Annotated in this window: 58 protein-coding genes (1 of these 58 cut by a window edge); 11 read left to right on the forward strand and 47 right to left on the reverse strand. The window is 40.1% G+C overall.

Going from position 1 to position 57,671, the window contains the following annotated elements; all coding sequences use genetic code 11:
- Window positions 1–123: 123 nt before the first annotated feature.
- The 10 genes from FS458_RS15750 to FS458_RS15795 all read right to left on the reverse strand — a co-directional run bounded on the left by FS458_RS15750 (window position 124) and on the right by FS458_RS15795 (window position 8,913).
- Window positions 124–303, reverse strand: a complete 180-nt coding sequence (locus FS458_RS15750; protein WP_144702325.1) for a 4-oxalocrotonate tautomerase — start codon at window positions 301–303, stop codon at window positions 124–126.
- Window positions 304–314: 11 nt separating this feature from the next.
- Window positions 315–1,115: a 2-keto-4-pentenoate hydratase gene (locus FS458_RS15755; protein ID WP_144702328.1), complete on the reverse strand. Its 801-nt coding sequence runs from the start codon at window positions 1,113–1,115 to the stop codon at window positions 315–317.
- The gene (gene dmpG, locus FS458_RS15760) at window positions 1,099–2,142 is read right to left on the reverse strand and encodes a 4-hydroxy-2-oxovalerate aldolase (RefSeq protein ID WP_144702331.1); all 1,044 of its coding nucleotides are present in this window, start codon (window positions 2,140–2,142) and stop codon (window positions 1,099–1,101) included. The genes FS458_RS15755 and dmpG overlap by 17 nt, the downstream gene beginning before the upstream one ends.
- Window positions 2,132–3,037: an acetaldehyde dehydrogenase (acetylating) gene (locus FS458_RS15765; protein ID WP_144702334.1), complete on the reverse strand. Its 906-nt coding sequence runs from the start codon at window positions 3,035–3,037 to the stop codon at window positions 2,132–2,134. The genes dmpG and FS458_RS15765 overlap by 11 nt, the downstream gene beginning before the upstream one ends.
- 27 nt (window positions 3,038–3,064) lie before the next feature.
- Complete coding sequence (locus FS458_RS15770) at window positions 3,065–3,850, reverse strand: 2-keto-4-pentenoate hydratase (RefSeq protein WP_144702337.1); 786 nt, start codon at window positions 3,848–3,850, stop codon at window positions 3,065–3,067.
- Window positions 3,851–3,921: 71 nt separating this feature from the next.
- Window positions 3,922–5,391, reverse strand: a complete 1,470-nt coding sequence (locus FS458_RS15775; protein WP_144702340.1) for an aldehyde dehydrogenase — start codon at window positions 5,389–5,391, stop codon at window positions 3,922–3,924.
- A 3-nt stretch (window positions 5,392–5,394) separates the two neighbouring features.
- The gene (locus tag FS458_RS15780) at window positions 5,395–5,865 is read right to left on the reverse strand and encodes a RidA family protein (protein ID WP_144702343.1); all 471 of its coding nucleotides are present in this window, start codon (window positions 5,863–5,865) and stop codon (window positions 5,395–5,397) included.
- Window positions 5,837–6,883, reverse strand: a complete 1,047-nt coding sequence (locus FS458_RS15785; protein ID WP_144702345.1) for an amidohydrolase family protein — start codon at window positions 6,881–6,883, stop codon at window positions 5,837–5,839. The genes FS458_RS15780 and FS458_RS15785 overlap by 29 nt, the downstream gene beginning before the upstream one ends.
- Window positions 6,871–7,410, reverse strand: a complete 540-nt coding sequence (gene nbaC / locus FS458_RS15790; RefSeq protein ID WP_144702348.1) for a 3-hydroxyanthranilate 3,4-dioxygenase — start codon at window positions 7,408–7,410, stop codon at window positions 6,871–6,873. The genes FS458_RS15785 and nbaC overlap by 13 nt, the downstream gene beginning before the upstream one ends.
- Before the next feature lie 15 nt (window positions 7,411–7,425).
- On the reverse strand, window positions 7,426–8,913 hold the full coding sequence (locus tag FS458_RS15795) for a 4-hydroxyphenylacetate 3-hydroxylase family protein (RefSeq protein ID WP_144702351.1): 1,488 nt from the start codon (window positions 8,911–8,913) through the stop codon (window positions 7,426–7,428).
- Between the two features lie 379 nt (window positions 8,914–9,292).
- Between FS458_RS15795 and FS458_RS15800 the strand changes: the two genes are divergently transcribed.
- Window positions 9,293–9,781: a fasciclin domain-containing protein gene (locus FS458_RS15800; protein ID WP_144702354.1), complete on the forward strand. Its 489-nt coding sequence runs from the start codon at window positions 9,293–9,295 to the stop codon at window positions 9,779–9,781.
- A 179-nt stretch (window positions 9,782–9,960) separates the two neighbouring features.
- On the opposite strand, the gene FS458_RS15805 is transcribed toward FS458_RS15800, so the two are convergent.
- On the reverse strand, window positions 9,961–10,710 hold the full coding sequence (locus FS458_RS15805) for an IclR family transcriptional regulator (RefSeq protein WP_144702357.1): 750 nt from the start codon (window positions 10,708–10,710) through the stop codon (window positions 9,961–9,963).
- 311 nt (window positions 10,711–11,021) lie between these two features.
- Here FS458_RS15805 and FS458_RS15810 point away from each other — a divergent pair, with 311 nt between their 5' ends.
- Window positions 11,022–12,173: a histidine kinase N-terminal domain-containing protein gene (locus FS458_RS15810; RefSeq protein WP_260858703.1), complete on the forward strand. Its 1,152-nt coding sequence runs from the start codon at window positions 11,022–11,024 to the stop codon at window positions 12,171–12,173.
- Between the two features lie 43 nt (window positions 12,174–12,216).
- On the opposite strand, the gene FS458_RS15815 is transcribed toward FS458_RS15810, so the two are convergent.
- The 8 genes from FS458_RS15815 to FS458_RS15850 form a co-directional block, all read right to left on the reverse strand.
- On the reverse strand, window positions 12,217–13,356 hold the full coding sequence (locus FS458_RS15815) for a zinc-dependent alcohol dehydrogenase (RefSeq protein ID WP_144702363.1): 1,140 nt from the start codon (window positions 13,354–13,356) through the stop codon (window positions 12,217–12,219).
- Between the two features lie 209 nt (window positions 13,357–13,565).
- The gene (locus FS458_RS15820; protein WP_144702366.1) at window positions 13,566–13,763 is read right to left on the reverse strand and encodes a hypothetical protein; all 198 of its coding nucleotides are present in this window, start codon (window positions 13,761–13,763) and stop codon (window positions 13,566–13,568) included.
- A gap of 24 nt (window positions 13,764–13,787) precedes the next feature.
- Entirely contained in the window at window positions 13,788–14,654 is an 867-nt protein-coding gene (locus tag FS458_RS15825) for a dimethylarginine dimethylaminohydrolase family protein (RefSeq protein ID WP_144702369.1), read from the reverse strand.
- A gap of 225 nt (window positions 14,655–14,879) precedes the next feature.
- Entirely contained in the window at window positions 14,880–15,497 is a 618-nt protein-coding gene (gene nadD / locus FS458_RS15830) for a nicotinate (nicotinamide) nucleotide adenylyltransferase (RefSeq protein ID WP_144702372.1), read from the reverse strand.
- Window positions 15,490–16,977: a nicotinate phosphoribosyltransferase gene (locus FS458_RS15835; protein WP_144702375.1), complete on the reverse strand. Its 1,488-nt coding sequence runs from the start codon at window positions 16,975–16,977 to the stop codon at window positions 15,490–15,492. The genes nadD and FS458_RS15835 overlap by 8 nt, the downstream gene beginning before the upstream one ends.
- A 22-nt stretch (window positions 16,978–16,999) precedes the next feature.
- On the reverse strand, window positions 17,000–17,548 hold the full coding sequence (locus FS458_RS15840) for a cysteine hydrolase family protein (protein ID WP_144702378.1): 549 nt from the start codon (window positions 17,546–17,548) through the stop codon (window positions 17,000–17,002).
- Window positions 17,549–17,622: 74 nt separating this feature from the next.
- Complete coding sequence (locus FS458_RS15845) at window positions 17,623–18,399, reverse strand: NUDIX domain-containing protein (protein ID WP_144702381.1); 777 nt, start codon at window positions 18,397–18,399, stop codon at window positions 17,623–17,625.
- Between the two features lie 248 nt (window positions 18,400–18,647).
- A complete protein-coding gene (locus FS458_RS15850; protein WP_144702383.1) occupies window positions 18,648–19,490 on the reverse strand; it encodes a DUF4037 domain-containing protein in 843 nt (280 codons plus the stop codon).
- Window positions 19,491–19,606: 116 nt separating this feature from the next.
- On the opposite strand from FS458_RS15850, the gene FS458_RS15855 reads away from it, so the two are divergent.
- Both FS458_RS15855 and FS458_RS15860 read left to right on the forward strand, forming a co-directional pair.
- The gene (locus tag FS458_RS15855; RefSeq protein ID WP_144702386.1) at window positions 19,607–20,512 is read left to right on the forward strand and encodes a hypothetical protein; all 906 of its coding nucleotides are present in this window, start codon (window positions 19,607–19,609) and stop codon (window positions 20,510–20,512) included.
- A gap of 23 nt (window positions 20,513–20,535) precedes the next feature.
- Window positions 20,536–21,084 carry a GNAT family N-acetyltransferase gene (locus FS458_RS15860; RefSeq protein ID WP_144702389.1) on the forward strand — a complete coding sequence of 183 codons (549 nt, stop codon included), beginning with the start codon at window positions 20,536–20,538 and terminating at the stop codon, window positions 21,082–21,084.
- 17 nt (window positions 21,085–21,101) lie between these two features.
- Here FS458_RS15860 and FS458_RS15865 read toward each other — a convergent pair whose 3' ends face one another.
- The 16 genes from FS458_RS15865 to FS458_RS15940 all read right to left on the reverse strand — a co-directional run bounded on the left by FS458_RS15865 (window position 21,102) and on the right by FS458_RS15940 (window position 37,248).
- The gene (locus FS458_RS15865) at window positions 21,102–21,788 is read right to left on the reverse strand and encodes a YqcI/YcgG family protein (protein ID WP_144703720.1); all 687 of its coding nucleotides are present in this window, start codon (window positions 21,786–21,788) and stop codon (window positions 21,102–21,104) included.
- A gap of 81 nt (window positions 21,789–21,869) precedes the next feature.
- Window positions 21,870–22,880: a phosphotransferase gene (locus tag FS458_RS15870; protein WP_144702392.1), complete on the reverse strand. Its 1,011-nt coding sequence runs from the start codon at window positions 22,878–22,880 to the stop codon at window positions 21,870–21,872.
- A gap of 22 nt (window positions 22,881–22,902) precedes the next feature.
- Complete coding sequence (locus FS458_RS15875) at window positions 22,903–23,208, reverse strand: DUF2087 domain-containing protein (RefSeq protein ID WP_144702394.1); 306 nt, start codon at window positions 23,206–23,208, stop codon at window positions 22,903–22,905.
- Window positions 23,189–24,001, reverse strand: coding sequence for a GNAT family N-acetyltransferase (locus tag FS458_RS15880; protein ID WP_144702396.1), 813 nt, complete (start codon window positions 23,999–24,001; stop codon window positions 23,189–23,191). The genes FS458_RS15875 and FS458_RS15880 overlap by 20 nt, the downstream gene beginning before the upstream one ends.
- Before the next feature lie 17 nt (window positions 24,002–24,018).
- Window positions 24,019–24,417: a DUF2500 domain-containing protein gene (locus FS458_RS15885; RefSeq protein WP_144702398.1), complete on the reverse strand. Its 399-nt coding sequence runs from the start codon at window positions 24,415–24,417 to the stop codon at window positions 24,019–24,021.
- Between the two features lie 279 nt (window positions 24,418–24,696).
- Complete coding sequence (locus FS458_RS15890) at window positions 24,697–26,502, reverse strand: IucA/IucC family protein (protein ID WP_144702400.1); 1,806 nt, start codon at window positions 26,500–26,502, stop codon at window positions 24,697–24,699.
- Window positions 26,486–27,685: an MFS transporter gene (locus FS458_RS15895; RefSeq protein ID WP_144702402.1), complete on the reverse strand. Its 1,200-nt coding sequence runs from the start codon at window positions 27,683–27,685 to the stop codon at window positions 26,486–26,488. The genes FS458_RS15890 and FS458_RS15895 overlap by 17 nt, the downstream gene beginning before the upstream one ends.
- Window positions 27,661–29,010, reverse strand: coding sequence for a lysine N(6)-hydroxylase/L-ornithine N(5)-oxygenase family protein (locus FS458_RS15900; RefSeq protein WP_144702404.1), 1,350 nt, complete (start codon window positions 29,008–29,010; stop codon window positions 27,661–27,663). Before FS458_RS15900 ends, FS458_RS15895 begins: the two co-directional genes overlap by 25 nt.
- The gene (locus FS458_RS15905; RefSeq protein ID WP_144702406.1) at window positions 28,973–29,569 is read right to left on the reverse strand and encodes a GNAT family N-acetyltransferase; all 597 of its coding nucleotides are present in this window, start codon (window positions 29,567–29,569) and stop codon (window positions 28,973–28,975) included. The genes FS458_RS15900 and FS458_RS15905 overlap by 38 nt, the downstream gene beginning before the upstream one ends.
- Window positions 29,553–31,340 (reverse strand): IucA/IucC family protein, encoded by a 1,788-nt coding sequence (locus FS458_RS15910; protein WP_144702407.1) that lies wholly within the window; start codon window positions 31,338–31,340, stop codon window positions 29,553–29,555. Before FS458_RS15910 ends, FS458_RS15905 begins: the two co-directional genes overlap by 17 nt.
- The gene (locus FS458_RS15915) at window positions 31,337–32,830 is read right to left on the reverse strand and encodes a pyridoxal phosphate-dependent decarboxylase family protein (RefSeq protein ID WP_144702409.1); all 1,494 of its coding nucleotides are present in this window, start codon (window positions 32,828–32,830) and stop codon (window positions 31,337–31,339) included. Before FS458_RS15915 ends, FS458_RS15910 begins: the two co-directional genes overlap by 4 nt.
- 9 nt (window positions 32,831–32,839) lie before the next feature.
- Complete coding sequence (locus FS458_RS15920) at window positions 32,840–34,186, reverse strand: aspartate aminotransferase family protein (RefSeq protein ID WP_144702411.1); 1,347 nt, start codon at window positions 34,184–34,186, stop codon at window positions 32,840–32,842.
- A 316-nt stretch (window positions 34,187–34,502) separates the two neighbouring features.
- On the reverse strand, window positions 34,503–35,165 hold the full coding sequence (locus tag FS458_RS15925) for a type 1 glutamine amidotransferase domain-containing protein (RefSeq protein ID WP_144702413.1): 663 nt from the start codon (window positions 35,163–35,165) through the stop codon (window positions 34,503–34,505).
- A gap of 273 nt (window positions 35,166–35,438) precedes the next feature.
- Entirely contained in the window at window positions 35,439–36,284 is an 846-nt protein-coding gene (locus FS458_RS15930) for an aldo/keto reductase (protein WP_144702415.1), read from the reverse strand.
- Between the two features lie 54 nt (window positions 36,285–36,338).
- On the reverse strand, window positions 36,339–36,740 hold the full coding sequence (locus FS458_RS15935; RefSeq protein ID WP_144702417.1) for an HIT family protein: 402 nt from the start codon (window positions 36,738–36,740) through the stop codon (window positions 36,339–36,341).
- Window position 36,741: 1 nt separating this feature from the next.
- Window positions 36,742–37,248, reverse strand: coding sequence for an NUDIX hydrolase (locus tag FS458_RS15940; RefSeq protein ID WP_144702419.1), 507 nt, complete (start codon window positions 37,246–37,248; stop codon window positions 36,742–36,744).
- A 205-nt stretch (window positions 37,249–37,453) separates the two neighbouring features.
- Between FS458_RS15940 and FS458_RS15945 the strand changes: the two genes are divergently transcribed.
- Window positions 37,454–37,690, forward strand: coding sequence for a transporter suffix domain-containing protein (locus FS458_RS15945; RefSeq protein WP_186320583.1), 237 nt, complete (start codon window positions 37,454–37,456; stop codon window positions 37,688–37,690).
- A 61-nt stretch (window positions 37,691–37,751) separates the two neighbouring features.
- On the forward strand, window positions 37,752–37,922 hold the full coding sequence (locus FS458_RS20810) for a hypothetical protein (protein ID WP_186320584.1): 171 nt from the start codon (window positions 37,752–37,754) through the stop codon (window positions 37,920–37,922).
- A 10-nt stretch (window positions 37,923–37,932) separates the two neighbouring features.
- Here the strand turns inward: FS458_RS20810 and FS458_RS15950 are convergent, their stop codons facing one another.
- Complete coding sequence (locus tag FS458_RS15950) at window positions 37,933–38,505, reverse strand: MFS transporter (RefSeq protein WP_144702423.1); 573 nt, start codon at window positions 38,503–38,505, stop codon at window positions 37,933–37,935.
- Window positions 38,502–39,926, reverse strand: coding sequence for an FAD-binding oxidoreductase (locus FS458_RS15955; protein WP_144702426.1), 1,425 nt, complete (start codon window positions 39,924–39,926; stop codon window positions 38,502–38,504). The genes FS458_RS15950 and FS458_RS15955 overlap by 4 nt, the downstream gene beginning before the upstream one ends.
- Window positions 39,927–40,121: 195 nt before the next feature.
- On the opposite strand from FS458_RS15955, the gene FS458_RS15960 reads away from it, so the two are divergent.
- Window positions 40,122–40,406 (forward strand): hypothetical protein, encoded by a 285-nt coding sequence (locus FS458_RS15960; RefSeq protein ID WP_144702429.1) that lies wholly within the window; start codon window positions 40,122–40,124, stop codon window positions 40,404–40,406.
- Between the two features lie 56 nt (window positions 40,407–40,462).
- Here FS458_RS15960 and FS458_RS15965 read toward each other — a convergent pair whose 3' ends face one another.
- Window positions 40,463–41,659 carry a M20 family metallopeptidase gene (locus FS458_RS15965; protein WP_144702432.1) on the reverse strand — a complete coding sequence of 399 codons (1,197 nt, stop codon included), beginning with the start codon at window positions 41,657–41,659 and terminating at the stop codon, window positions 40,463–40,465.
- 22 nt (window positions 41,660–41,681) lie between these two features.
- A complete protein-coding gene (locus FS458_RS15970) occupies window positions 41,682–43,250 on the reverse strand; it encodes an AbgT family transporter (protein ID WP_144702435.1) in 1,569 nt (522 codons plus the stop codon).
- 267 nt (window positions 43,251–43,517) lie between these two features.
- Here FS458_RS15970 and FS458_RS15975 point away from each other — a divergent pair, with 267 nt between their 5' ends.
- Window positions 43,518–44,159 carry a class I SAM-dependent methyltransferase gene (locus FS458_RS15975; RefSeq protein WP_144702437.1) on the forward strand — a complete coding sequence of 214 codons (642 nt, stop codon included), beginning with the start codon at window positions 43,518–43,520 and terminating at the stop codon, window positions 44,157–44,159.
- 116 nt (window positions 44,160–44,275) lie between these two features.
- On the opposite strand, the gene FS458_RS21120 is transcribed toward FS458_RS15975, so the two are convergent.
- Together FS458_RS21120 and FS458_RS15980 are read right to left on the reverse strand one after the other, a co-directional pair.
- On the reverse strand, window positions 44,276–44,455 hold the full coding sequence (locus FS458_RS21120; protein ID WP_260858704.1) for a hypothetical protein: 180 nt from the start codon (window positions 44,453–44,455) through the stop codon (window positions 44,276–44,278).
- Window positions 44,415–44,753, reverse strand: a complete 339-nt coding sequence (locus FS458_RS15980) for a hypothetical protein (RefSeq protein ID WP_260858705.1) — start codon at window positions 44,751–44,753, stop codon at window positions 44,415–44,417. The genes FS458_RS21120 and FS458_RS15980 overlap by 41 nt, the downstream gene beginning before the upstream one ends.
- A 118-nt stretch (window positions 44,754–44,871) precedes the next feature.
- On the opposite strand from FS458_RS15980, the gene FS458_RS15985 reads away from it, so the two are divergent.
- A complete protein-coding gene (locus FS458_RS15985) occupies window positions 44,872–45,567 on the forward strand; it encodes a class I SAM-dependent methyltransferase (protein WP_144702440.1) in 696 nt (231 codons plus the stop codon).
- A gap of 166 nt (window positions 45,568–45,733) precedes the next feature.
- Here the strand turns inward: FS458_RS15985 and FS458_RS15990 are convergent, their stop codons facing one another.
- The 3 genes from FS458_RS15990 to FS458_RS16000 all read right to left on the reverse strand — a co-directional run bounded on the left by FS458_RS15990 (window position 45,734) and on the right by FS458_RS16000 (window position 49,203).
- Complete coding sequence (locus tag FS458_RS15990; protein ID WP_144702443.1) at window positions 45,734–48,025, reverse strand: ATP-dependent DNA helicase; 2,292 nt, start codon at window positions 48,023–48,025, stop codon at window positions 45,734–45,736.
- 97 nt (window positions 48,026–48,122) lie between these two features.
- Window positions 48,123–48,584 carry a large conductance mechanosensitive channel protein MscL gene (gene mscL, locus FS458_RS15995; RefSeq protein ID WP_144702446.1) on the reverse strand — a complete coding sequence of 154 codons (462 nt, stop codon included), beginning with the start codon at window positions 48,582–48,584 and terminating at the stop codon, window positions 48,123–48,125.
- A 73-nt stretch (window positions 48,585–48,657) separates the two neighbouring features.
- Window positions 48,658–49,203 (reverse strand): 2'-5' RNA ligase family protein, encoded by a 546-nt coding sequence (locus FS458_RS16000; RefSeq protein ID WP_144702449.1) that lies wholly within the window; start codon window positions 49,201–49,203, stop codon window positions 48,658–48,660.
- Window positions 49,204–49,407: 204 nt separating this feature from the next.
- Here FS458_RS16000 and FS458_RS16005 point away from each other — a divergent pair, with 204 nt between their 5' ends.
- Together FS458_RS16005 and FS458_RS16010 are read left to right on the forward strand one after the other, a co-directional pair.
- Window positions 49,408–49,524, forward strand: a complete 117-nt coding sequence (locus tag FS458_RS16005) for a YjcZ family sporulation protein (protein ID WP_082861289.1) — start codon at window positions 49,408–49,410, stop codon at window positions 49,522–49,524.
- Between the two features lie 324 nt (window positions 49,525–49,848).
- Complete coding sequence (locus FS458_RS16010; protein ID WP_144702452.1) at window positions 49,849–53,955, forward strand: phosphodiester glycosidase family protein; 4,107 nt, start codon at window positions 49,849–49,851, stop codon at window positions 53,953–53,955.
- A gap of 246 nt (window positions 53,956–54,201) precedes the next feature.
- On the opposite strand, the gene FS458_RS16015 is transcribed toward FS458_RS16010, so the two are convergent.
- The 3 genes in view from FS458_RS16015 to acsA are tightly spaced (each overlapping or abutting the next) and all read right to left on the reverse strand, a layout consistent with a single transcriptional unit that may run on beyond the window.
- Window positions 54,202–55,476, reverse strand: a complete 1,275-nt coding sequence (locus FS458_RS16015) for a homoserine dehydrogenase (RefSeq protein ID WP_144702455.1) — start codon at window positions 55,474–55,476, stop codon at window positions 54,202–54,204.
- A complete protein-coding gene (gene metX / locus FS458_RS16020; protein WP_260858706.1) occupies window positions 55,463–56,560 on the reverse strand; it encodes a homoserine O-acetyltransferase MetX in 1,098 nt (365 codons plus the stop codon). Before metX ends, FS458_RS16015 begins: the two co-directional genes overlap by 14 nt.
- A protein-coding gene (gene acsA / locus FS458_RS16025) for an acetate--CoA ligase (RefSeq protein ID WP_144702458.1) crosses the window boundary here: on the reverse strand, window positions 56,538–57,671 show its 3' portion. Its footprint extends 558 nt past the window's final position; only the last 1,134 of its 1,692 coding nucleotides appear in the window; its start codon lies off the right edge, out of view; it ends in the stop codon at window positions 56,538–56,540. The genes metX and acsA overlap by 23 nt, the downstream gene beginning before the upstream one ends.

Genomic DNA, 57,671 nt, shown 5'->3' on the forward strand with positions numbered 1-57,671 from the left:
CACAAACCTCGAGAATCGCTCACAAACCTCGAGAATCGCTCACAAATCTCAAGAATCGCTCACAATCCACTCGCATCCAAAAAAAGAAACCCTTTGCTCGACAAAGGGTCTCATCTCTAGCTCTTAAAATTTTGGTTTTCCGCCAACTCCCCAATGCTTATTGGGAATCTCTTGGATCAGCACACGAACTTGTTCTTTTTTCACATCCAATGATTCAGCCGCCGCCAATGTTAACCGTTCCATCAGTTTGCTCAGCTGTTCATCTGTTCGTCCTTCTATCACTTGTACATGAATGATCGGCATGACCGTTACACCTATTTCACATATCTCGATGATAGTGTTACAGATCCCAGACCATCGAACTGTGCGACGATCGTGTCATCCATATCAAAAGCGATTGCTTCAGATAATGCCCCACTCAAAACGATATCTCCTTTTAATAAACCTTCACCACGCTCGGCAAGCTTTTGAACAGCCCATGCTACCGCTTCAGCAGGATGACCAAGAACAGCAGATCCCGCACCAGTGGTCATCATCTCTCCGTTCTTACTCATCACCATTCCGATATTCGCCAGATCAAGTTCTTCTGGGCGAGCGAGCTTGCTGCCTAAAATCAATTTAGCGGATGAGCAATTGTCTGCTACAACATCCGGAAGTGTAAAACGAAAGTCCTTGTAACGGCTGTCGATCACTTCAATCGCAGCTACCACATACTTTGCTGCACGCATGACATCTGATGCTGTCACATCACTTCCCATTAAATCTTCACCCATGATAAAAGCGATCTCTGGTTCAGCTTTTGGATGAATGAGACGGTGTTGCTGTAAGGGTTCCCACTCGAATGCGAGCATATCACTCAAAAGATATCCGTAAATGGCTTCATGCACGCCCATCATCTCTTGCTTCGCTTTACTCGTCAGTCCAAGCTTAATTCCTAGACGTTTTGTCTGTGTCTTCTCCATGCGCCTTTCAATAAGTGCTTTTTGCAGATCGTACGCTTCTTCAATTGATAGTTCAGGAAATTGGTCTGTAATCTTGACCACTTCCGTCACGTCACTTTCCGCTTTTAACAGATAATCAACCAATTCCACGTTCGTCCTATTTGTAACCGTCATCTCCTACACCTCCAGTTTGCTTTGCTAAGCCAGCTGCCACTTCTAAGATCAGATCCTCTTGACCACCTACCGCTTTTCGTTTCCCAAGTTCTATTAAAATATCTCTCGAATCAACACCAAAGCGTTTACCCGCACGTTCTGCATGTAAAAGAAAGCTAGAATAAACCCCTGCATACCCCATAGCTAAACTTCCTTTACGAATTTCCTGCGCACCTGGCAGCATCGGTCCGATCACATCTTCTGCTAGATCCATCATTTTATAGAGATCAATACCTGTATCCACTCCCATTCGTTCAAGAACTGCGATCAGAACCTCGGTCTGTGTATTACCAGCACCAGCTCCTAAACAGCGGACGCTCCCATCGATTCTAGTCGCTCCTTCTTCAATGGCTACGAGTGTATTTGCAACAGCTACTGATAGATTATTGTGTGCATGAAAACCGATCTCAATATTTAGTGATTCACGTAATGCTGAGATTCTATCTTTCACTTCAAATGGCAGAAGTGCTCCTGCAGAATCGGTTACATAAACACCTTGCGCGCCATAGGACTCCATCAACTTTGCTTGTTCAACAAGCTTTTCAACAGGAGCGGAATGTGCCATCATTAAGAACCCGAATACTTCCATTCCAAGTTCACGAGCCATATGAATATGTTGCGCTGACACATCCGCTTCTGTTACATGGGTTGCGACACGAACAAGATTTGCTCCCAACTCATGCGCTTTCTTCAATTCATGTACGGTTCCAATTCCTGGAATCAAAAGGACGGCAACTTGTGCATTTTTACACACTCCAGCCGCTGTCTCTATTAACTTCATCTCATCCACAAGTGACCTTCCGTACTGTAAGGTCGATCCGCCTAATCCATCACCGTGGCTGACCTCGATGTAATGCATACCTGCTTCATCGAGTGACTTTGCAGCATCGTACACTTGTTTTTCTGTGAACTGATGCGACATGACGTGACTCCCATCACGCAGACAGACTTCCGTAATTTTTAGAGGCAGCGAGCTATTACGCATCATTGGCTGTCACCGCCTTATCCTTGTTGAACTTGCCAAGCAAACGCTTCGCGACCATTTCGCCAGCTTGTTTTGCTGCTGAGGTCATGATGTCTAAATTTCCTGCATAGCTCGGAAAGTAATCGCCAGCTCCTTCAACTTCAACAAAAACCGTTACCCGATCACCATCGAAAAGAGGTTCATTCTTCAACCTATATCCAGGTACATAGCTTTTAACGCTGTTTTCCATGTCAAGGATGGCTGTTCGTATTCTAGCTTCGTCCATCTCTTTGACTTCACAATACATGGTCGACCTCATGAGAATAGGAGGATCTGCTGGATTTAAGATGATGATTGCTTTTCCTCTATCGGCTCCACCGACTTCCTCAATTCCACGCCTCGTAGTTAGTGTGAATTCATCGATATTTGCACGTGTTCCTGGTCCTGCACTTGATGATGAGATCGTTGCAGCGATCTCACCATAAGAAACATCTGCCACAGAATTAATCGCATGGATAATGGGAATCGTTGCTTGTCCGCCGCATGTGATCATATTAATGTTCTGTGAGTCTATATGTTCACTAAAATTAACAGGAGGACATACGAAGGGGCCAATCGCCGCAGGAGTAAGATCTATCACAGTCTTTCCCATATCTTTTAAAAGTTGTGCGTGACGAAGATGAGCTTTAGCTGAAGTTGCATCAAACACAATGTCCGCTAAATCTGGTCTTTCTATAAAGTCATCAATGCCATTTGTAAACACTCGGTATCCAACAGAGTTCGCACGCCTTAACCCATCCGATTCCATATCAATTCCGAACATCGCTGTAAGTTCAAGATCATCGCTTCTTTGCAGTTTGTACATCAAGTCTGTACCAATATTGCCAGAACCAATAATCGCCGCCTTTATTTTTTTCACTATGGCTGATCCTTTCTATGCTGGATTTTATTCACAAAACGAGATGCTTACAGAGCCTAACTTTCCAAATGTGGCAGTCACTTCATCGCCTGACTCTAAATCGATCGCACTTGATAGAGCTCCTGGCAGGATCAACTCACCTGCTTTTAATGACATGTCATAGTCTGCTAGTTTGTTAGCGAGCCAAGCAACAGCATGTGCCGGATGACCGAGTGCAGCAGCTCCAGCCCCTGTTGCTCTGATCTCACCGTTCTTTAACATCGTCATACTTAGCATCCTAAGGTCGATCTGATCAATTTCATAAAAAGGTTTACCCACAACTGCTCTAGCTGATGAACCGTTATCTGCAACCGTATCTACTAACTTTATCTTCCAATCTTCTATCCTGCTATCTATGATCTCTAATGTGGGCACGAGAGCCTCAGTCGCCATCAACACGTCTATATACGTAACGTTTGGACCTTGCAAATCATCTTTTAAGATAAAGCCAATCTCTGCTTCAACTTTTGGCTTTATGAAATCTTTTCTAGACAGAACGGTACCTGTAGAAACCTTCATGCGATCGAGCAGATGACCATAATCCGGTTCGTCGACTCCAAGCATATTCTGCATCGCTTTACTCGTTAATCCTACTTTTTTTCCGATGATCACTCGTCCTTCTTCAAGTTTCCTTTCCACCCATTGCAGTTGAATATGATAAGAGTCTTTGACCGAGAGTTCAGGAAAACGTGTAGAAAGAGGTTCAACCGGTATTAATTTTTCTTCTGCTTCTAACAGTTCTGTCGTTAATTTAGAAATGATCTGTTGTTGCATGTATGTTTCCTCCCTTCTTTCATCAAAGAGCAAAACGCGACTGTCATCCAATCACGTTTTCAATACAGAATCTATAGTTTCATCGTGATCGTCTTCGCTTCTGAATAAAATTCAAAGCTGTGCCTTCCACCCTCACGGCCAATTCCGCTCGCTTTTGAACCACCAAAAGGTGTTCGCAGATCTCTTATGTACCAACAGTTGATCCAGAGCAGACCCGAATCAACAGCAGCTGAAACACGCTGTGCCCGACGAATATCATTTGTCCACACTACGCCAGCTAAACCATATTGGGAATCATTCGCGATAGAAACCGCCTCTTCTTCTGTTTTGAATGGGATAACAACAAGAACAGGTCCAAAGATCTCTTCTTGTGCAACACGCCATTTGTTGTTCACATCATATAAAACGGTAGGTTCATAGAAGTTTCCTTCTCCAAGACCTGTTATCCGCTTACCACCGCAAGCGATCTTTGCGCCTTCTTTTATGCCAATATCTACGTAGGCTTCGACAGTCTCCATATGATTTTTAGACACAAGTGCCCCCATGTCTGTGTCCTCATGAGTCGGATCACCGACTTTGATTTGTTTTACAGCTGCCACAAACTTATCCATGAACTGATCATAGATGCTTTCTTGTAATAGAAGGCGTGATCCAGCAAGACAGATCTCTCCTTGATTTCGATAGATGGCATCGATTGAACCTTTTACCGCTTCATCCAAATCTGCATCTTCAAAAACGATATTGGCTGATTTCCCACCTAATTCTAGGGAGACAGGGATTAAGTTTTCAGCAGCGTTCTTCATGATCGTTTTTCCTGTACGTGATTCTCCGACAAACGAGATGCGACGCACGTTAGGATCTGTTGTCATCGCACTCCCCATCGTACTTCCCGGCCCTGTAATAATGTTTAAGACACCAGGAGGGAGTCCTGCTTCATTAGCGATATCTCCAAACATGACAGCAGATAGTGGTGTATATGAGGCAGGTTTGACGACAACGGTATTTCCTGCAGCAAGAGCCGCAGATGCTTTCCAAGTCATCTGCATGAATGGTAGATTCCAAGGGATGATAAGACTTGTTACTCCTGCTGGACTGTATTTGGCATATGACATGATGTTATGCTTGTCATAATGTTCACTGACCATATATTTAGACATCTCAGCAAAAAAGCGGAAATTGGATGCCGCTCTTGGAATATCGAACCCTCTGCTCTCTTTAATCGGTTTTCCAACATCGAGGGTTTCAACCATTGCGAGTTCATCTACATTTTTCATGATAAGATCCGCCATTCGGCATAGAATATCAGACCGATCCTCAACAGGCATCTTGCTCCAAACGCCGCTATCATAAGCATTTTTGGCAGACTGTATCGCACGTTTCGCATCCTGCTCACTGCCGTTAGCAACGAGTGCTAATCTTTGATTCGTCGCTGGATTAATAGATTCAAAGGTACCTCCAGAGAGAGCATCAACATATTCTCCATCGATAAAAAGTTTTGCATCCATTATCTTTACTTGTTGTGTCAGGGTTTCAGGTTTCATAAGCTAATTCCCCTTTTCGTCTTCAATCTCAAGGATCATTTCAATCTCAATCGCTGTTCCACCAGGTAGCTGGGCCATGCCTACGGCTGATCTAGCATGTTTACCTCTTTCTCCAAAAACAGCAACAAGTAGATCTGATGCTCCGTTGATGACTTTTGGCTGATCAGTAAAATCCTCTGTACAGTTTACAAAGCCTAACAGCTTCACAACCTTCTTCACTTTGTTTAAACTCCCAAGCTCGTGTTGAACGACTGCTAAGAGATTTAACATGGACTGGCGAGAAGCTGCATAGCCTTCTTCTACCGATAAATCTTTTCCTAGCTTACCGTGATACTGATCAACACCTTGTCCGGCTGTAAATAGAAGATTACCCACTCTTACACAGCCCACATAGTTTCCGACAGCTGGCCGCACCTCTGGTAGTACATGGCCTAGACTTTGAAGCTTATCCTCCGGTGTTTGCATGACTTGCAACGGCTGCACCCCGCTTTCGTTTTTCAAGACCTAAAAATTCAGCAGCGTTTCCGCCAAGCATTGCTTTTCGCTGTGCATCCGTTAGCTCAAGCGTTTCATCGATTACTTTTCCAGGATTCACTTCACGCAGCAGAAACGGATAATCTGAACCCATAAAGATCTTGTCTGAACCAAATCGCTCCATCATATAACGGATATTCATCGGATCGTAATTTAACGAATCAAAATAAAACTGCTTGGCATAATGACTTGGTGGATGTGTGGTCAGACGCAAATGTGGCCACACCTGCCAACCTTGATCAAGACGGGGAATTAAGTAAGGAAACGAACCACCGCCATGCGCAAAACAAATCTTTAGTTTAGGAAATTTCTCCATCATACCGCTCCAGATTAAGGATGCTGCGGCTAATGCGGTTTCACTCGGCATCCCGATCGTGTACATGAAATTATGGTTTGGCATACGCTCTTTTCCGAGCGTTTCCCACGGATGAATAAAGAGCGGTACTTCCCACTTCTCCGCCATCTCAAAAAACGGAATAAAGTCAGGATGATCGAGATTCTGTCCATTTATATTTGTTCCGATCTCGATTCCATGAAGTCCAAGCTCGTTCATACAGCGATCCATCTCCCGGATCGCTGTTTCTGAATCCTGCATTGGAACCGTTCCTAGACCAGCGAAGCGGTCGGGGTATTCATTGACAGTTTCAGCAATAAAGTCGTTCTGGATTTTCGCCATTGCTTCGGCTTGTTCTGGCGGCGCCCAGTACGAGAATGTTACAGGGATCGGGGATAGCACTTGAATGTCTACCCCTTCACGATCCATGTCATCGATCCGTTTTTTTGGATCCCATACTTGGTCCGTTACATCTCTAAAGTTCTTGCCACCTACCATAATGGCTGCGCCGCAAGCACACGTCCTGTTTAACACCGGCCACCTTTCTCCACTATATTTTTCGGCAAAGTCAGGAAACGACTCTGGAATGATATGTGTGTGAAAGTCAATCCTTAGCACTTCCATTCCTCCACGTTCTCTGGCATCTGGTAACCGCAATCTTTACACAAGCGAACACGTTCATTGGAATTAAAACTGTGAATTGCTTCTTTTACTTGTTTCTCAATGTCACTCAATTGAACCGTTACGCGATGCATCTCAGAATCACAGCGGTCACAGAACCAAACGAAGTCTTCAAGCTCACCTTGTGCACGTTTACGCTCGATCACAAGACCATAAGAATCAGCCACACGATGCGGCGAATGAGGAACCAGTGCCGGCAGCATGAACACGTCTCCTTCTTTTACTTCAACTACTTCACGCTTACCGTGTTTATTAATGATCTCCACATAACAGCTGCCTTTGATCTGATAAAAAAACTCATCAGAAGGGTCCACGTGAAAATCACGTCTTTTGTTCGGACCACCTAAGATCATGGCGATAAATTCGGAATCCTGCCAGATCACTTTGTTGTTAACTGGGGGCTTGAGCAAGTCTTTGTTTTCATCGATCCATTTTAATAGGTTAAACGATTTTAAAGTTGATGTACTCATCCTTATTGCCTCCTTTTATTTAGCCAGCTTAGGCTGCTCCTTCACGAATTCATTTGTTACTGAAAGTGCTTCATCAACCATTGCAAACTGTGCTTTTCTTTTATATCCGTTATAGAAGATGGCTCTCTTACGGATCGGATCTCCCGTATAATAGCGCTCATATTGCACAAGCCGCTGCCCGAAAGCTTCACCGCACAGATCCCATGCAAGCTTGAACAGCTTAACGCGTTCAAGAGAGTCCACACCGTCACGGCCTAAATAGTACTTATCAATCTCACTTCGGATTTCTGGAGCGTTAAAGTCACTCCCAGTCGGTGACATAAGCAACCCTCCAGCACCGATGATTTGAATGACCTCGATCGCTCTTGGATACATTTTAGGAAGCATTCCGCGTATGGTCTCAAGCGCTGCCGCATTCGGCATAACTTCACCAGACGCAGTCGTTTCATACTCATACTCAGCTACACGTAATAATGATCGAATCACTTCCACATTCTGTACGAGTTCACCGAGATCGTTCTGTACGTTCAAATACCCATCTACCCCAATGGAGTCAGCTAGTTTACATGCCACTTCTGTTGCAAAAGCAAGTTTCACATAACCTCTTACACCTGACTGGTGAGCAGGCTGCTGAGCAATGCCTGTCTTCGGATACAGAAGGTTAGCTGCTTCAACATTGTTATAAAGAAACACACGATCCCATGGCACAAGTACGTCATTAAAGACGAGCAATGCATCCATCTCTTCAAATCTTGAAGCAAGTGGATGATCAAACTGTGATCGCTTGCCGTCCTGCATCGGTTCACGGCAAATGAGCTTAAGTCCTGGGGTGTCCACTGGCACCGCAAATGCAAGCGCATAACGCTCATCTCCAGGCTCGAAGCCTGGGAACGAGTAGATGATGACTTCATCTGTAATGGGTGCTAATGTAGCGAGCATTTTGGCTCCCCTAACGATCAAACCATCAGGCGTTTCTTCAACAGCACCTAGATGTGTAAACATATCTTTTTGTCCATGAGAATTTTTGCTGCGGTCATTTTGAGGATTGATGATTGCATGTGTTAGAAACAGATCATTGTCTCTTATGTAGTTAAAGTAGTTTTTGATATTGACAGACCATTCAGTATTGTACTGATCGAGAAACCAGCCATTGTGTGCCATGCCCGTTACAACGACGTTCAGAAAATCAGGAGTTCGGCCCATTAGTCCAAAAGTAGATTTTGCGTAGATTTCAAACAACTGGCTTCTTGCCATTAATTCTTCATAGGTTGTCGGATGGAGAAAAGCATTGTTTACACGCTCACCCGTCTCTTTGCAAATATGTGTAATGGAATCTTGATATTGTGGATCGTGCTGCATGTCGTACAGTTTAGCGATCTCTTGTATTGGCTGATTAAAAACAGGTTCGTTCACAACATCTGTTACTCTCCTGCCCTCTAACCAAATTTCTGGTGAACGAGATTTCAATGCTTGAATATATTGAGCACCAGTTCTAATTCCCATTCCATATGCCTCCTCTATGAATAGATGTATTAATTTGTTTCAACTATATAAGAAAGCGCTTACAAATCTCAATGCTGTAATTTCACATTATGAAATTATCTGAAAATTTTATCCGTTACTGAATTACATAGCTATTTTGAGAATGAAAGAGGGTGCTATTAGCTATTGGCTCGCTCTTTTGTGGAAGTATAAGTATTTAGGGTTTTATCAAAGACGTGATTATAATGTTTCTTTCTTGCTTTTGTTACTCAAACAAATGAACAGACTGGTATAAAAACTTTAAGGTGATTAATACTACCCTTGTACTTACGATTCGAAAAAGGACGATGGTACATTTTCTAATAGCAAACTTAATGGAAAAAGGAGGGTATTTAAAAAAATGAAGAAAGTTATAAGTTTTCTCATGATTTTCATGATGACACTTTCATTCTCGAATGTTACTTTAGCAGCAGAAAATACAGGTGCTAAAAAGGATATTGTTGATACAGCGGTAGAAGCTGGAGATTTTAAAATTCTTGCTGCTGCACTTGAAAAAGCGGGATTAGTTGAAACACTGAAAGGTGCTGGTCCGTATACGGTATTTGCACCAACAGATCAAGCGTTTGAAAAACTGCTAAAAGAATTAAACGTTACAGCAGAAGAGTTATTAAACAGAGAAGACTTAAAAAATATATTACTTTACCATGTCGTTCCTGGAAAAGTAATGTCAACTGATCTTCAGAACGGAATGAAAGTAAAAACACTTGCTGGTAAAGAAGTAATAATCTCACTTAATCCCGTAAAGGTGAATAATGCAACTGTTGTTAAACCAGATGTTGAGGCATCAAATGGTGTTATTCACGTAATCGATGCTGTGTTATTGCCATAAGAACTGATTCCGGTCCTTATGATTAGAGAGCATTGGACAAAATACTCTTTTTATCAATAGGTATTATAAAAAACGCAACGAAGATTCGCTGCGTTTTTTTTTGCTTTTCTCCTGTTTCCTTGCCTTATTTTTTACTTCTTTGATTTTAAAGACAGATCATTCTATTTATGTAAGCGCTATCATAAAACGCTAATAAAACCGAGTTCTTTTGAGATCGACTCCGCTGTTTTTACGACATGATGAATCATAGAAGGCGTATCTTGCCCTAGCATATACGATACGGGTCCAACCATATTAAGAGCAGCTATGATTTGTCCGGTATACGATTTGATCGGAGCGGCAATTCCATACAACCCCATCTCGTTTTCGTTGTTGCTGATGGCATAACCATTTGTTCTTATAACATCAAGCTCATTTTTTAATTTTTCAACACATGTAATGGTATTAGGAGCGCGGCGAAGCAATCCCCTTGATATGGTCGGCTTAATCATGGAGGGGTTAAAAGCTAGCAATACTTTTCCTGTGCTTGTACAATATGCAGGTTTTGTATCGCCTATAAAAGTGGGGACAGCTACTGAATTTGAAGAAGCTACTCTTAGAACGAAACGCACTTCACCACGATCCAGCATTCCGATATGTACGGTTGTGTTAAACCTTCTGACAAGACCTTCGCACAGTGGCAGTGCTTCCGTGTTGATATCTTGCTGATACATCACATGATTGCTCCACTCCAGCAGTTTCCATCCTAATCTATATTTTTTCTGGCTGTCTTGAATCAATATGCCCTCTGAGCAAAGTGTGCGAACTAAGTGATGTACTGTACTTGCATTCATGTTTAACTTTTCTGCAATCTGCAAGTTTCCTAATGCTGGTTCATCTTTAGTGAAACAGTTTAATATCCTCGAAATTTTTTGAACAGATGAAATCACTATTTCTCCTCCTCAATCGGGTTTGATGTAGATGAAATCACAAAATTTATTTCGAATTGTGTTTAAAATTTAAAGGATAGTATTTCATCCTTACCGAAAAAGTAAATAATAAGAGATCATGAATGATTTCGTTGCTCTCTGTCGAAATACCTACATCATTTTCAATATTTAATGAAAAATTTGTAAACTGCATATGGCATTTCGTCTATATTTCCATTACTATATGTAGTATAAATACTTTTATATAACAAACGTTAGCTGATTCATATTTTATTCTTTCCATGATTTTAATGTTGAAAGAGGTGCGAGCGGTGGACATAACAGAAAGCTTAATTACATATATGGATGATAACTTGCCTACTTACTTACATGATTGGCACCAGAGAATCGTGATATCGAATCATGATGTACATAAAGAAAAAGTAATAGAGAATGCCTTGCATATGGTTGAGCTAGTTAAACAATCCTTACGACGTAAACTATCTCCCGAAGAAATTATGCACCTCGCCCATGAAGTCGCTGTTCAGCGGTTAGAAGCTAAGATCAATATAGGTGAATTCGTATACAATGTGAACCTAGGACGAAGTGAGATCGTTCGTTTCGTGACGGGCTCTGGTATATCCATTGAACAGTTGCAGCCTGTGATTGAAACGATCAATTCTCTTTTTGATGAGTTTTTATATCATGCCGTTAAGAAGTATACGGAGCTGAAGGATATTGAGATTGAGGAAAAAACAGTATTCATCGACCAAAGTCACAAAGAACGGTTAACCATTTTAGGACAGATGTCATCTAGTTTTGTACATGAGTTCAGAAATCCTTTGACAGCAGTAATGGGTTTCGTAAAACTCATGCAGCAAGAGAATCCAAACATGAAATACATTGATATCATCAGTCATGAATTAACACAATTGAACTTTCGTATCTCTCAATTTCTTCATGCCTCAAGAAAAGGGGTTCAAGAACGGGAAGCGGAGGATTTTGCTTTAGAAGATTTATTCACAGATATACTAGATTTCATGTATCCAAGTTTAGTGGATGCAGACGTTACGGTCATTCCGCGCATTGATCCTACGATTACTTTGCGGGCACACAAGGACGAGTTGAAACAAGTACTGCTTAATCTCATCATGAACTCAATCGATGCACTGCGTCAAATGAGACAGAATCGCCGAATCATGATTTTTAGCAAGATTGAAGATAATGATAACGTACATATTACTATTTCTAATAACGGCCCAGCTATCCCACCTGAAACAATCAGTACGATCTTCGAGCCATTCTTTACAACAAAAGAATTAGGCACGGGTATTGGCCTTTTCGTGTGCAAGAAAATTATTGAAAAGCATAACGGGTCCATCAGCTGTTCATCAGATGATAGCATCACGACCTTCACCATCGTACTTCCCCTTCAGAGTACTGCTGTAACGACTGAGGAAGAAAACTCACAAATAGAAATATAGAAAGGAACTTGGAAATCCAAGTTCCTTATTTAAATTCTTGCAACTAAGGCTTAAGAACAACCTTTATACATTCATCTTCGTGATCGTTAAACGTCTTATATGCCTCACCCGCATTTTCTAATGGTACTCGGTGTGTAATAATTTCGGTGGGGTCAAACTCATTGTTCATGATCTTATCAAAGAGCATTGGCATGTTATGAATCACGGGTGCTTGTCCCATCTTCAATGTAACATTTCTCTCAAATATATTTCCAAGCGGGAACATATTGTAAATAGAGCCATATACACCTGTAAGCTGAATGGTTCCAAACTTACGAACCGCGTTCAGTCCTATCTCAAACGCACTCAACGTGCCACCTTGTAGTTTCAGTTTCTGTTCCACTTTTTCAATGACTGATTTCTTTCCATCCATACCTACACAATCAATGACAACATCCGCACCTCCACCTGTAATTTCTTTTATGTGAGCACCCATGTTATCAAAATCATCAAAGTTATACACTTCTGATTTGTTTTTCATCGCTGCATGATTTAAACGATACGGAATATTATCAATGGCTATTACGCGCTTGGCACCTTTCATCCAAGCAAATTTTTGGGCCATTAACCCTACTGGACCACAACCTAGAACAGCTACGGTATCTCCTTCTTTCATACCTGAGTTCTCAACGCTCCAATAGGCAGTCGGCAATACATCCGACATAAATAAAAGAGATTCATCCTCCAGTTCGCAATGTTCAGGAATAACAAAGGGCATAAAGTTGCCATAGGGTACTCTCAGTAGTTCAGCTTGGCCACCTGGATAGTTTCCATATCTTTCGGTGAAACCAAAATACGCTCCTGTATCAACTGCTTGATTTCCGTTTGAGTGATCACATTGACTCTCCATCTCGTGATTACAATAAAAGCAATGTCCACAAGAGATATTAAAAGGAAGCACTACACGATCACCCTTTTTTACTCTCGTTACATCCTGCCCAACATCTTCAACGATTCCCATAGGTTCATGTCCGATCACGTAATCTTTTGCCGCAGGTAATGCTCCTTGATAGATATGCAGATCTGAACCACATATAGCTGTTGAAGTAATACGGACGATAATATCATCTTTGTTTTGAATGATAGGATCTTCAACATTTTTAACCTGAATATCTTTCGTACCTTGAAAAGTCACTGCTCTCATTACATAGCCTCCTAGGTCAAAGAATAGTACTCTTTACCCTGCAGGATTAAAAATATGTCTAAAACAGACAGTTTATAGCTTTGTACCTACAAAGAATGTCCTTTAGAAAGGCACTTGTATAAAAGATTGTTGATGTAGAATTTTGTGCAAGATAATTCACGAAACGTGAGGCACGAGCTTGCACTCCAATCATCAATCAAAGAAGTGTGTTAAGCAGTTGATATATGTTTTACGGTACGTGTTTTTATATTTATTACGCGTTCACCGGTAAATAAGCTGTGACCACCTGAGAAGTGCTCAGAAACACCTGAAATGCTTATCTTTTCGCCTGTGATCATGCGTTTTTCACCTTTAAGAGCGTAATTTTCACCGATAACACAGGAAACAACAAAAAAAGCCTTTGCCATAGGCAAAGACTACTTGTGAACGATTTAATGCATCTCTTCTCGATATAACGGCATCGAACAGCAGCGGAACGAACCACCTGATTTTATTATTTCAGAGATATCGACTTCTAAAACTTCGTATCCTCTTTCACGAAGTGCAGCATTAACATTTTTATTTACAGGAAGGCTCAAAACTTTTTTATTTCCAATAGATAAAACGTTCGTACCCATCGTAAATTGTTCTTCTTTCTCCACTTCAATCACATTAAATTTTGAGGCTAAAAACTGATAGTCTTTATCCTCAAATGCATGTTTATAGATTAAAGCATCTTTTTCTGACAAAATGTTAAAAACACAATCTAGATGCAGATAAATAGGATCAAATGGGACGGCAATGACTTTCATATGAGGAAGCTGTGATTGAAGTTCTTGAATGGTTTCCTCAGATGTTCTGCCACTCACTCCGATATAGACGGTATCACCGTGAACGATTACATCTCCGCCTTCAATTCGGTCACCTTCGATCAAAGAAAGATTAATCTGATGTTCTAATAACCAGTTTCGTAATACCTTCTCTTCTCCATCGCGTATATTGCTTCCCATACGTGATACGAATACCGTCTCTCCAATTGTAAATCCAATGTCACGCGTGAAAACTTGTTCAGGGAACTTCTCCATCGCAGGAAGTTTATAAACGTCTACACCGTTTGCTTTCATCGTGTCCACGAAGTGCTGATGCTGTTTCATCGCTCGTTTCATGTTGATGTTGTCTTTTGCAAAATGGCGCTGTGTTTCATTGATTATTTCATCGATCTTCATATATCTTGGTTCACACACAATCACTTTCTTTAATGTGCCATACTCACTATCACAGTTCACGTGTTTGTATTCTCCTTTTATTACGGTAGCCATCTATAATCCTCCATACGCTCATAAGGTATTTATAAGGCTCTTCCCTAAATCAATAGTCCCGTAAACGTTTTTTGCATCTTTCACTAGTTTATTTATATTTTTTCCAAAAATAGCTAAAAGTTAACTTCTTTTAAAAATATTTAATAAAATGCAAAAAACAGCTGACTCTAAGGTACTTCTCAGAATACCTTCTTAAGTCAGCTGTTGTTATGATTGTTCCACTCGTCACGAAGAGTAAAGTTCATGTTTTTTTATATATTCATAACAAGCATCAGGCAGCAGATACCTTGGCTCGCCACCCTTAGAAAATTCATCACGGATATAAGTGCTGCTGATTTCCATAGACAGTCCTTTATCAATCAGATGAAATTTTGTGCCATCATCGTGGTTTCTTAGGATGGGCGAGCGAGAAATCGTTTTGACCATATTGATATCGTCCCTTGCCATCACAATAAATTTATTGTTCACAATTAACTCTTCATCATACTTCCATTTACCATCTGCAATATCAACCAAAAGATCTGCTCCCATAATGAAGTAAACTTCATCATCAGGATATTTTTCTTTAAAATGTTCCATTGTGTAATACGTATACACTTCCCAAGCTTCTTGAAGCATTTCATGATCATCAGCTATAAATGTATGATTATTTGAGATTGCTAGCTGAAGCATCTCCCAGCGATGAGTATCTGAGGTTTTCATCGTTTTATCTTTTCGTTTACTTGAGCATGGCAGGAAAATCACTTTATCTAGCTTACAGCGATGTGCAACGGTACTTGCTGTCCATAGATGGACATTCGTTAAAGGGTCAAAAGATGATCCATAGATTCCAATCTTACCCATTGTGAGATTCTCCTTCTCCGATTAATAACATAACTTTTGTTTGCACGTCTTGAATGTTCTTCATCTTGTTATCCCAGCATTCTTGACTGAGGTCAACTGGATATTCTTCGGGATGCATCGTCCGTTTGTATTCGTCCCATAATACTTCTAGATTTTCTTTTGCAAAGAGCTGTATCTCTTTAAGAGTGGGAGTTTCATAGACTACGTTACCTTCTACAAAAATATCTTGATGAAGCTCTTTCGCTTTAAAATTCGTTACAAATTTACTGATAAACGTATGAACGGGATGAAACATTTTAAGTCGAGGCTCTTCTTCGGGCGTTTCATTGTCAAGTGCAATATAATCACCTTCAGATTTGTTATTCTGTGTATTGATGATTCGATAAACTTTTTTCAAACCAGGAGTTGTCACTTTTTCAGGATTCCCACTAATTTTTATCGTGTCTACCATCTCTCCTTGTTCGTCCTCAATAGAGACGAGTTTGTAGACTGCTCCTAAAGCTGGCTGGTCATAAGCTGTGATCAATTTTGTACCGATTCCCCACGAATCGATCTTTGCACCTTGCGCTTTTAGATTGATGATCGTATTCTCATCTAGATCATTCGAAGCAATAATCTTAGTATCTGTGAATCCTGCCTCGTCAAGCATCTTTCTCGCTTCTTTTGAAAGGTAAGCGAGATCTCCACTATCTAAACGAATTCCCTGAAAATTAATTTTGTTTCCTAACTCTTTAGCAACCTTAATCGCTGTAGGCACTCCAGATCGCAATGTATCATACGTATCTACTAAAAACACACAGTCTTTATGACGTCGGGCATATTTATGAAATGCCGTATATTCATCGCGGTACGTCTGAACAAGAGCATGTGCGTGAGTACCTGCGACTGGTATGCCGAATCGTTTTCCTGCTCTTACATTTGATGTCGCTTCAAAACCACCTATAAACGCAGCTCTTGTTCCCCATATCGCTGCATCCATCTCTTGTGCTCTACGTGTTCCAAATTCCATCACTCGTTCTTCCCCAACCACTTGTTTAATGCGGGATGCTTTTGTAGCGATAAGTGTCTGGTAGTTCACAATATTCAAGATAGCCGTTTCAATAAGCTGCGCTTCTGCTAATGGTGCTTCTATTCGTATGATAGGTTCGTTTGCAAAGACCAATTCTCCCTCAACCATAGAGCGAACAGTTCCCGTAAATTTTATTTGCTGCAGATACTCCAAATAATCTTCTTCGTACCCTAGTTCCTCCCGAAGGTAATCGATATCGCTTGTTGTAAACTTGAAATTCTTCAGATAATCTATGATTCTCTCTAATCCAGCAAATACAGCATACCCGTTCCCGAAAGGAAGTTTACGAAAGAAGACTTCAAATACAGCTCTCTTGTTATGAATATTGTCTTCCCAGTATGTTTCAGCCATATTAATCTGGTAAAGATCAGTGTGCAGCGCTAAACTATCATCAGCATATTTATTCTTCATTTCCATTACCTCCAAGAATGATTTAGATAACTTTTGCGTTCAAACAGCTCTTAAAATGTCCTAATGCCCACTCATGTCCTGCTTGGTTGAAGCTCGCTACTGCTTTTTCATGAACAACGATCTTAAGTCCGGCATTGTAAGCATCGACAGCTGTATGAAGACAGCAGATGTCTGTGCACACTCCTACGATGTGAACCTCTGTAATTCCACGTTCGCGAAGCTTCATTAGTAAATCTGTTCCCGCAAAGGCACTGTATCGGGTCTTATCCATCCAATAAACATTTGATTTCGTTTTATGTGTTTCATATACTTTTTGTAAATTGCCATATAGCTCTCGACCTGGTGTACCTTCGATGTTGTGTGGAGGAAAAAGCTCGTTCTCCGGATGAAATTTATCATCGGTATGATGCTGATCAATGGCAAAAACAACAAAATCACCGTTCTTTATAAAGTCTTCCGTGACAGAGGTGATCTCACTTTCTATGTCCTGACCTGGTTTCCCACAAGTTAGAGCACCTTCATCTGCCACAAAATCAAATGTGTAGTCAATATTGATCAAAGCTTTTTTCATCGTAACTGCCTCCTAATATTGTTTTTTGTCTAACTATTAACAATTTGTTAATTATAAAACATAAAAAAATATGGTTAGTAACGTGCTGTATAGATCGGCTTTATAACATTCATCTCAATGAATGTATATAGTTTTGTTGCTCTCTTTGACGTTCTTGTTGTTGTTTTTCCTTGTACTTCTTGAATAAAAGGAAGAGATTTAATCTTTCTTGAAAATGATTGATCACTTAGTATCGCCGGATCATTTGTTACTGTTTTCAAAACAGCCTGAAGTTCAGAATAAGTAAAGTACTCAGGTAGAAAGTTCTTAGCTACAGTCGTTTGCAGTAGATCGTTTGTGATTACTTGGATTGCATCTTCAATGATTTGTTTATGATCAAACGCTAGATCCAGATCCAGTACATCATTTATTGAGAACAGTTCAATATCAGCCGCATCATCTTGTGCTTTTCTTAGCGATAGATACGTATCAGGAACAATCGCATAATGTGCGTTCGAGATGATCCATCCTCTAGGATCTCGACCTGGTTTGTCGTAAACACCGAAATGTTTAATATGAATTCCAGAGATATTTGTCTCTTCTTCTAGCTCTCGTTGAGCTGCTTGAAAGCCGGTTTCATCGTCTTGCACAAAACCTCCGGGAATCGCCCACTTGTTTGCCTCAATGTTCATATTTCCTTCTGAATCAAGTGCCGCTCTTTTGATCAACATAATCTTAAGATCCATCGTAGGTGGTTTATATGCCTCATTTTTTTCTGCGATTATTGTAAAGACGCAAATATCGGAAGTGTAACCATCAGGTGTACGATATTTTTTGATGTCGTATTGTTTCAATGCTTGCTTATTAGACAATGGTGCCCCTCCTTTTAATTAACAAGTTGTTTATTGTTAATTTATTTATATTCTATTTACCTCATTTTGTCAACGGTTAAACTTAATTTTTTTAAAAGGATGTATTTCATGGTTGTATAATCTTTCCAAGTTATTGCTTGTCATGAGGTATTCTGTGCCCATAAAAAAATAAAAACCACCCGAGAAGACGAATCCACCCGGATGGCTATTTCTATTGTGTATGCATAATGAATTTTTTATACTTGGAATCAGCCTTTATTTTCCGGCCGAACAAAGCTCAGTTTTTCTCTGTAAGCTTCTAAAAATGGAAGGTCGGGGTAATGTTTCTCCACAAGGTTAAAAACTTCTTGAATCAACAGTTCTAACTCTTTTATACTCTCATGAACATTTTGAATGAGAATCCGGGATAGTCGCTCATCTAAATGATCTGGCTTTATTGTGAATATCTCGCTGTATTTGTGCATCCACTTAAAGGACGGATGATGAATATACAATTTATTTAAACCGAATAGTGTTCCGAGAAGTTTCTTCTGTACACCCACCATCAGATCATACAACATGATCCACTCGTTCCTATCTAATAAAGCATAACGGTTGTTCCACCTACTCCATAAAGCTAGATTTTCTTCAATCATGTTTTGTGCTAATTGATCTGGATACACTTCCACTTCTTTTTTTAGTTTACTAATCACGTGATCTCCGTACAAACTTACTCCATAAAAAATAGATGAAGCCATGCACTGTTTGCCGTAATCCACTTCATGATCTATTACTACTTCTTTTATCCACGTATTCGCTGTAGTTGTTAAGAAACTGCTAATCTCAAGTTTTATATTTTTGGGGGTTAAATAGCTTTCTGCCCATTCTTCCTCTTCATATGGATGAAAATCGATGATTGTTCCATCTATCGCGTGAATAGGAAACATTCTATCTTCATCAGTTGGAGATTCCGACCAGAATATATTCAGTTCAATATCTGAGTGCTTGTCTTCCCAGCCTCTTGAAACAGATCCTGCCAATAATACAGCCTGCACTTTTTTATTTTTTTTATAAATACCTGCCATTTTTCTAGCTATATCTTTTAGATTCACTTTTTAACTCTCCCGCTTTCATCTAACTTAACTTGTTCTTTAAAGTCTACTAACATATGTAAATGATTGATAGTATTAGATTATCATATATTTAACATCGTTTATTAGGAGTAGCTATGCAAACTATAAAGAAGTACACAATCTCTCAAGAAACATTGGAAAAGTGGAGTTTAATTTTTGTGCCCGATCGTGATTTTTTCTATTTTATGAGTAAACCAGACCATTTTCCTTCTCATAAAATAACAGAAATGAATCAAACTGCGTTTACACTCGACGTTCGAACCTCTTTTCTTACATGGTCTATTAACAAAAAAGCTGAATATGTATGCGTGATGTCCAATGAAGAGTTTCAAGCTCTATCTACGTTAGAAAAGGAAATGATAATAACAGAACAAAAAGCACTAAACAGAGGTCTTGTTTTTACAGAGGACGAATTAAAAGGTCTAATGAAGAATGTAAATTTGCCAGACACCGATAACCAACTGGAAATCTTAAAACAAGGTGCTTCTTTTCAAGACATTGTAATTCTTCAAAAGTGCAACTGGAATCAAGTATCAAAGAACGTTCAACATACTATCTTGATGAACTACGCAGATGAGTGGATTGAGGAATATGCTTTAGAACCAGAAATACGTGAAAGCTATCAAACTCGATACCCAGAATTATACCCGTACATGGACACTTTTTCAGAAGAGAACGGTCCTAACTGTCTTGCGGCTGTCGCTTCAGCAATTCGTTCTTCAACCGATGATATAAAGTGCTGGATGCAAGTTGAACCCTTTCTCCAACTGTTAGATGAAAACCACTACCATCACATTGAGACTTCTTCTGTTCAAGCCAGAGATGTATGGATATGGTTCAATGAGCAAGATCAAGTTGTACATGCTGCTTATCTTTTAAGTGAAGAACATGCCTTTAACAAACATGGCCAAACGATGTTTAACCCGTGGCAAGTAATTAGAATTAACGAACTCAAAAAAGCGTGGGCTAACTTTGCATGTAAAGTTTATAGAAAAGTTTAGCAGAGAACGGTGGGATCAATCGGATGTTAAATACAAAAAGAATTCTATTTCGAGAGATGATTCCTGAAGATTGGAAAGCGATTCACCAATATGCCTCACAAGAGATCGTTTCTCAATACCAGCCTTGGGGACCGAATCATGAAAAAGATTCTATAGCCTATGTGAATGAAGTAATTAATGATGCAAACAGAAATCCTCGTGAACGGTATGCTTTTGCGATCGTTGAAAATCAATCAAACCTGTTGATCGGAGCAGGAGAATTACAGATTACCTCATTAACAAATCGTGTTGGTGAGATTGGTTATGTGCTTCATCCGGATTATTGGGGAAAAGGATTTGCGACGGAAGCCGGGGAGCTTTTGCTGAAGTTTGGTTTTGAAGATCTGCAGCTTCATCGCATTTTTGCAACTTGTGATCCTAGAAATAAAGGTTCAGAAAAGGTTTTGAAGAAACTAGACATGAAGTTAGAAGGCATAATACGTGAATCTATCCTACTTAAAGACAGATGGCGTGACTCTATGTTATTCAGTATGTTAGAGCACGAATGGACAGATAAAAAAGGACTCAAATAAGAGTCCTTTTTCACGTTTTATTTATGATGAAACGGACATTTTCCCGCTATCGGTTCAACGTCGTCTCCAATAAAATACTGTTTCCATTCACGGTGCTCTGGGTCTCCATAATGACTGATGTTGGGATGCTTCGGAAGATTATCCCACTTCTCTACACGCTCACGAACTTTTTCCCGAGACATCGCTCCGCCTGGAGATGTTCCTTCTAAGCCTTCAAAGATTCGTCGAGGCTGGAATCCGAGGACTAAGCTGTTACCAAGATCTCTTGTTTTTCTTTGTTTGTATGCAGGTGCGTTCCCGAATACAAAATAAGGCTCATTATCAAATGAAAAAGCGAATAAGTGGTGGTCCGGGTCTTTCGGTATATGTTCTGGCCAAGGTTGATTATCTGTTTCGTGCAATGACTGAAGCATCTTCCAAAAATAATCGCGGTAATACGGAATGTCTTTCTCTTCTTTCTCCGGCTCAACAAACACAAACAGTCCGTGACGAATCAATTTAGGTGCATCAAAAAGTTTGTTAAATTCTCGAATTGCCTCAGGCAGGTTCGACCAGTCATCATGCGTCACATATGCATATCGTAATTCTCCCTTATTCTCAGCTGCCATTCCAAAATAACAAGGAAAAGTTTTGTTCGTCACTGTCTCATGGAAAGTCTTATACTCCTCGATCACCCACGCTGGCACTATTTCTGGATTTGTCATATCTTCTTTTTTCAGCAAACACAATTGTTTCGTCTCCACTTAACCACTCCTCTGATCTGTTAATGAGGAATTTCCCTTAAGCTAGTTTGTTAAAACATGATTATTACTTCTTCTTTTTTCCAGTTCTTTTAATCGCTGTTGATGACGAGCTAGCCAAACCATTTCTTGTTGAAATCTTTTGGGAGGCTCTCCTTCATGAGGATTGATATCGATCCACCACGTACTTTCCATGTACCAAACTAATCGTAGAGATATCACTAATCTTTCAACTGATAATTCATTTGTATTATTGTACCCTTTAAGAAATGCCTGGACAGCTTTACGATTTAGAATATTATTTTGCAGACACGTTGAGATGATCAGTCTCCCGATATCCAATTCTAAATAGTCATAGTTCATTCGATCAAAATCGAGAATCGCCGAAAAATGATCTTCGGAAAAGAGCAAGTTATCCACCCAAAGGTCGCGATGACACCAGCCAGGAGTGAGATTATTAAACTGTTCTATATCCAACGTTAAGGACGCGTTCTTTTGTAGATCCATTATAGAACGGATACTATCTAATCCTTGTTCATCACACTTATGTATTTCACCTTGCCAATACTCCACACGTTCTTCTATAGAAGGAATTTTGAATATCGTTTCTGATTTTGCTGATAATGTTCCATCATTTAATAAAGTGTGAAGCTTTCCAACTTCCTCACCAAGAGATCGCATCTGGTTACTCGAAAGATTACCTGGTGAGACTAAGCTTCCTTCCATGAAGCGCATTACAGTAAAACGTTCACCTTCTGTTGACTTCTGTAAAAGATCACCTTTATATGACAAAATTTCAGGACAAGCTATTCCTTGTGTGAACAATCTATTCTGTGCATGAAGAGCAGTTTGTATCGTTTGAAGATCGTACCTTTTCATTCGCTCTTTATTGTATTGTTTTATTAGAAAAACACCTTGATTCGTTTCTATCTTCCATTTTTGATTGAGCCACCCTCGATAGATCGGTGTACATTTATCCACTTCAAAACCAAACCGAGTCTCTACCTCTTCTTTTAAATGAGTCCAAAGACTTTCATTCGATATCTCTGTCTCCAATCAATTCACTTCTTTCTAACTGTTACTTGAGTTCTTGCCATTTTGTCCAAAGCGTTTCATCTCTTTTTATGTAATTTCCGGCATCTCGGTCCATGTATCCGTTCACTATAAATTCTCTGCGAATGGTACAAAAATCTTCATGATACGTCTTTATAAATTCATTGATCTCTCGTTCCGTATAGGACTGATTGTCGTTCAATTGCTGAACTAAATATTCTAACACCACTAATTTTTTCTTCTTTTGAGAGGGGATATTCTTCAAGCGCCCGTCTTTGGTTAAAAATGCGTTCAATACACTTTTTTGATAACTATCTACACTGGTTGTCATTATGATTGTTCCTTTCTTTACAGAAATTGATTGTCCATTTTTCGATGTCTTTAAAGCCTAACCTCTTATAGATACGACCAGCTTCTGGGTTGTCATAAAATAATGTTAGTGTTTTATTTTCTTGAAAAAGGTTATACATCAAGTGTTCTATACAGATGCTTGCCAATCCTTTTCCCTTTTTTGCGGGTAGGGTACAGACACCTGATACCATAGCGGCTACAGATGTCTCACAAACGGTAGATGCTGATGAAACGAACTTTTCATGTTCTCCAATGACGAATATCCTAGACCATCCATTATTCATCTGATCAATAAAAGATTCCGGATTATACTCCCTCTTAAATTCAGGAACTTCTTGATAAAAAGAGATGAGCTGCGGAATTTCTTCTTTGCTTATACATCTGACTGAATCTGAAGAGTTTAGATCTTGCTTGGGATCACATTTTGCATAATAATAACTTTCGCGTTTATCGTAACCGTCGGTAATGTACGGTTCTATCTCTTTCGTTAAGCGTTCAATTCCATTCACTTCTTTTTCATTTGTATCTGTATTGATGATGTCTGCAAACTTCTGTAGATTACATTCCGTTTCCCAATACGGTGTATATTTGTTCTTGAATTTACACAACACAGCGATTAAATCACCTTTGGAATCGAACTGACCCCAAAGCGTCTGAATATCCCCTTCGTACCCATATGATTCTATTCCCCACAACGTAAACAGGTTCTCTGCCGGCTTTTTGCTCAGAAGTTTCATTACGTTCTCATGATCACTTTGATTTAATTTTCTCATATGTTTGTATCCTCAACTTATAGAGATTGGGATTGCCTATTTCGTTCAAAACCTAAATAACGTGTGCCTTGAAAGGTGAGTGTTCCTCTATCACCTTCAACTAACGTGCCGTATTCTTGTGCCTTAACGTGAAACTCCATTCGGTCCCCGCTCTCTACTTCAAATGTGACATAATACCATGTGGAAGCAGACGTATCATTAGAACCACCGGTTACTTCACTCCTTTTCGTAACCACTTCGGCCGCGACGGATAGTACAGGCTGCTTGTTATTGCTGTTCCACTGACTGATTCCTTTCACGATGACAATTACAAAAATACTAATAACGATTACAAAGACAGCACCGATAAAAATGGGAACGATATCAAACATCAGATCTCCGCTGGCGCCGAATCCTGGTTCTTCAAAACCCTCCATAACTTCATCCCTCCCACCCTCTACTTACCATAATATTACATACGAAAGCGAAAAAATAGAAGTTTCAGATTTAACGCCGTTCTTTTACGGTACGTGTTTTTTATTTCTGTTACACGTTCAACGGTAAATGCTCTCTTTCAACCTTTAATAACGGCGCGACCACCGGTAACATGGTAATAACCACCTGAACCAAGTCTCTTTTCACCGATAAATCGCCTCTCACCACCCCAAACACACAAAAAGGACTTCCTTTTCACCAAGGAAGTCCTCATTTTTTCATTATTGAATACTCATCTCTTTGTTTTTGCGAATTTCATAAAGAGCGTTTCTTACTTTTCCAAACTCAGAGGCATGTGGTCGGTCATCTCCATCTCCATAACCGTAATCTACCATTCTATTTCGGTTCAAACATAGCTTTGTAATCTCTGGCTTAAAGAAATCAAACAGCTTGAAACGCTCTTCTAGATGTGAAAATCTCGCTTGGTACGCTTCAATACTGTCTACCAAATGTGACCAGAACGCTTTTTCTTCTATTAAATCGTTACGTACCATAACATTTGACAGATAACGCAGATGACAGATAAAGAGTCCCGTGAAAATAAATTGCGTTAATCCTTCAGGTGGTTCACTTCGTAATACAGCACGCAGCTCTTCTGTAACACCCTCTAACTCTTTGAAAGGCTGATCCGAGATGTTCACGTCATCTACGTAATCTTTTACTGCTAGTCTTTCAGGCTGATAGTCTTTCAAAATTAAAATCGTGTTCTGACCATGCGGCGAAAAGACTGTTCCATATTGATAAAGGAAATGAAGCAACGGCGGCATCACAACACCGAAGAACTTCTTCATCCAATCGTCAGCACTTAACCCAGACTTTTCAATCAGACTTTGTACATAAGGCTTTCCGTTTTCATCAACATGATGAAGTGCAGCAAGTGTGATCGGTTGTTCACCGTCTTTTAAATACGTGTAGATGCTTTCGCGCCAGATTGTTCCTAGCATCTCTAGGTATTGATATGGTGCTCCCTTCAGCTCGCTATAGTGAGGATGATCAACATTAATACTCGCTATCTCTCCTGGAAGGACCACTTCACATTCGTCACGTAAAAAATGGTCTCCTTCAAATATTCCTTTGATGTGCTCTGTAACAAGTGGTGCGATGAGTGTTCGTTCTGACGGAAGTCCTCGATACACGAGTGTATTTAAAATACTCATCGGAAGCTTGACATGAGACTTCAAAGGGTTTGTTACATTTACAAACGTTCGAACAGATTGTTGAGGCAAATAATGATCGGTTCCTTCTTCTAAAGGAACGATCATACCTGTCGCTAGATCCCGAGGGAAATTTTGAATCAATACGTTATTCCACTGCCATTCATGTACCGGCATAAAATAATAATCTAGCGGTAATTTGCCTTTCTCTCTTAAAATCTCATTAAAGCGCTGAACAAGAACACCATCTAGTTCTCTCATTAAAAGTTTTTCATAATGAAGTTCCTGTACAGATTGAAACTGAGCACGATCGCGATGAACGGCAATCCAGAACAGCTTTGTTTCATTCTGATTCTCAGGAGCGTATTTGTTATAGTCATCGAAACCAAAACCGATACGACCTTTGTTATACGTGATCCATGGATGGCCTGACATCTCTCCCTCTAATTCAGCATAATCAAGATCAACCAATTCATCAGATGTTTTTTTATGATTGTTTAGTAGGTTTGCATCAGCAATAAGCGTATGATTCAGTTCTTTAATAAGGTGACCTGCTGTTTCGGATGACATGCCGATCATGGGCTGAATATCCATTAAGAAACGAATCGCATCTGTTGCAGATTTCCATTCACCATTTTCTAACACCTGAATCGATTCTGGATCTACATCGAAGCTTTCAAATAAACGCTTTTGGGCAGCAAAATGATATTTGCGTTCTTCATTCACTGTAAAAACATATCCCTCATCTTCTTGCTCTGGAAAAATCATCTCTTCATACATATATTCTGCAAGCATCTTCGCTAATAAATTTTTGTTCACTTTTTCCCATGTATCTTTTTTTAACATGGACTCTGTTTCATTTATATAAAGCATCTTCTTCCTCCTTATGTATGTGCAATTTTCCTTTGTTTCTTTCTATCGAGTATGTTCCCCATAAGAAAATGAATAAGTGTAGAACGACGAACAAACTAGCATAAGTAAATACGTCTGAAATTGAATGGGTGTTAACGATGGAGGATGCCGCGACTGGGGCTAGCAGCAACCCTACATTTTGAATCGCAGAGATCTTGCTATAGTCTCCATGCATATTCCCACTCCACTTAAAGATAAATACATCTATTTTCGCAAGACACCAGGCCGCCCCTATACCGAACATACATCGGAAAAAGATGAGTCCAATGATACTCGTTTCGATTCCTTGAAGAAACAAACCAACAATGATCATGCTCGCCGCACCAACATAGCCGTACCATCCTAAGCGTTCACTGTATTTTTTTGTGAGCGGCAATGTGACGATTGCCATCAGACTCGGAATCAAGTACAACGAACTGCTCATCATCGTATTCGTGCTGTACACAATTTCCGTGTATGTTGTAAAAAACGGCCGGATCATATTTACTGCAAGATGAAGGGTTAAAACGATGATTCCAAAAAACAAGAATGGAGTTACTAAGCTACGATGATTTGTTTGTTCTAGTTCTACTATTCTGTTTTTGCTTACTTTTCTTAAGAAACGTAGGCTGAAGACTGCCATTAAACATTCAACGATTCCAACGATCCAAAAGATTAATAATGGATGATCCATTTCTATAACCCATCCAGACAAAATCGTCGCTGTGACAATCGCACCTTGCAATACGGCATGATAACTGGCTGCTGCTCCTGTCGTAGAATTTCGATTCTCAGAGATTAGAATGGTATACAACAGAAAGTAGCTGCTCTTAAAGATCAATAGAAGTACACTCGCTGCTACAAACATTTCAAAGCTTGGTGATATCGCCATCAGAAAGCAAGAGATCCCTGTTCCCCATTGTCCTATGATTAATAATGTAGAGCTGTTATTTCTTTTATGGGCGATCAATCCCCAGATGGGAGTAAAGATCACAACGACGAGTCTGCACGTCATAATGTAGAACCCTGTTAGGTCTGGATCATCTATGCCATACACCTTATTAAAAAATTGAGGATAAAAAGGTGATAGCAATACTTCTGTGCATACGAATAGAAAGACACAGCTTAATAAAAACAGGTTTAACGAACGGTTGCTGGCTTCCATGAAGGTTCCGTTCCAAAATTCTGAAACACATTTTTTGTACTAACAGGGTACATTTCTTTCTCAAATAGCGTATTGATAATAACTGCGTTTCTATGTGCGCCAAGGCCAAGGTCTGGAGCACCTACACCGTGAGTATGAAGCTCGCCATTCTGAATAAAGATATGGTTATTTTGAAGTCCCTTTGTCTCCAGTCGATAATCGCTAGTAATCTGATAGCGGTTTTTAGAATCCCACTGAATCTGGTCCTGCATTTTCATTAAGAAATGCGGAAATGATGGAGCATAGCCTGTCCCAAACACGATTACATCAGATTTCAATTCAAACACTTCTCCAGTTACGTTCTGACGAAGTGTAAGCAAGTGAGTATCTTCACTTCTTTCAAGATGAACCAGTTCGGTCATCGCCTGCAGATGGATATCAGGCTTATGTTGTCCAACTGATTTTTCATAAAGCAGATTGTAAATATCAGCGATCGTGTCCATGCTGATCCCTTTGTAGAGAAGGTCTTGCTTTTTCAAAAGCTCATCCTTCTTCGAAGAAGGAAGATTGTAAAAGAAATTTGTATAATCAGGTGAAAAATATTCAAGTCCAAGCTTCGAATATTCCATCGGGAAAAATCCTTTGGATCGTGTAAACCAGTTTAAAGAATATGAGTCATTATCCTGATGCTGTGCCAGATCATAGAACACTTCTGCTGCACTCTGACCAGAACCAACGACTGTCACTGAGTTTGCATTAAGAATCTCTTCTTTTCGATCTAAGTATTGTGAAGAGTGGAAGACTCTTGCACCAAGTTTCTTCTCCATATGAGAAGGTACAGAAGGAATCGTACCGATGCCTACAGCAAGATGCTTTGTATAGTACGTCTCTGTTTCCCCAGTTTCTAAAGACGCTACAATCACTTCGTACACAGAACTATCCGTATCTTCAACCGGTTGAATGTGCTCCACTCCCATACCAAAGCTGCAAGAATCTATCTGACTCGCTACCCAACGGCAATAGTGGTTGTATTCTTTTCTTGGGATATGAAAGTTCTCCAAGAAATAAAAGTGGTACAATCTATTATGTTTCTGCAAATAGTTTAGAAACGTGTATTTGCTTCTCACATTTGCCATACTTACTAAATCCGCAAAGAATGGTACTTGAAGTGTTGTGCCATCGATCAGCATGCCACTATGCCAGTTGAACTCTGTTTTCTTTTCAAAAAAGAGTGCTTTTTTACCTTCTGTTTCATCTAGCATCGCCGCAAGTCCTAGGTTGAATGGACCGATGCCGACACCGATGATGTCATAGATCTCTTTTTGTTGTGATTGTTTGAAAGACATCTTTCCATCTCCTCTCGAACGTATCTCTATGGCAGAACATGAGCATTCCCGTCTTATCCGGCAACTGAATCGCTTTTACTTTTTCAAAGCCGCACTTTTCAAATACATGAATCATCTTTTCATTCCGAATATCAGGTTCAGCGATTACTTTTTCAGTCCCTTTCGATAAAAACTGAAAATGTACGATCGCACGTAATAAAGGAAGTGCGTAACCTTTCCCAAGAAAGAATTCTTCTCCGATCAAAAGATGAATCCCCTGGTCTTTAGGATGTGGATCATAGCACTTTTCCACCACATCTCCTTTTACCCAGTATGCTTCCCAATAGCTCATCGGAACTCCATCTATTAAGCCCAAATATAGCGTTTGGTGCTGATCTGCCAGGAACGTTCTCAAATGCTTTCTGTATGCTTCAAACGAAATATCCAGTTTCCAGTATGGGATCACATACGGTTGCTGCTGCCACTTATGAAGAAGTGAAACATCCCGCTCCAAATCTACTTTTACATACGATAATGTCTTTTGGACCGTGTGATCATAGAAACTAAATTCTGGCTGCATCTGATTTCATCACCTTTTGTAATGGGTTTCGGATCTTCGTGTAGACAGACTGGGTTTCTAGAGAACCAACAAGCTCATCCATATCATGAAAACGAGTAAGTAAGTTTGCTTTGCACGGAAGTTCTTCCGCGTCTAGTAAGCTTCTGATTAAGCCTGACTTTCCGTCTGTTAACGTATCATGGTGCATCAAGCGATGACGCAGTATATCCATAAGGTCTTCTTCCTCGATAAGATTTGCTGCTCCAAAACCGTTGATGAGACCGAATAAGTGATTCATGAAAAAATAATAACGGAAGCGTTCAATCGCGACCTCGTCACTGCAGATCGTTACACTCTTACGGTTAAGGCTTGGAAGCTGTTTAACTAACAAATCAGCCTTTGATTCGCTGTAATAATAGCCTTGATTATCACGGTAATAAAAACGCTTCGGATAGCCATTCTCCAATTGAACGATCGAGTTCTGCTGATGGGCCTCAAGCGCAACACCGTATCTTTCGTACAGCCAGAGCATCGGATCTAGAGTAATTGTTAAATATTGCAAAAACCAATCTTTACTGACTTCTTCTGTCGTTCTGCTCTCCCTTTGAGCGATGTCATGAATGATTGAAGCGATTCTAGAGTTTCCTCCAAAACCGTGGTCCTGACAAAGGCCAGCTATTAAACTCGCATTTTTATCATTATCGTAAAAAGGATTCTCTCTAATCACCACTTCAAACCCTGAAGTCTCTTTATTTGTTGGGATATTTAAGAATGCAGGATCTTTTATGATCTGAAACGATGGATAGATCTCCTGCATCTCTTGTCCGATTTTTGATTGCATAAGTCGAGAAACTTCTACTCCTCTATGCAGTTCTTTTTCAAGATTAACCCGCAGTGAATTCGTAATCTTCACAGGTACAGAGAATTTGAACATATATTTGAAGTTTGGACTGTATACGGAACGCATAGAAGATGTTGCTGAGAATAGCTCACCGAATGGACCTATGTAGCTTAACTTGTTATCTTTGATTAAAGTTTGAACAAATGAATCATTCAATAGAACTTGAACTTGTAAAGGATGAACCGGTATGAAGACAGATTCATCATCGTATTCCACCTGTTTGGTGAATTTCTCATCTCGTTGCAGAAGCATTCTAGTAATCTCTTCCGCCGTCACTTCATCTGCCGTATCCTGATCGATGATGGACTTGTCCGCTTGAAAGAAATGGAGCTGAAACATTCCCTTAAGTTCTGGGGAATAAAGAGATTCATCTTCATCACTCATTCCTTGCTTGCTTTTCGGAGTCGGGTGAAGCAGATGACCAAACAAAAGCGACTGCTCTGCTTCAATGAATGTAAACTCACTGCTCTCTAGACTTTTGGAGTCATCTTCACGTGCTTCTAAGTACCGTTGTATGTTCTTTTTGCTGAGTATTGTCCGCAGCATCAATTCATCTTCTGCATCCTCACGATCTTGTTTTAGCAACAATTCTTTTGAAAGAATAGAGACAAGCGAAATATAATCGAGCGGTATCACGTTTTCATTGTTTTCATAAAGAATAGGAAAATGGTACAGATGTCTGCCTGTTAAAGACCAATGCTTAAGAGCAGCATAGATCGTCGAACGTTGTTTTTTTAGCTCGATCTTTATCCATCTGTTCGGTGTTACCCCACTCCAATTCAAATGATTTACCGCTTCGTAGACTTCTTCAAATGCTTGTGTTTCTCGAAGATAACAGTTTAAGAAGCTCTGTATGCTTGCATTTTCTGCTTGTTGTTTGTGATTTGTCATTGGGTGATCCCCCTGTTTTCGTACTCTAAAGCAAATTGAGAAATGGTATGAAGGATATCTTCAATATCCACGATTGTTGTTCGTGGGTTCAGTAACGTAAATTTTAAGAAGACTTCACCCTTCACTTTTGTTTTTGCGACTAGTGCTGTTCCTGAATGAAGAATTCTTTTGTAAATATACGTATTCACTTCATTTAATGAACCAGTTGCCGCGTCGGAATAACGGAATACAATCGCATTGATCTCTGGATTGATATTACACACTTCAATCTGAGGATTCTTATCCATTACACTCGCTGCCTGTTTCGCAAGATGAAGCGTATAATCAATCATGTTTTCAAAGTTCTTTTCTCCAACGATACGTAATGACATGAAAAGCTTCAACGCGTCAAAACGCCTTGTTGTTTGAACCGATTTGCTCACTAGGTGAACAAGGCCATCTTCTTCATCGTTCTCAGGATTCAAATAATCGGCATGATGTGCGATATAGTGAAAATTTGTTTTTTCTCTTACGAAGAAAGCACCACAGCTGATAGGTTGATAAAACTGCTTATGAAAGTCTATCGTAATGGAATCCGCTTGCTCAATTCCTGCTAACTTATGAAAATGCTTTTTACTCAGAAGTAACGCACCACCGTAGGCTGCGTCAACATGAAGCCACAATCCATGGTTTTGAGCAATAGCAGCAACATCTTGAATCGGATCGATACTTCCAAAATCCGTTGTTCCCGCCGTTGCAACGATACACATCGGGATAAGTCCCCCACTTCTCAAGCGCTCGATCTCTTCTACTAATTTAGCTGTGTTCATCTTTTTACATTCATCCGTTTCAACCGTTACGACTGCCTGTTCTCCTAGCCCTAATTGAAAAGCTGACTTCTTCACGGTAAAGTGAGCATCCTCTGAACATAGAATACGGAGTTTATGAGACTCTGCTGGCAATCCTTGAGCTTTAACATTCCAATTCCATCGTTTATCACAAAAGAAATCGCGAGCGAGTAACAGCCCCATATAGTTCGATTGCGTACCACCACTCGTAAATGTCCCATCTGCTGAAGAAGGAAGGGCAAGCTTGTTACTTACCCATTTGATCAAGCGCTCTTCTAAATAAGTAGCCGTTGAGCTTTGATCCCACGAATCCATAGATTGATTGAGAGTACCGATGATCAATTCAGCTGCGATGGCTGAGATAAGAGGTGGACAATGAAGGTGGCCCATACTCGTCGGATGAGAGACATGTATGCTGTTTCTCACAACCTTTTCCAAAACATCGTTTAAAACCTTTCCAGGTTCCTCTCCATCTTCCGAAATGAGTGTTAGCTCGTTTATTTCTTTCTCGATTTTAGTAGGCTGTACACCGTTAAAAGCATCTGAATTATTCTTATAAAAACCACTTAACAGGTGCTGAGTTTCAAGGATAATGTGTCGAAAACTCTGTACTCCTACTTCACTATCGTTAAGGAAAAAGCGATCAAAATCAGTTGTGTTCATCTAGCACCTCTATTTTATTGCGGCTCTAACCGCATCTGTGAATATTGCGATTACTTCGTCCAGTTGTTCCTCTGTGATGATAAGTGGTGGCAAGAACCTTACAACACTTCCATGCCTTCCACCTACTTCTAGGATTAAGCCCCTATTAAAGCATTCACGTTGAATGCGGCTAGCGAGTTGAGGATTTGCAGCATAGGTTCCTTTTAATCCTGTTGGAATTCGCGGATTCACAATTTCTGCACCTACCATCAATCCTCGTCCTCGCACATCACCGATCTCAGGAATCTCATTTTGCAGGATAGAAAGTTCAAGCATTAGCTTCTCACCAAGTTCAGCAGCATGCTGTGATAAGTTGTTTTGTTTAATATGACGCAGTGTCGCTGTTCCAGCAGCCATCGCCATCTGGTTTCCTCTGAACGTTCCGATATGAGCACCGGGTCCCCATTTATCCAGTTCACGATCATAGATCACAACAGATAATGGCAAGCTTCCTCCGATCGCTTTGGACAGAACGACTACATCCGGCACGATTCCAGCATGTTGAAATGCAAATAGTTCGCCTGTACGTCCGATTCCGGTTTGTACTTCGTCAATGATTAAAGGAATGTTGCGCTCTTTCGTTATGCGGCGGATTTCGCGCAGCCACTCTACTGGTGCCGGGATAGATCCTCCTTCTCCTTGAACGACTTCTAAGATCATGGCAGCTGGAGGAAGTATCCCGCTCTCTGGATCGTATAAAAGATTCTCGATATAGTTAGCACTGATTTTCCACGTGTCTTCTCCACCGATCCCGAACGGACAGCGGTATTCGTACGGATATGGCATAAAGTGTACATCTGGCATCAAGCCTTGTACGTTCTGTTTCGGTCCTAAGTTACCAGAGAGCGCCATCGTTCCATGTGTAGCTCCGTGATAGCCTCCTTGGAAAGAAAGAATGCTTCTTCTTCCTGTTGCCGTTTTTACTAGCTTGATCGCTGCTTCGATCGCATCTCCACCAGTAGGTCCGCAAAATTGAATCTTTGCGCGTTTGGCAAACTCTTCTGGTAGACTATCAAACACTTCACTTACAAACTCCTCTTTTACTGGCGTAGTTAAGTCCAGTGTATGTAAAGGGCGCTTGTCATGAAGCACCTTCTCAATTGCTTCTATGACTACCGGATGATTATGGCCAAGCGCAAGTGTTCCTGCTCCTGCCAAACAATCGATGTATGTTTTCCCATCTGCATCTTTTACATAGATTCCTTCTGCTTCTTCAATGGCAATGGGAATGCGGCGTGGATAAGACCTTGCATTTGATTCTCGTTTTTCTTGTTGTTTTAAGTATTTTTCGTTCATTTCTATTTGTAACATGCTCATGTTTTATTCCTCCTAGTGGATTATCCAACACGTTAGTGAAAATGATTCTCATTATTGATTACATGTATAACCTTAATTGATAATGATTATCATCGTCAATGATAAATTATCCCTAACTTCTTTCCAGTAATTTTTAGCGCTGATACTGACAAGTAGGTCTAAAGACCCTATATCCTACCGTGTTTTTATTCTGTACTAGAGAAGATTCGTTGATAATGGCTATTAATTTTTTTAAGTTTAATGAGACACCTATTGATAACTTCACCTATTCAACAAAAAAAGCGATCAGCCGAGGGCTGATCGCTTCACATATTTTCTATTGTTTATCCAACACATCAATCATACGAAGAGCTACACTTCTACTCGATTGAGGATTCTGTCCTGTAACAAGTGTGCCATCTGTTACGGCGAAATCTTCCCATTTTCCTGCTCGTTGAAACTCCGCTCCTAGTTCACGAAGCTTTGTTTCGAGTAAGAAAGGAACTTCTTTCGTCAGCTGCATCTCTTCTTCCTCTTCATCGGTAAATGCAGTAACTGTTTTTCCTTTTACAATTGGTGTACCGTCTTTAAGCGTTGCCGTTGTAAGTCCAGCAGGGCCATGACAGACACTTCCAATCACTTTGTTAGTTTGTGCCATCTGACTTACTACTTCTTTTAATGCTTCACTCTTCGGAAAATCAAAAACGGTACCATGACCGCCTGGTAGATAGATCGCATCATAACTTGTCGCATCTTCAGGAGTAAGTTCTGCAGTACCTTCCAGCTGTGCCAGTGCTTCTTTATATGTTTCTTTATCTACACCTTCTAAGCTGTTCGGATCTAGCGGAACATCTCCACCTTTAATACTTTTTACTGTAATATCATATCCTTTGTCACGAAACTCGTTGAAAGGAACCGCAAACTCCTCTAACCAGAGCCCTGTCTTGTTATTACCAATGTTTTGATGATTCGTTACGACGATCAATACTCGTTTTGTCATTGTTACACTCCCTTTCATTACAATACGTTTATCATTTTTCCCGAATCTAATGATTTAAAACACAATAAAATCATGAAGGTATCAAAATTAAACGGTGGCTTTGTCGAAAAGCCTATAAACTGATTTTCTGGGCCTATAAACTTTTTCGAAGGACCATAAATTTATCATTAGGGACTATAAATTATTTTGAAGGCTTATAAATGTTTGTTTATGGCCTATCAATACCAATCCACAAAAAAAGCCTTCCTAACAACAGGAAGACTTTCACTCATTTTATTCAAACTGTTTATAAAACTCCGGATCATCAGGGTCTGCCCCGTTACGTTTGTCTTGATTTAGTGCAGAGATACGCGTCATATCCTCATTTGATAATTCAAAGTCAAAGAGTTCAATATTTTCTTCGATCCTATGCTGCGTTACCGATTTAGGTATCGTAACCACACCGTTTTGAAGATCCCAGCGTAAAATAATTTGAGCAACTGATTTATTGTATTTATCAGCAAGCTCTACCAAGGTTGGTTCCTCAAAGATCTCTCCTTTTAAAAGAGGTCTCCATGCTTCTAGTTGGATACCCTGCTCTTTACAGAACGCCAACAATTTTTCCTGGGACAAGCGAGGGTGGTATTCCACTTGGTTCACCATTGGCTTGATCTCTGCTTCTCTCATCAGATCTTCAAGATGATGCTGCTTGAAATTACTTACACCGATCGCTTTAACTCTTCCCTCATTATAAATTTTCTCTAGAGCTTTCCAAGTTTCTTTATACTTTCCTGGAACTGGCCAGTGGATCAGGTATAGATCCACATAATCTAACCCTAGTCTTTCTAGACTGGCATCGAAGGCTGCTAAGGTTTTTTCGTAGCCTTGGTCAGTGTTCCAAACTTTAGTTGTAATAAAAATTTCTTCTCTTGGGACGTTTGATTCAGCGATCGCCTGACCGACACCTGTTTCATTGTCATATAAACTTGCCGTATCAATGCTTCGATAACCTGCATCGAGCGCCCACTTTATGGACTGGATGACTTCATCACCATCTTCAGCTTTGTAGACTCCTAGCCCGACCCATGGCATTTGAACACCATTATGTAGAACTGCACGATCATGAATACTGCTTGGCATAATGAATCCCTCCTTGTTCACATTGTGGCACAATCTTTATGAAAGTTAAAAACATTATACTCTTTGAAGTTTATCTGCTGTTTCTGCTAAACGTTCATGAGCATTATCTAATATCGTAGATTCACTCCATGTGAATCCATCGTTTTCATATCTCGGAATCACATGCATATGAAAATGAGTGAGATCACTAAACTTCCCCCCATTTTGGTTGATCGTAATTCCATCAGGATTAAAACTGTTCTCTAGCTTCTTCGATATGTATTTAGCTGCTTCCATTACAGCGTTCATCTCTTCATTCGTTAGCTCAGTCAATTCCTTCACATGTCTTTTGGGAACGATTAACGTGTGTCCTTCGTTAAAAGGATCAATATCTAGAAAACATGTAACCCACTCATCTTCATAAACCGTATGTATGGGTAAAACTTTATTCGCTAGTTCACATCCTAAACAACTCATCCTAGATCCATCCTTTCAGCCTGGCCAATAATAATCCGTGTGCAAGTTCACTATCTTTCCAAAGCCCTTGCTCAATGTTACGAAACGCTCGATCTACAGGAATGTGAAAGGCTTGAATGGTCGCTTCTTTTTTCTCTAGCATTTGAGATCTGTATTCTACAATATCGTTTGTAAAATAAACATGGGTAACGGTATTACTCAAACACGCGCTAGGCTGGATACTACCTAAGAAAACCGTTTCTCCACACACAATGCCCGTTTCTTCAAGCAGTTCCCTTTTTGCCGCCTCCATCGCATCTTCATTCTCGTTCATTCCACCACCTGGTAGTTGAATGATAACTTGATCTACCGCAGCTCGATATTGGCTGATCAATATGAGAGAATCATTCTCTAGAGCAACCATTACGGCGGCTTCATAAGGAATCTCTTTTAGCGTAATACTTCCAAATTCATCCTCAAACACTTCAATCTCTTTATCTCTGCTCTGATATACAAGTTCTTTTTTCAAGATTACCCCACCCTTTTACACCAGTTTCCCCTTAACATTATCCAAACTTGGAAACATTTTCAACTATGAGATCACTGGTAATCACATCCAGTTAATATTTAAATAAATAGTGGAAATAATTTCTAGTGAGTTGGTAGAATATTGATATGGGAACTTTATCTCGATTCTTTCGTATTACGTCTAACTAGCTACGGAGGAGATTGCATTGAAAAAGAAAATCGGAATAACTTTTATTATACTTTCGTTCGTTCTGTGGATTCTAATACCGGTCATACCTTTCTTATCATTTAGTGCAGCCGTTAAAACAGCCATCGTGAGTGGATTATTTATCGGTGGAGAAGTTTTCTTCTGGCTCGGTGCGCTATTAGCAGGAAAAGATATAGTAAAAAACTTCATTCAAAAGTATTGGAGAAGAGGCAAAAAAGACGAGGATCCCTCTTAAAAGATTTGACGATCAATGAGGTTCTAATGAAAATAGCAGAATCATTAAAGTAGGTGAAGAAATGGAAGAACTGCTTCTAGGCTTTATTTACACATTCTTGATAGTAATTACGTTTGAAACATTGTTTACTAAAATACTAAATAAAGGTGTGAAGCATTCTGCCAAAAGAATTGTTGTTCTTGCACTCCAGTGCTTGGTCATCACTTGGATTCTTTATCAAATGTACACATAAAGCCCGTCAGCTATAGCTGTACAGGCTTTTTTCGTTGAACCCTAAATGGAACGGCTGCTGACTTTAAGATGAGAAAGCTAGAGATCAAGTATAGAATTGATGCGATATAGAATAAACTTCCGATCGTCAAAAAATCGATCAGATACCCTGTTAACATGACCGCGATCGCTCCCCATACACTTGTCCAAAGGTGATAGCTTCCGATCTTTTTCCCTGCTTGCACGCCATTCGACTGCCGAGCCAAGACGGTTTTTTCCGAAGTTTTTTGTACCGCACCTAAAATCCCCATTACAATTTGGACGAGATAAAGAGCAGTAACCGTTTCAATGATCGGTATAATCAGCATGATTCCAGCCATACCCCATGTATGCACCAGAATGAAGGTGCGGTCACCTAGTCGATCAGAGAGCCTGCCAATGATAGGATGAACAAGCGCGCCGGTCAATGCAAACAATCCGTAAGCTAATCCGAACTGCGAGTAGCTGTCACCGATGTTACGAATAAGAAGCAGGTAGAAGGGAAAGACCATCGAGCTTGCTGTCATTAAAAGGCTTTGTGCTGTTACAAATGTACGATAATTCATTGTGCATACACCTCATAGAAAAGATTTTTGAACCGCTCATCGGGATCGAGTTCCCGCTTTTTCTGAAAGAACTCATCGATACGGGGATATGCTTGTTTTAGTTGTTTCTTTGTCGGATATGAATAATAAGGTAAGTAATAGCTTCCATCGTGATCTAGCGTTACGTCAATCATCTTCTGAATGATCTTCTCGGTTCTTCTTATCTCTTTTTGAGAACGGCCTTGATTGATCAATAGTACAAGAGCAAACATATCATCCTTCGCATAAGACAACACGGCATCCTCATCATGCTCGACGTACCGAATCGTAATATTTAACAGGTTCAGATCCTCTTTTTCTAACACCTTTCTAAGATCGTCAATATAAGAAGCAAACTCATCAACAGGTACAAAATATTCTTGTAGCACTTCTGTTCGATTGGCGTTTTCATATTCCATGAACGTACTATCTGATCTCATTACATTATTTCTTGATTGATAGCTGCCATTGCTATTTTGAAAGTGTTTCTTTTGCGTCTCCCAAAATACATCTTTCCCCCAATCACTATAACGAGACATGCCTAACATAAACTTTGGAAGTGCGACTTTTTCTTCTTCATTTAACGTTGAGAATCTAGTTAACTTCTTTTGATCATCTGCTAATACATAGTCCGTCACATACATTTCTTTTAAAAAGGTCTTAGGTGCTACAGATAAGCGAGCAAGGTGCATCTTAACTTGCTCATCGTTCTGAACGTTACTCTTAAAATGCTCTTCGTATGCTTTGTAATCCATTGTGGATATACGTTGTTCATACAGTTCATCCTCAGCCAATTGCAATGTGACATCGAGTATGACTCCAAAAAGACCGTAACCACCTATTACATATGAAAAATATTCACTGTTCTCATCACGACTCACAGAAATGATCTCTCCATCTGGTTTTAACAAGCGAAAAGAATCCACAGTATCGATCAGTGAACCATATCTGATATCCCGCCCGTGAACGTTGACACTAAGGGCGCCACCAACAGTAAATATATTTTGTGACTGCATAACTTGAATGGATAGACCGTACGGATTAATCTTCTTCTGAATATCAGCCCATGTCACACCACTTTGAACCGTTATCGTTTTTTCTTTTGGGTTGAAATTCAGGATTTCGTTATAACTTTTCATATCAAGCAGCGTTCCGTTTGGATAGACCGTATGCCCACCCTGACTATGTTGCAATCCAGCGATGGAGATCGTCTTTTCTTTTCTCACCCAATTCTGCAGCTCCTCAGTAGATTGCGTGCTCTTAACTTCTTTCATCCTTGTAGGTAGAAGCTTTCCCACATCTTCGATGACAACTGTTTTCTGTTGAAGTGAATGGATAGAGGTACTCGTATAAAAAGCGATCCCATATAATGAGATTCCAATTAATAAATATTTCCCTTTCATTACATCACCCCTTTTCAAAAGTGTAATTTTACACTTTTATTATAAAATGAAACAATCAGGAATGACAATATGTTTTTAGAGCAGTCTTTTAAATTTTTTTAAGAAAATAATTTAGACGCCTCTCTATCATAAAAATGGTGATTCGTACAAGCACTCTTTGAAGCATTTCATATAGTAATAGTGGGGGTGATACGATTGGGTAAAAAAAGAAAAGAACTATTAGAAGCATTTAATTCTCTAGGTGCGAACGGCACAGAGACTGAAGCTGAAGTGACTGCTGAAAACGGTACTGAGGCTGGTACTGTTGAAGCTTTACGCTCTCTTTTGGGTGATGGTCTAAAACGCAAGAAGTCTAAGAAAGCTCCTGCTGTAAAGTCTAAAAAGTCTTCTAAGAAATCCAAGAAGTCTAACGGGAATGATTCCGGCGGAAATGCTGGTGAAATTCCTGGTGGAACTGCTCCTGACAGCTGTTGGGAATAACCTTTAGAATATAAAAAAGCTCCCTTGTGTAAGGGAGCTTTTTCATGAACGTATTTTCAACTCAAAACTTTTGTGGAAACATTTTGTTTTAGATAAGTAAGTGTTGCAGCTCCCAAAAGACTGGCCGCAATTAATAAAGCATCTTCATTAATCTTGAACTTCGGATGGTGATGCGGAAATACTTCTTCCCATGAATCATCAAGAGCTCCTGTAAAAAAGAACGTGCCTGGCACTCTCTCTAAGTAGTAGGAATAATCTTCTCCACCCATCTGCGGTTCGATTTCTTCAAGTTCTAGAACACCTGGCACTTTTCTTGCAACATCAACAACAAACTCTGTGTCATCTTTATGGTTTACAACTGCTGGATATCCACGTTTGAATACATATTCATAGGAAGCATCTGATGCAAGACATGTACCTTTTGCAATGCGGTCGATCTCTTGCTCGATGGCAACACGAACTTCTTCCTTAAATGTGCGAACCGTTCCTGTTAGCTTTGCTGTATCTGCGATAACGTTGAACGCATTCTTCGCTTCAAACGCACCAACAGATACGACAGCTGCATCAAGTGGATTAACTCTGCGGCTCACGATTTGCTGAAGATTTGAAACAAGCTGGGCTCCAATAACAATGCTGTCTTTTGTTTTATGAGGCTGTGCTCCGTGTCCACCTTTTCCTTGAACTTTTATCGTGAACGAATCGGCTGCAGCCATAACAGGACCTGTTCGATAACCGATTGTCCCAGTTGGCATCGTTGCCCAAAGGTGTGTTCCGTAGATAACGTCCACTCCATCAAGGCACCCATCTTCGATCATTGCAATAGCTCCACCAGGGGCAAGTTCTTCGGCATGCTGATGGATAAATACGATCGTCCCTTCCACTTCTTCCTTCAGCTCTGTTAGAACTTTTGCGAGTACGAGTAGCGATGCTGTGTGACCGTCATGCCCGCACGCATGCATAACACCAGGTACTTTCGATTTGTATGGAGAATCATTTTCTTCCTGAATCGGAAGTGCATCAAAATCTGCTCGAAGTGCCACTGTTTTACCAGGCTTTCCACCTTTCAACTTTGCAACAACACCTCGACCACCTACCCCAGTTCGCACCTCTAAACCTAATGCCTCATGATACGATGCAATAAAGGCTGGTGTTTCAACTTCTTCAAATGACAGTTCTGGATTTTGGTGAAGATGTCTGCGTATCTCCACCATTTCATCTTGATAGTTTGCCAGACGGCTAAATAATTGTTCCATTCCAGTTCACTCCTCTTATAATCTACATTTTTATATATTCGCCAGGTCCTAGCGGAAGTCCTAGCACGTACCATACAGTAAATAATAGACACCAAAAAATCGTATAAGCGATCGTGTAAGGCAGTAAGGAGGATATTAAAGTCCCCATCCCCATACTCTTATCAAACTTTTTCGCAAAAGTTAGTAAAATAGCAAAATAGGCAAGCATCGGAGTGATCGTGTTCGTTATTGAATCACCGATCCGATAGGCCATCTGTGTAAATGCAGGACTATAATCTAAAGCCATGAACATCGGAACAAATACCGGTCCTAAAATAGCCCATTTTGCTGATGAACTAGCGATGAGTAAGTTTACTAGCGCTGTAAAAAGAATGAATGCGATCAATAGTGGAAGTCCTGTAAATCCTGATTCTTTTAAGAAATCAGCACCTGTTATCGCGATGATCGAACCTAAGTTACTCCAACTAAAATAAGCGATCATCTGGGCTGCAATAAAAGCAAGCACAATATAGTACCCCATACCGCTCATCGCTTTTGTTAAGTGTTCAGCTACGTCTTTATCGTTTTTTAAGACCTTAGATCCAAATCCATAAGCCATTGCTGGAATGAAAAAGAAAAGAAGCATGATCGGAACCAAGGAATCCATAAATGGAGAATCGATAAGCTCACCTGTTTTAGCATGTCGAAGCATAGCGCCTTTTGGCACGGTCACAAGTAGAATGATAGTTGTGTAGATGAATAGTGAGATCGTTGCCCACTTTAAGCCTCTTCTCTCTTCTGAAGTTAGAGCTTGTTTCTTCACTTCAAGATCATCAGGAACTTGGTATTCTCCGAGACGTGGTTCTACAATCTTCGTTGTTACCCAAACGGCTACTGGTAACAGTACAAAGGTTGAGGCAAGCATGAAGTAGTAATTCATCGCAGGGTTTGCTGTATACGTTTTATCTTGGAGGTGAGCGGCAGATTCTGTGAATCCAGCAAGCATCACATCAAGCATACTGATAATAATATTTGCACTAAATCCGCCAGCAACTGCTGCATAAGCTGCTGCAAGCCCAGCAATCGGATGACGACCAAGCGTAAGAAATACCATGGCTGCAACAGGAGGAAGTACGATTAAAGCAGCATCAGCGGCTGCGTTTCCTACGATTCCAATGAAGATGATGATCGGTAAGATGAGTGCTTTCGGTGAGGCGAGTACGACTCTGCGCATAAATGCTGAGATCAATCCTGTTGATTCAGCTAGACCGACTCCAAGCATAACAACGAGCACGAGGCCGAGCGGCGGGAAGTTCACAAAGTTACTGACAAGTTCACTCAGCATTCGTATGATTCCTTCTTCGTTCAGAAGATTGACTGCTGTGATTTTTTCATTATTGGCCGGATTCACAGCACTCCATCCTGCTACTCCTGCTATGAATGAACCTATCAAGATTACGGCCGTGATGATGACAAACAAAGTAAGAACATCCGGTAGTTTGTTTCCGTTCTTCTCTACCCAGTCCAACACTTTATGAAATAAATTCTTTTTGCTGTTACCTGGATCTGGTGAATTTGCTGAAGGTACTGCTTTCAAGGCTGAACGTGACATGGATATCCTCCCTCTGTTATTAATTTTCAGAAAAATTTTAAATTTCTTCACATTCTACCGCCTCTATCATTCGGTTTCAAGGGGTCATTTAGAACACTACTTTTTTACTAGCTAATAGAGTGTACGTGCTCTTAGAGTGATGTAAGGGCTTACTTTTGCAGAATATTCATGCATTTCTAAATTTACCTCTTGCCTTTCTTTCGCTATAATAAATACATTATTTGCTTAGAGAACCCATTTTCAGATAAAGATAAGGGAGAGAACACCATGGATCTTTTATTAAAAGAAAGTCTGAAAGCAAGCTACAACGAGCAAGCTGATTCACGTGATCAATCAGTGATTCAGAGTTGGAAAACCGATGAACTAAATGCCTTTATTGCGGCTCTTACATCTAGTCCAAAAAAACACCAACATACCGTTTTTGATCTTGGAGCTGGATCAGGTCAGCACGGAAAATACTTATCTCAACATAACTTGGATGTGACATGTATCGACCTCTCTCCTAACATGGTAGAAACGTGCCGTGCAAAAGGTTTAAAAGCAGAAGTGATGGATTATTACAAAATACTTTTTGATGCTGAATCTTTTGATGCCGTATGGGCGATGAATACGCTTCTTCACGTTCCAAAGGTAAGCCTACCTGCTGTTCTTCAAAACATTCATACCGTATTATCAGAGGATGGTTTATTCTACATGGGCGTTTATGGCGGTAAAGATTCTGAGGGAGTGTGGCAAGAAGATTCATATATTCCAAAGCGATTCTTCTCCTTTTATACCGATGCAGATTTACTTGATGTGGTAGCTCCTCTATTCGAGGTACAAGATTTCCACGTTGTTACAGAAGCTGGACGAGGTATAGGTATGAACTTTCAATCCTTGCTTTTACGTAAAAAAGCGATCGTAGACTAATTACAGCGTTGTTTTAAAAGATTATTTGCTTGATTAAGTTGTTTAAAGCTTAAGGTGGAAAATAGGTGCTAACTCATAAATCGGTTCAAAAAAAAGCTCCTCTGCTTGAGGGGCTCTTAAATTTCTCGAATATAACGAATAGACATATGTTTACCGCTTCCTTCACTAATCTTTTCAGATTGTTTGATAAACCCTTTTGCTTCGTAAAAAGGAATGGCCTTCTCGTTACCTTTTTGTGCGGATAGCCATTGCTCTTTAATACCTATATTCTTCTGATAGTCTGTGTAATAGTTCAACAGTTTTGACCCAATCCCTCTGTTTCTCACCTATCGTTCCCCCGCCGATTGCACCTGCTACTTCTCCATCTTCTTTTGCTACAAAATATCCGTGCCAATTCTCGCTGAACTCAGTCACTTCGTTTTCAATTCTTTTCTCGTTATAATACTCTTCAATAACACTGTTTACATACGATTCATCTTCTAAATATCCATATGTAGCACGCCATCCTTCTGAGCATACTCTTGCTATTCCTTTCACTTCATCCGGTCCAGCTTTCATGAGAGTTATGTCTTCTGTCGTTCTTGATTTTTTCATCTTTTCACCTCTCTTTTTTTCCTTTCACCACCTCATTATAACCTATTTTTTGGTAAAATAGAGGTATGCTTCTCAGTCAGTCTGGGGCTCGTTTTAAATGAGAAAGGCGGATGATTATTTGACAAATTTGATCACGAAAAATGAAGATGTTTTTAACATGCTAGATTCTCTTTTACGTGATGAGGGTGCGTTCTGGAACTCTTTTTATGAAGACAGAAATAAGAAGGTTCCTTTTTTTGTGGACGCACCCGATGAAAATCTCGTGAAATATATCGAACGTGGTCTACTAAAGCCTGGCCGTGTGTTAGAACTTGGGTGTGGTCCTGGCCGAAACGCGATCTTCTTAGCGCAGCTTGGGTTTGAAGTAGATGCTGTTGACCTCTCTAGCGAAGGACTGGAATGGGCACGTGAACGCGCTAAGGAGAAAGGCGTCGATGTGAAATTTATACAAGGAAGTATCTTTGAGATGAATCTACCTCACATGGAGTATGATCTAATTTATGATTCTGGCTGTTTTCATCATGTACCTCCTCACCGCCGTGTAAGTTATTTAAACGTTCTAAACAACTGTTTAAAAGATGGCGGCCATTTCGCTATTACATGTTTTGATGCTGTCGGCATGGGGCTCGATATTCCCGATATGGAAGTGTACAAAGATCGCTCGATGCAAGGAGGATTAGGTTATACGTTTGAGAAAATGCGGGAGGTTTTCTCTGATTTTGAAGAGGTTGAGTTAAGGAAGATGGAAGAAATAACACAACCTGCTGATACTTTTGGCTTGCCATTTTTAAATGCAGGTTTGTTTCGAAAATAAAAAACAAACACTTGGAGTCATATCTCCAAGTGTTTTTATATGGCTTATGATGTATGTGAAGATTGCTTGTGATCCGTTTATAGGCCCTAATTTTTACTTTATGGGCCTTCAAATCTATTTTATAAGCCTTCAAAATCATTTATAGGCTATTCGACAAAACACACACTTACTTAAACGAGCGATTCAGCACCACAAAATCCCGCCACTCTTCTGGCAGCATCTCTACATACTTTCTTGTTAGAAAACGATCATCTACTAAAACAAGCGTGCCTCGATCTTCTTCTGACCGGATAACCCGCCCACCTGCCTGCAGTACTTTATTCATTCCAGGATACACGTACGCGAAGTCGTAACCATTCTTTCCTGCTCGCTGAAAATAATCCTTCATCGTATCGCGCTCTAACCCTACTTGAGGCAAACCAACACCGATGATGACAGCACCTGTAAGCTTATCTCCTTTTAAATCAATTCCTTCCGAGAAGATGCCGCCCATGACAGCTAGCCCGATAAGCGATTTCTCACCTACAGATTCATAATGAGCTAAAAAGGTCTCTCGCTCTTCTTCTTTCATAGCAGGATGCTGAAGAATAAGGGTAAAGGCTTGATCTTCTTCTACCATTCGTTCATATATATCTGTCATATAACGATACGATGGAAAGAAAACAAGGTAGTTGCCCGGTCTGTTTACGACCAAATCTTTGATCATACTAACAATCGGATCTATTGTTTTCTCCCGGTCTCTAAAGCGCGTAGACAGAGGCTGAACAAACACATCCAGCTGTTCTTTTTCATAAGGAGAAGGCATCCGGATGATATAGTCATCTTCCTCACCTCCAAACATTTCTCGAAAATACGACAGCGGTGATAGTGTTGCCGAAAAATAAATACGTGAGCCATATTTCTTTCCGGTTTGAAAAAGAAGCTGAGAAGGATCCATACAAAAAAGGCGAACTTTGACTTCGCTTTTATACGTAGAAATGAACGTAACGAATCGTTCATCGTAAAATTGTGAAATCTTGACCCATTGCAGCGCTTCAAAAAAAGATTCTAATAGTTGCTCGCTGCTATCCCCACTGGCTAATAGCTGCTCTGCCTGTATCAAGAAAGCTTCTAAACTCTCAAGTAGTTTTTCCTGCAATTCAATGACAGCAACATCTTTATTTTCATGTTCTTTTTTTATTAAGAGCAGTTCCTCGTTAACGGCTTTTGCCGTATTCCAAAGCCCATCATGCTTCCCCTTAAAATCACGTGTAAGTTGTAAGAATGAAGATTTCATAATCTCAGCTGAATACATGCCGCGTGCTCTGTCTACAAGATTGTGCGCTTCATCCATAAGAAGAACCGTACGCTTCTTTTGCTCTTCAAATAAACGTTTGAACGAGACCCTCGGATCAAAGACATAATTATAATCACAGATTACACTGTCTGATGCATAAGCAAGATCCACAGAGAACTCGAACGGACAAACTTTGTGCTTTTGTGCGTATTGCGAGATGACTTCACGATCCATCACCGTCTCATTTTTCAAAATATCAAGAACAGCTCCATTGATCCTGTCAAAATATCCATCAGCAAACTCACAGTAAGAAGGTTCACAACGAGTCTCTTCTTTAAAACAAACTTTGTCTTTAGCCGTGATGGTCGTGCTTTGCAGAAACAAGCCCTTCTCTTTCATCAACAAGAGTGCTTCTTCCGCGTTCTTTCGATTCAGTGTTTTGGCTGTTAAATAGAAAATCTTTTCTGCTTTTTCTTCGCCGATCGCTTTGACGGCTGGAAACAGAGTGGAGATGGTTTTTCCTGTCCCAGTCGGTGCGTTTGCAAACAACGTCTTTTTATCCAGGATCGTTTTATAGATAGCACCAGCAAAGTTACGCTGGCCGTTTCGGTATGAAGGAAATGGAAAAGCTAGATCTCGTATACTGATATTCCTTTTTTGCTGATTTTCTAGACGCAGCTCAGCGAATGGTGAATAGGACTTTATAAGTTGAAGCATGAAATCCTCAAGCTCTGTAAATGTAACTTCTTCTTGAAATTGCTTCTGCTCTCCAGAATCAACATGAACATATGTAAGCTGTACCTTAACTCTATCTATATCTTCTTTTTCCATGTATATATAAGCATAGACTTTCGCTTGAGCCCAATGGACAGGATATGTTTCGTCTGTTATCTCACTCAAGTTTCGCGCAGTTGATTTGATTTCATCGATTATAACGGTGTCATTACGCAAAAGAAGACCATCACATCGACCTTCTATCCAATATTCAAGATTTTCGTAGGGGTAGCTCGTTTGGAGAAATACTTCTGCAAAATCACTCTCTTTATACGTTTTTTGTATCGTTTGATGAGCCTTCGTTCCTTCTACTAAGGATGAGGTGGACTTGAAGCCAGAATCGATACTGCCCGAACGGTAGACATATTCAACTAGGGACCGAACAGAGATTTTAACTGCATCCATCATGTTTCACCTACCTTATTTCTCATGATTCTCTATGTAGGAATTGTAGCACAACCGCGTTTCAGAAATAGATATATCATGATACAAAAAGACAGCCCTCTTACTCAGAGGACTGCCTCACTACAGCATCATCATTTAAATCTGCCGTACAGCTTTGACATTTAACGGCTCTCAACGGAATCGTAGATAAACAATATTTGCATTCTTTTGTATCAGGCGCCTTTACTTCTTCTTTCTTTTTAAGACGATTGATCTGCTTCACTACTAAGAATATGACTAACGCAATGATAAAAAAGTTGATCAGTGTGTTAATAAATAATCCATAATTAAGTGTCGCTGCTCCTGCCTTTTGAGCATCTGCTAAGGTGGCATAGTCGCCTTTTCCTAAATTTATGTAAAGATTGCTGAAATCCACTTTACCAAGTAATAATCCAATTGGAGGCATGATCACATCTTCAACGAGTGAAGTGACGATTTTACTGAAAGCAGCTCCGATAATCACACCGATGGCAAGATCGATCACGTTGCCACGCATAATAAATGTTTTAAATTCGTTCCACATGTACCCTAATTCCTTTCTGTATGACTAGTATATGTATAACCATACAGCATCTACTTTCAAACGTCATCCGATATCAATTCACATCATCTTTTTTCAGTTTCACAGTTAGAATATCTTTTACATCTGTACATACATCTGCTTCATACGTCAGTTGGATAAGCGCAACACTGTCGATCGTTGCATGAAAAGGCTCTAAATTCTTTGTGGAATAATCAAACGCCTTCACTAAGTGTTCATGTGTTAGGTCCATTACAAGCGTGCAATGAGGCACCCAGTGAGCCGGAATGTATAGAGATTGTTGGTTTATTTCGTCCTTAAAATGTTCATGATAACGCTGATGAAAATCTGTCAGCACGCTGTTTTTAGTCGGCGCTGCATATAATGTTCCGCTGTTTAAGAATATTGCTAGAGATGGAAAAAAAAGAGGCACAGCAGCGATATCTTTAAAATAGTCTTTAAACATTTTCTTGAAAGACTCAATTTCAACCTCTGGATGTGTGCCAAGAGTTACATGAGGCCGCATACCATGACCTTTGATTCCCTCTTTCACAAGTCCATCCCTTAGATCGTCTATCTTCTGTTCTGTATCACTGTTTAAATAAGCAATTACACCGTACATGTTATCAGCTCCAAATATGGTTTTGTTCAATAGTCGATAATCTTAGTTCGTTTAGTGTAATTATACAACAAACCACATTTTGGTAAATGTATTTCTCCTGAAAATAAGGCTTCCGCTCTTGTCCCGAAAAAATGGGCTAATTCCGCCCAAACCTTTAACTTGTACCTCTAATATTCTGTCATTGTAAAGAAGGAGGTGGGTTAAATGGGATATCAGTCTTACGGAAATAGCTTCGCTTTAATCGTAGTTCTATTTATCTTGTTAATCATCGTTGGGTGCTGTTGGTGCGGTGGTTACGGTGGCGGACACGGCTGGTGCTAATCAGTTCATTTCCTGAGTGGAAATAGTTCTGATCCATCAGATGTGATCAATTGCGTTAAAACCTTTTGCTTTAACAACCCCTCGTATGAAAACAGAGAGAGAGAACCTAGAGAGAGAAAAATAGAGAGAGAAAAGGCCTGCGCTTATTGGAGTGCAGGTCTTTATATGTATGGTTACAAGAGAACTTTCGCCCTATTGTAACTACTACTTTAGTTTTCTAGTATAACTATAAACACTTATTACAAAATACTAACATTACATTAATAATTTTCCATTAATGTAAAACTTATTAACAACTTTAATTTAACTTTAAAGGAGGAAAAGATGAAAAATTATTTAAAGAAGCTGTTTCCCACCGCTCTCGCCCTCAGTTTGATGAGTAGTACGTTATCACAGGACAGTATTAGTGCTTTAGGTGAATTTGATCTCGATTCTGAGATTATCCAAACACCTATTAATGAGTATCGAGCAGATATCGCCCCTGGTGTACAAAAGAAACATTATAGCTTTCTGAATAAGGAAGGAAAGAAGATTGAAAGTTTCGTAGTGGATATAGATGTACATAATCCAAATGTTTCTATTGAGGCGGGAACACCAGATGATAAAGATGGATTTGGTCTACAGCCCGTAAGAGCACAAGCTGATGCAGCTAGTGAAGAAAACCACCAAGTAGTTGCAGCCGTTAATGCTGATTTTTATAACATGGCAACGGGTGAGCCTCATGGTGTGGTTTATAAAGACGGGCGCGCTATAAAAGGAACAAGTGGGAGAACATGGAACTTTTTTGGAATAAAGAAAGATGGTAGTGCCGTAATCGGAAATCCTTCAGAGTACGAGTCCATTAAAACAGATCTTCAAGAAGCTCTCGGCGGTAACGCGATCCTCGTCAGAAACAGTCAAATCTATCAAACTCCTCAAACCGGTCAGGATAAAGAGCCTCGAACAGCAGTTGGTATTAAAGAAGACGGTGATGTTTTCTTTGTCGTCATCGACGGTAGACAAGAACCTTATTCAACAGGGATATCCATGAAAGATTTAGCTCAAATCATGATTGATCATGGTGCCGTTCATGCTCTTAATCTTGATGGAGGTGGTTCTTCTACATATACCACTCGCAAGCTAGGTGAGGATGTATTAGAAGTAGACAATCAACCGTCAGACAGAAATGAAAGAAGTGTTGCGAACTCGTGGCTCGTCGTTACAAAAGAACCTTCTGATCATGTATTTCATACCGCTCACATTGAACCGTATGACAAGTCCTTCACCTCGGGGTCAACCATAAATTTTCATGCAAAAGGAATGGACAAGTCTAAAGCTTCTGCTCCACTCCCAAGCTCAGGTTTAACGTGGGAAGTATCTGATCCTTCTTATGGGACTATTGATAATAACGGAATATTTGCATCCAATGGAAAAGCCGGTCAGTTTCATATTCTTTTAAAACATAATGGTACAGAAGTTGGTAAAAGCATCATAGAGATTGAAACACCCGATGAAATGTATTTTGCTTCTCCTGAATTGACAGTGGCTAAGAACAGCCAAGCAGAGATTAACCTAATCACCATGTTTCAAAAAAGAAATGTGAAATGGAGCATGCAAGATATCACATTTGATATCCCAGATGGTATGGGATCAATAGATGAAAATGGAATTCTTCATACAGGAGATCAAAACGTAAAAGGAACAATCACGGCACGGTTAAATGGAACGTCTCTTGAAGCACAGATAAAAGTATCGGTTGGACAGCTTCCAACAGTACTTTATAATTTTGAGGAGTCATTGGGTAGCTGGAAAACCTCTACCGCAGGTCGTGGAGAAAAAGGATCACTAACACTTTCTGAATTCCCAGACCAAGTCCGTTTTGACAACCAGTCTCTTAAACTTGATTTTGATTTTTCTAATGCGCAAACAGGAACAACGCTCGGTGTTTATGCTGGTCCTGGAGCACATACACCGATTGAAGATAATCCTTCAAGCATAGGTATGTGGGTTTATGGCACACCTGAATCGCAAGGATATTGGCTAAGAATGCTAATTGTGGACGGCAACGGTAAGAATCAAACGATCAATCTAACAGGTGAAAATCCCGGAATTGATTGGACGGGTTGGAAATACATTGAGGCGGAGATTCCATCATCCTTTACAGGTCCTTTCAAATTATCCGGAACACAAACGATTCGTTTGATGTCTACAAAATCTGGAATTACTGGTCCTATGACAAAAGGATCCATCTATGTTGATAACATACGAGCGGTATACGGTGAAAAGGTAGATGACCTCTTCCCTCCTGTTATTCAATCGGTTAGTACTGACGACCAAAGTTTTACAACAGATGAAATAACTATTGCTGCAAAAGTACACGAATATGAAGATGATGTCTTTAAAACAGGTATTGATTGGGAGAAGATCCGTATACTTGTAGATGGTAAGAATTATGCAGATGCAAAAGGACACTTTTCTTATGACATGGACGGATCTGTTTCGTTAAGTGGGTATCGTTGGACGGATGGAACACATAAGGTAACGTTGATCGTTCCTGACAAGTTCGGAAATCAAGCAGTTCATACGAGCTATTTTTCAGTAAATACTGGATCAGCAAAAGTTGAACTAGAACAGTCACAAGAAGAAGCCTATTTGGGTGATACCTTCAATCTCAATGTGAAGATGACACAAACGGCCGATATTTCTTCTGCTGTTCTTCAAATACAGATGGATAAAAACTTTCCTGTTAAACATGTAATATTTTCAGAAGCTTTTCAGTCTAGCACTTCAAGTTTTGATACAGCATCTGGAATTTTAACGCTTAACCTAATAAATAGTGGAGAAACATCCGTAACTGCAGATGCTGCAACCATTCAGTTAGATATTCCTGCTTCTTCAAAAGAAGGCAGTGAACTTAAATATGAAATGGTAGAAGGAAATCTAACTTTTAGTCAGCCGAAAGCAGAGAACTTTATTTCCACTTATTCGATCAAGCCAGTTAGTATTCCCATTAAATCAGCAATCAGCTTAACAAATGATCCAATCCTTATAGGCAAACCAACAAAGCTTTCTGTAAATGATAAAAAAGATAATGCCGTAGTCGATGCTGAATTGTTTGCTCATATTGAGGGTGAGCAAGATCCTGTCTCCTTAGGTAAAACAGATCGTAAAGGAAAGATAATGGTTGATTCATTTTCAGATGAAGTGAAGAAGATTACGTTATATGCAGTAAAAGATGGAAGATATTCCTTTAAGATCAACACACAAACATACCCTGCGCTTGCGACTGAATCAGAATTCAAAAACATTATATCCACTCCGACGGACAATCCTTATAAAGTGAAAGGCTTCACCTGGATGTCCAGTCCTCTTGCTGGAAAACAAACAGCAATTGTGCAATATGCTAAAAAGAAAGACTTTGAACATAAAGGCAGTTCTACATTAAGAACTCAAAAAGCAAGCGGAAGTGATCAAGTATTTTCTGGAGAACTAGATATTACTAAGAATGGTATAGTCCGCGTAAACGAGGTGAAGCTGCAAAAGTTAAAGCAAGATACCACTTATGTTTACCGTGTTGGAGATGGTGAACACTGGTCACAGTTCATGGAGTTTACAACTTTAAAACGAAAAGAGAGCTTTGATTTTGCAGTCCTTGGCGATACGCAATCACCCTCTGATCTATCTCATTTTAATAAGATATTAGGAGATCTAAACAAAGAAAATTTATCGTTTATGATTCACGTTGGCGATTTAATCGATGAATCTTCTAAATATTATCAATGGGATGACTCGTTATCTGTTTTGAGCAGTTATGACAAGATTCGTTCTACTGATTTAGTCACTGCTCTTGGAAATCACGAATACATGGGAGATGCTGATGCATCTTTAGCAAAATCCATCTTTAATCTACCAAATAATGGACCTCATGTAGATAAAGGCGGAACATATTCAGTAGATTATAACAACATGCACATTGCCGTTCTTGGGTACACAGCTGATGCTGAGATATTGAACCGACAGCTTAAGTGGTTGAAACAAGATATGAAAGCTTCAGATAAACCTTGGAAAATGCTTGTTACTCACAAACCTCCTTATTACACGAACCCGTTTGGAGGAAACGAGATCATGAAAGAAAAGATACCTCCTGTAGCAGACCAACTTGGTATCGACCTTGTTTTCTCTGGCCACGACCATAGTTATGGCCGAACAAAGAAACTAAAAGCGGGAAATGAAGATGCAAATGGAACCGTTTATGTTGTAGCTGGAACAACAGGCAACAAACATTATGACGCTGTAGCAGATGAAAAATTTGAGTTTGTAAATATGGACAACATCGCTGTATCCATGCGCGCAAAAGTAAACAGGGACAAAATCACATTTAAGACTATTTCTTCAGACGGTGACTTGATTGATGAATTTACGATAAAAAACGAGGATTATCATGAAGAGTAATAGGAGTGAATAAAAAAAGCTGGTTGAAAGCAGTCTTTCGTTGACCTTTCATCCAGCTTCTTTAATTTTTTGTGTATGATTTGGTTTATTTGCTCGTTCGCGGAGGTTTTTGATCGTTCAAAGACTTTTATGATCGTTCACTATTATTCTCTACCCAATACAAAACCCACACACTAAAAAAACATTGCAGGAGCCACTCTGCAATGTTCGTCTAATCCACTTAATGAAGCCAAACTTTCTTTTATCCTATAGATTGATTACTTTCTTTAGAAGCAAATCCTTTTGCTCAGCCCTCCCCTCTGCCTTCTTCAATTTTCCTGCTATTTCATAGACAACAAGGTCACGATTTTCTTCTAACAAAAGGGCTGTACTCACATGGCACTCGATCAGCAAATAGACGAGATCATCTTTTACTTCTTGCTTTAAAATTTCTACCTCATCTGCTCCATGAAATCCTACAGAAGAGCCAATTACAACGTATTCTCCAACTAATGTCGAATTTGTATCTTCATTACTTCCTTCTTCTGAAATAGAAGCTGAATTTTTCTTTCTTGCTACAGAATGAGACTGCAGCACATAAGTCAAGTCTTCCACCATTGCGCTTGCTGTTGGAAGTTTGCCTGCTCCTGCTCCTTGAACCGTAACTTTACCTGCGAGGCTCGTATCGACCATAATCGCATTTTGGACGTCTTCCACCCCATATAATGGATGGTTTGCATCAACTAAAACAGGTTTTACAGATGAAATGAATTGGTCGCGGTCACGGCGGATCCGCGCCAAATGCTTCACCTTATATCCCCAGTCTTTAAATACCGAGATTTGCTCTTCCGTTACTTCTGTTATCCCTTTTCGTTCTACGTCCTCCCATTTCGGCGTCTCACCAAAAGACAACTCGCTGAGAATCATTAACTTATAAAATGCATCATGACCTTCTATATCACTTGCTGGGTTAGCTTCTGCATAACCCAATTCTTGAGCAGATTTTAAAACGTCATGAAACGGAAGACCTTTCTCCCTCATATTCGTTAAAATATAGTTGGATGTGCCATTAAGTATCGCTTCAACTGCATGAATCTCATTTACTTGAAGAAGCTGAGAGATGCTACGAATGATTGGTGTTCCACCTGCTGTTGTCGCTTCATAACCAACATAACGACCTAGCGTTTCCGCTTTATCAAGCAATGATCTTCCGTGTTTTGCAAACATGACTTTATTTGCAGTAATGACATGACAGCCTTTATCAAGAGCACAGCTTAAGTAAGTAAAACCTGGCTCTTCTCCTACGATTGCTTCAAATACAACCTCTAATCCATCAATATTGAGTATCTCATCAAAGTCAGTAGTTATTAAAACATGCTCATCCACATCACGTTTTTTTGATCCATCCTTCACTAAGATCCCTTCGATCACTACCTCTTTACCGAGCACATTTTGAAGCTGTTCTCTATGTGTTTGTAATGCTTCATATACACCTTGGCCAACTGTTCCAAACCCTAGCAGCGCTGCTTTAATAGGTGCCATATTGAAGCCTCCCTTCTTGTCTCAATGCTTCTCTTACATGTGGTCCCCATTTATCAAATTCCACTAAGAATCCATCATGACCGAAGTCTGTTTCAATCGAATAGTAGGTTCCGAATCTAGTATGTTTTATGAAATTCTCAATCACTTCTGGTGGATATAGAAGATCGCCTTCATAACCAAAAGCATATACTTCAGCTTGTATTTGTGAGGCTGCCCTCTCCCAGCCACCGAGTTTATCCCCGATATCAAAAGCGTTCATCGCGTATAGAAGAGATACATAGCTCTCCACATCAAATCGTTTGGTCAATTTCTCCCCTTGATACGTAAGATAGGAATCTACTTGAAAGAACGGCTTACCTTCATCGTCTTTTTCTTTGATCTCTCTATTGAATCTCTCATTAAATAGTTTTGGTTGACGATACGTTAATAGCCCAGCCATACGTGCGATCTCCAAACCTGCTAATCTCTTTTCGCCTCTATAGTTACCACTCTTATACACAGGATCATTTTCGATCGCATGAAGGGCAAGTCTATTAAAAGCCACACCATAATCACTTAAGAAGGGAGTTGCCGCAAAGATAAATACTTTTTCTAAAAAATACGGAAACTGCACAGCCCATTCAAGTGCCTGCATACCGCCGAGTGATCCTCCCATGACCGCAAGAAGTCTCGGGATCCCTAAAATGCTAAGGGCCTGTCGCTGTGCGCGAACCATATCTCTTACCGTTACAAAAGGAAATGATTTTCCATAGTTATCTCCGGTTTCAGGATTCTTACTTGCTGGACCCGTTGAACCACTGCACCCTCCGAGTACATTAAATGTAATGACTTGAAACTGGTTTGTGTCTATATATTGATCAGGGCCAACTAATCCACGCCACCAACCTGGGTCTTCTTCTGATCCGTATGCATACTGATTTCCAGTTAACGCGTGGCAGAGTAAGACAACAGGGCCTTTAGCGTTACCTGTCTTCTCAAAAGCTAATTCGGCGTTCGGAATTACTTTTCCTGATTCTAGAGCAAAGTCACCGATTCTGACCTTCCCTATCTTTCTTGACGCATCAAGCAAGTTTTTGTAACTCACGGGCTTTCAGCTCTCTTCGCAATATTTTTCCGCTGATCTTTGTCTTTGGAAGCTCTTCTACGATTTCGATCTCACGAGGTGCGGCATGTGCAGCTAATTGTCCTCGAACAAAGATTCGGATTTCATCCAAAAGCTCTTTACTTTCGCTGTATCCATCTTTTAGAACGATGAACGCTTTCACGATTTCTCCACGTATGGGATCTGGTTTGCCGATTACTCCTGCTTCGGCAACTGCTTTGTGCTCGATCAGTTTGCTTTCGACTTCAAAAGGTCCGATTCGTTCTCCCGAAGAATTAATCATGTCATCTGAACGTCCTTGGAAAAAGATATAATCATCTTCGTCTTTAATAGCTAGATCACCAGATACGTACCACTCGCCCCAACTAAAATACGAATCATATTTTTCAGGATTCTGCCAAACTTCTCTCATGATCGCCGGCCATGGAGCCTTGATCGCTAAATGACCTACGGCATAAGGAGGCAGTTCATTTCCGTCTTCATCCAATACGGTTGCGGTTATGCCAGGAAATGCTTTTCCCATCGATCCAGGCTTTATTGGATCTGTTGGAAGGTTCACAATAAGCTGTGCACCAGTTTCCGTCATCCACCACGTATCATGAATTCTTTTTCCGAGAACGTTCTGTCCCCAATAGATCACTTCTGGATTCAATGGCTCGCCTACACTTAATATGTGGCGAAGCTTAGAGAGATCATAGTGTTCGGGAAGCTCATTCCCTTTTGCCATCAACATGCGAAAGGCTGTTGGAGCGCTATACCAAACTGTTACACCTGTTTTTTGCAGAGTTTCGTACCACGTTTCTGCTTTAAATCGCCCACCATGAATGACAATGGTAGCTCCGTTTAATAATGGAGCAAAAACGCCATACACCGTTCCTGTCACCCATCCAGGATGAGCCGTGCACCAATACACATCATCTTCTTGAATATCCAACACCCATCTGCCTGTAAGATATTGCTGCACCAACGCTCGATGAGCATGGATGATCCCTTTAGGTTTTCCAGTAGAACCAGAAGTGTAGTGGATGTTCAGACCATGTTCAGGGTCTACCCACTCAATCTGACTCTCAGTGCTTCCCACACTCTTCAACTC

Source organism: Fictibacillus phosphorivorans (genome assembly GCF_007673525.1).
Classification (GTDB): Bacteria; Bacillota; Bacilli; order Bacillales; family Fictibacillaceae; genus Fictibacillus; species Fictibacillus phosphorivorans_C.

Bases quoted from the DNA above. Each gene is read 5' to 3' on its own strand.
- FS458_RS15795 (WP_144702351.1), bottom strand. From the start codon at position 8,913: ATGGGAATTAGAACTGGTGCTCAATATATTCAAGCATTGAAATCTCGT.
- FS458_RS16010 (WP_144702452.1), top strand. From the start codon at position 49,849: ATGAAAAATTATTTAAAGAAGCTGTTTCCCACCGCTCTCGCCCTCAGT.
- FS458_RS15880 (WP_144702396.1), bottom strand. From the start codon at position 24,001: ATGAGAAAATTAAATCAAAGTGATCATGAGAACGTAATGAAACTTCTG.
- mscL (WP_144702446.1), bottom strand. From the start codon at position 48,584: ATGTGGAACGAATTTAAAACATTTATTATGCGTGGCAACGTGATCGAT.
- FS458_RS15900 (WP_144702404.1), bottom strand. From the start codon at position 29,010: ATGTCTTTCAAACAATCACAACAAAAAGAGATCTATGACATCATCGGT.
- FS458_RS15890 (WP_144702400.1), bottom strand. From the start codon at position 26,502: ATGCTTTATATAAATGAAACAGAGTCCATGTTAAAAAAAGATACATGG.
- FS458_RS15820 (WP_144702366.1), bottom strand. From the start codon at position 13,763: ATGGCAAAGGCTTTTTTTGTTGTTTCCTGTGTTATCGGTGAAAATTAC.
- FS458_RS15785 (WP_144702345.1), bottom strand. From the start codon at position 6,883: ATGGAAGTGCTAAGGATTGACTTTCACACACATATCATTCCAGAGTCG.
- dmpG (WP_144702331.1), bottom strand. From the start codon at position 2,142: ATGATGCGTAATAGCTCGCTGCCTCTAAAAATTACGGAAGTCTGTCTG.
- FS458_RS15800 (WP_144702354.1), top strand. From the start codon at position 9,293: ATGAAGAAAGTTATAAGTTTTCTCATGATTTTCATGATGACACTTTCA.
- FS458_RS15750 (WP_144702325.1), bottom strand. From the start codon at position 303: ATGCCGATCATTCATGTACAAGTGATAGAAGGACGAACAGATGAACAG.
- FS458_RS15950 (WP_144702423.1), bottom strand. From the start codon at position 38,505: ATGAATTATCGTACATTTGTAACAGCACAAAGCCTTTTAATGACAGCA.
- FS458_RS15770 (WP_144702337.1), bottom strand. From the start codon at position 3,850: ATGCAACAACAGATCATTTCTAAATTAACGACAGAACTGTTAGAAGCA.
- FS458_RS15860 (WP_144702389.1), top strand. From the start codon at position 20,536: ATGTTAAATACAAAAAGAATTCTATTTCGAGAGATGATTCCTGAAGAT.
- FS458_RS15835 (WP_144702375.1), bottom strand. From the start codon at position 16,977: ATGAAGAATAAATATGCTGATGATAGTTTAGCGCTGCACACTGATCTT.
- FS458_RS15905 (WP_144702406.1), bottom strand. From the start codon at position 29,569: ATGCAGCCAGAATTTAGTTTCTATGATCACACGGTCCAAAAGACATTA.
- nbaC (WP_144702348.1), bottom strand. From the start codon at position 7,410: ATGAGTACATCAACTTTAAAATCGTTTAACCTATTAAAATGGATCGAT.
- FS458_RS15895 (WP_144702402.1), bottom strand. From the start codon at position 27,685: ATGGAAGCCAGCAACCGTTCGTTAAACCTGTTTTTATTAAGCTGTGTC.
- FS458_RS15990 (WP_144702443.1), bottom strand. From the start codon at position 48,025: ATGATGGATGCAGTTAAAATCTCTGTTCGGTCCCTAGTTGAATATGTC.
- FS458_RS16015 (WP_144702455.1), bottom strand. From the start codon at position 55,476: ATGGCACCTATTAAAGCAGCGCTGCTAGGGTTTGGAACAGTTGGCCAA.
- FS458_RS15930 (WP_144702415.1), bottom strand. From the start codon at position 36,284: ATGCCAAGCAGTATTCATGATCGTGCAGTTCTACATAATGGTGTTCAA.
- FS458_RS15975 (WP_144702437.1), top strand. From the start codon at position 43,518: ATGGATCTTTTATTAAAAGAAAGTCTGAAAGCAAGCTACAACGAGCAA.
- FS458_RS15965 (WP_144702432.1), bottom strand. From the start codon at position 41,659: ATGGAACAATTATTTAGCCGTCTGGCAAACTATCAAGATGAAATGGTG.
- FS458_RS15865 (WP_144703720.1), bottom strand. From the start codon at position 21,788: ATGACAAATCCAGAAATAGTGCCAGCGTGGGTGATCGAGGAGTATAAG.
- FS458_RS15775 (WP_144702340.1), bottom strand. From the start codon at position 5,391: ATGAAACCTGAAACCCTGACACAACAAGTAAAGATAATGGATGCAAAA.
- FS458_RS15915 (WP_144702409.1), bottom strand. From the start codon at position 32,830: ATGAACACAACTGATTTTGATCGCTTTTTCCTTAACGATAGTGAAGTA.
- FS458_RS15935 (WP_144702417.1), bottom strand. From the start codon at position 36,740: ATGAGTTGTTTAGGATGTGAACTAGCGAATAAAGTTTTACCCATACAT.
- FS458_RS15755 (WP_144702328.1), bottom strand. From the start codon at position 1,115: ATGACGGTTACAAATAGGACGAACGTGGAATTGGTTGATTATCTGTTA.
- FS458_RS15910 (WP_144702407.1), bottom strand. From the start codon at position 31,340: ATGACAAATCACAAACAACAAGCAGAAAATGCAAGCATACAGAGCTTC.
- FS458_RS15885 (WP_144702398.1), bottom strand. From the start codon at position 24,417: ATGGAGGGTTTTGAAGAACCAGGATTCGGCGCCAGCGGAGATCTGATG.
- FS458_RS15825 (WP_144702369.1), bottom strand. From the start codon at position 14,654: ATGGCTACCGTAATAAAAGGAGAATACAAACACGTGAACTGTGATAGT.
- FS458_RS15925 (WP_144702413.1), bottom strand. From the start codon at position 35,165: ATGACAAAACGAGTATTGATCGTCGTAACGAATCATCAAAACATTGGT.
- FS458_RS15955 (WP_144702426.1), bottom strand. From the start codon at position 39,926: ATGAAAGGGAAATATTTATTAATTGGAATCTCATTATATGGGATCGCT.
- FS458_RS15815 (WP_144702363.1), bottom strand. From the start codon at position 13,356: ATGAGAGCAGTGACTTTTCAAGGTACGAAAGATATTCAGGTTAAAAAT.
- nadD (WP_144702372.1), bottom strand. From the start codon at position 15,497: ATGGGTAAGATTGGAATCTATGGATCATCTTTTGACCCTTTAACGAAT.
- FS458_RS15980 (WP_260858705.1), bottom strand. From the start codon at position 44,753: ATGAAAAAATCAAGAACGACAGAAGACATAACTCTCATGAAAGCTGGA.
- FS458_RS15920 (WP_144702411.1), bottom strand. From the start codon at position 34,186: ATGAGCATGTTACAAATAGAAATGAACGAAAAATACTTAAAACAACAA.
- FS458_RS16000 (WP_144702449.1), bottom strand. From the start codon at position 49,203: ATGTACGGTGTAATTGCTTATTTAAACAGTGATACAGAACAGAAGATA.
- FS458_RS15875 (WP_144702394.1), bottom strand. From the start codon at position 23,208: ATGACAACCAGTGTAGATAGTTATCAAAAAAGTGTATTGAACGCATTT.
- FS458_RS16005 (WP_082861289.1), top strand. From the start codon at position 49,408: ATGGGATATCAGTCTTACGGAAATAGCTTCGCTTTAATCGTAGTTCTA.
- FS458_RS20810 (WP_186320584.1), top strand. From the start codon at position 37,752: ATGGAAGAACTGCTTCTAGGCTTTATTTACACATTCTTGATAGTAATT.
- FS458_RS15840 (WP_144702378.1), bottom strand. From the start codon at position 17,548: ATGAAAAAAGCTTTGATCAATATTGACTACACATTTGATTTTGTGGCA.
- FS458_RS15855 (WP_144702386.1), top strand. From the start codon at position 19,607: ATGCAAACTATAAAGAAGTACACAATCTCTCAAGAAACATTGGAAAAG.
- FS458_RS15970 (WP_144702435.1), bottom strand. From the start codon at position 43,250: ATGTCACGTTCAGCCTTGAAAGCAGTACCTTCAGCAAATTCACCAGAT.